This is a genomic window from Streptomyces sp. NPDC037301, assembly GCF_055602785.1.
Genome location: NZ_JBVJWD010000026.1, coordinates 57,672 through 114,741, shown reverse-complemented (window position 1 = coordinate 114,741; position 57,070 = coordinate 57,672). Strand labels below are relative to the sequence as shown.

Below are 57,070 nucleotides of genomic sequence, written 5' to 3'. Positions count from 1 at the left end.
AGGGCGCCGCCACGGTTCGAGCGCCGCCGATATCGCCGCATCCAGGCCGGTCTTGCGGACCGTCTCGACCAGCAGCACCCCGCCGGCCTGGGAGACCACTGCCCGCCCGCCACCCTCAACCCGAACACACGGGTACGACCCGATACGCTTCTTCACCTGAGGAGTGCTTCTTTCCACGCGACGACATGGACCCTAGACAAGTCTCATCGTTGCAGGTCAGGAGCACTCTTCGCTTTTCCGATCACGCCTCGGACACCCACCCACGTGAAAGCCCGAGGTTAGCCACCTGTCTCTCCCCCTGCCCTCGTCTTGCGCCCCGCAGAGCATCTGCCTCCATCGGAAGCAGAACCGACACCGACGCTCCACAGCCATGGCTCAAACGTGGCCACGAAGGCACGGGGCCTGCTTCGAACCGCGGCCCAGTCGCGTCTCCGACCACGGTGGCCAGTTCGCGGACGCGGAAAGTACATCCCTGCGTGGCCGGAAGGGCCACCGTGCGGAGTCCGCCCTGGCATGATCGGGTGCCCGTCAACAAGAGTGGGAAGCTCCCTGATTTTCAGAGTCGATCGCACCTTGGAGTCGTCTGCCGGTGATGCGCGCATATCCGGTGCGCCCTAGATCGCAGCAGGGCGCGAAAGATGGAAGATCCAGCAGTCAGGGGACGGACGCTTCCATGTCCGTGATCGAGGAACGGAGCTGAAATTGGGAACCTCATCGCCCCAGAACGGCGATCCCGGCCGGCCGGGATGTGTGATCGGCCTGTTCTGGATAGAAGAGACCAGAGTGTGTCTGGGCGCGCCTCCGGCCGAAGAGGGCCCTGGCGTGTTCCTCTCCCCTACCGAGCTGTCAGTCACTGGCCCTGAACAGCATGTCTGGGGCTGGGAGGATGTGACAGATCTCCAGGTCCTCGACGTGCCGGTGCGCTCGGCTGCCGTCCGATGGGCGACCCGGGTGACGACGGTCGCCGCGGCGGCCCTCGACGCCTGGGTTCCGGGCAGTCCGTCGCAGATGACCGTGGTGGTGCATGCCCAGGACCAGCACGTCGAGACACCGGTCCTCTCCGCCGCGGACACCGCGTACACGCAGCGGGAAGTCGACCTCTCGCTCGGTCTGCTCTCCCACTTCGTGCGGGGCAGTGCCTCACCCATCACCCTGACCCAGTGGTGGGCAGAGAACCGACCGACCGAGGTCCTGCGCTCACGTCGCCGGGAAGCCGCTCTGGAAGGGTGGCTGGCGCCCCTGCTGTGAAAGCCCGCTACCGCGCCAAACCCCACTCTCCCGCGTCACGCCTCCCGTCCCGTTCCTGCTTCTGTTCCCGTGAAGGAGAAGGGCCACCTCAACGATGGACGACACTGCCATGAGCAGCACCGCAGCCGACGCCACCGAACTGCGTAGCGTGCTGGCGTTCGACGGCGACTGCGGCTTCTGTCAGGCCGCCATGCGGCAGATGCAGCTCCGGGCCAGACCCCGGACGAAGGCCGTCGCCTGGCAGGCCCTCCCACCGGAACTGACCCAGGCTCACCTGGGACGCCTGGACAGAGAAGTTCTGCTGTTCGACGGGGGCCAGGTGCGCTACGGCGGCGCCCCTGCCCTGGCCGGATTTCTCAGCTCTTCCCCCGCCCGCAGGTACCGGCTGATAGGGCGCTGCCTGCGGCTTCCCCCTATCAGTCTGGCAGCGCACACCATCTACCGAACGGTGGCCAGGAACCGACATCGCATGCCGGGCGGTACAGCGGCCTGCGCACTGCCCCGCATCACCGACTGAAGGCGCGCCATAACCCCGGCACCCATCTGCATTCTCAGCAGCACCCGGGCCCCCCAGGCGAAGTCCCGGAGGTTCGTCACCGCCGCGCTGATCTTCTCCGGCCTGCCGTGGATCAGCTCGTTCGCTTCCTCGGTCTGCCCGAGCTGCTGCTCACCGACCTCCGCGCCCAGCGAGGACGCGGTCTCATCCCCCCAGTCCTCGACCGCGTCCGCCCACCCGTCGGCGCCGACCATCTCCAGACCGGAGCCGAGCACGTCGGTGCCCCTGTCGATCCCCTCGCCGACGATCTCCTTGCCCTAGTCGACCGGCTTGCCCGCACCGTCGTAAAGGTCTCCGCCGAGCTTCCCCCAGTCCACCATCAGCGACTCTCCCCCCACCGCGGCTGCTCGGCCTGACGAATCGTCTCCTGCGACGGATCAAGCTGCTCCTTGAGCCGCTCATCCGCCGCTGCCCGCACCGCCGGGTCCACCAGCCCGGAGCGCTCCATCGCGTCGAGCCCGGCGTCCTCCACGTCGTAGGCGGTGTCCTTCCAGTTCTGCTTCACCTCTTCACCCGCCTCCAGCATCGACTCCCCGCTCCAGTCCGGGTCGTCATAAGCGGACTGCTTGCTGATCGTGTCCCAGCTCATGCCCTTCACCTCGTCCTCCGACAGGTGCGGATTCCCGTTCAGGGAGTTCACACCGATCTTGAACGAGTCCTTGACGTACTGTTCCTGCTCCGCGAAGGAACCCGCCGACAGCCCTACCCCCAGGGCGAAGTTGTTGCCCTTCTGCGTCAGAGCCCGCACACCCCACTCCCAGCGGTTGCAGAACGTCTCGAACGCCGACGTCAGCCCGCCGTGTCCCAACTCCAGCGCCGACAACGCAAGATCCGAGAACCCCCGCCCCATCGACGCCTGCCCGATCATGCCGAGATCCTTCAACTCCGCATGCGCCAGATCGATCCCCTTCGCGATCGCGGCCAACGCCTCAGGCGGCACCTGGAGATCAGCGTTCTCCCCGCTCATTGCATCCCCCCGAGATCCACAGCCACCGCGTCCGGCACAATCCCCGCCACCGGCGGGAACAACATGCCGTCCTCACTGCCCGCATCCAACTCCACACACACGCAGAGATGGGCCTGTGGGCGCCCCTCGGAAGTGCGCCGCTGAGCACCTCGGCGCTCTAGTGCCGCGAACCGGGCAGAGAGTGACGCGCCGGACGCCAACAACGTCCCCGTGCCCCTGACCGACCAGCGAACCGACCCCCGAAGACCCCAGTTTCAACCGGTCGGGGCGTCTTCAACCCGAAGTCGGAATGCTCGCATCGTCATGGGCGATCCGTAGCCACGCCCGGCGGTAGAAGCAGCGCTCGTCAGCTGCCAAGCGATCGGCTGGACCGCCCCTTGCGCACCCGCCGAACTGATGGACTCCTCGCGGGCGCCTTCGACGCGGACCCGGCCGCCTCCTACCTCTCACTGCCTGCCCGCAGAGCCGGGCCACAGATCTCCGCCGTTGATATCCGGACAAACGGCGGGGGACTGCGCCGTTGCCTACAGCCGCGGACCGAGGGATGCTCTTCCACCCACCTCTACACCCGAGCCGTACAGCCTGAAGCTCCCGGCCCGCAGCATCGAGGCCGCCCGCCAGAAAACCGGCAGCCGACCACGAGCATCGAACTCGGGACCAACCAGGAGGCAACAGCAAGAAGCAGCCCGTCGGCTCAGATGACCACGCCATCGCCTTCGTGACAGGAACGCCGAACGTCACCTGAGCGTCAAGAATCCGCGGCGTCACCCTGACGCCGTGACCGGAACGGTCGCTGGCTCGCCCTGAACATGCAGGTCAGGACATCTCCACAACGAGGCTGCCCACTCGACCCGTTGCCTGCTCGGAAACAGGTCAAGCTGAGGTCCTCGTCCCGCATCCGCGGGGGTCAGTCCCCCGAGGTACACGATGCGGCCTGCCCCGGCCGCCCGGGCCTCCGAGGCGAACCGGGCGGGACTTCGAGGAGAGGACCGCCGCGCCATCGAGTGCACCAGGTAGTACGCGACCTCTGCTTCGCGCAGGGCGGGGCGCAGGCCGTCGGCGTCCGTGACGTCGCCGCGCACCACCTCGATGCGGTCCGCCCACGAGTGGTCGCGCAGGTGGGAGGGGGTGCGGGCCAGGCAGCGGACGGCATACCCGGCGTCGAGCAGTTCGGGCACGCGCCGGCCGCCGATGTACCCACCGGGCCTGGTGACCAGGCACCGCTCGCCGGGGGACTCGGTCCGAGCGTGCGTCACCATGGACAGTCACTCCCCTGGCCCGGCCGGATACGGCGTCGTCTCACGCGCTCTCACACTCACCCACTGCGCGGACGCCCCAGGCCCGCCACCAGCCGACGGGCGCTCGATGATGCCATGCGGTCGCGTGTGTCACTCCGGATCGTTCCGGATGCCTTGCCCGACGCTCCCCCTACTACCTTGTCGACGGCGCCCGCAAGACCGACCCGTCCGGAGCCCGGGGAGCAGCGATGCCGACGACCGTCACCACCTTCCGCCCTACCGCCACCGTGCTCAGGCATCAGGAGCGCCAGGTGCTCTCCGCGGTCGGCTGCGGCCTGCGGGACGACGAGATCGCCGCCGCCCTCGCCATCCCCGAGGACGCCGTGGCCGAGCACCTCGCGCGGATCCTGGTGAAGCTCGGCCTGCGCGACCGGGCCGCCGCCATCGTCCACGCCTTCGACTGCGGTCTGGTCGTCCCCGGACGTGGCCCCCGCACGCGGTCGGTGAGACTGGTTCCACGGACCGTCGCCGTGCGAGCGGCGGGGCCGAAGGTACGGATCTCCCTGCTCGGGCCGCTGCAGGCGTGGCGGGACGGGCGGCCCCTGAACCTGGGACATCTGCGCCAGCAAGCCGTCCTGGCAGCCCTGTCGCTGGGCGCGGGGCGGTCCCTCAGCCAGCAGGAACTGCTCGATGACGTATGGGGGATGGAGCCGCCGGTCGCGAACGTGGTGCCGGTGTACATCTACCGATTACGCAAGGCCCTGCGCGTCGGGGGCGGTCCGGACTCGGTCATCGAGCGCGGACTCCGTGGTTACCAGCTGGTCTCCGGCGCGGTCGACGTGGACGTGGCACGCATGGAGGAGCTGGTCACCGGCATCGGGAAGGCCGGTCGAGCGGGCGAACTGCTCGAGGCGGTCCGCCTCTGTGCCCAGGCGCTGGAGCTGTTTCGCGAGGAACCCCTGGCCGGCTTGCCGGGGCCGCTCGCCGAACTGGAGCGGCTGCGGCTCACCGAGCGCAGGATCGCCATCGTGCAGCGGAAGTTGGAGTGGCAGCTGCGCCTTGGCCAGGATTCGGAGGCGATCGCCGAGCTGTTCGCCCTGTCGGTGGCGCATCCCCTCAACGAGTCGTTGGCCGCGATGCTGATGCGGGCCCTGTACCGGAACGGGCGCCAGGCCGACGCCTTGACGGTGTTCGAGCGCGCCCGCCGCCTTCTCGCTGACGACCTCGGGGTTCCTCCGAGCCGGATGCTGCGGCGGGCGCACCAGATGATTCTGCGCGGTGACGAAGCCGGCCTCGGCCTCATCCCCTTGGCCGGGTCCGCCACCGGCCTCTGATCACCAGGCGGCGGGATACCAGGCGCCGTTGTACCACTGCTCGTTGGCGCTGTCGTTGTGGTGATCCATGTTGAAGTCGTTGGGGTAGTTCCTGACGTGGTTGTCCGGGTACGTCCAGATGCCGGCGGACTCGTCGCAGACGTAGTCCCAGTGGCAGATCGTCTTGACCGGTACGTCGCCGAAGAACCTGTCGGCGCCGGCGAGCGGAGCGCCGACGATACCGCCGAACGGCACGGATCCCCCGTTGGCGCCGGGGTCGCCCTGGCGCTTGGGGTCCGCAATGAGAATGGCGTTGACGTTGTCGAAGGTCTGCCAGTTCTCGGTGACCCAGATGTGCACCACCGCGGCGCCCAAGGAGTACCCGCCCATCTTGACGTGCTGGCCCGGGCACGCGGCACGTTGGTCGCGCACCAGCCGGTTCAGCTCATTGACGCCTGCCCGGGCGCTCGCGCCGTTGGGAATCTGGGTGGGGTACCCGACGTGCTGCTGGATGTTGCCTGTGAAGCCGTCGTTGTTCCACGAGCTTCCCGTGCCGCCGACAACGATCGTGTAAGTGCCCTCGCACGAAGCCGCCGCTGCCGCTTGCGCCGTGGGCGCCTGTATCACCGAAAGCCCTGCCGTCAGCAGAAGTCCGGCCAACGCGGCCGTCATCCTCTTCGCTCGCATTCGATCCTCCCCATGTGGTCTGCCTACGCCTCACGACATTGGCAGTGGCCGATGACATCCCGATGAAACGCGCGGGGAGGCCGATTCCATCGGTATTTCATCGGTGCTTTCTACCGTCGGCCGCCAACGACCGGAGTTCACGACGGAAAGGCACACCATGGCAAGAAGCGGCTTAAACCGCACATTCACCAGGCTGGCCCTGGTGGCCGGTATCTGGGCGCTGGTCATCGGGATGACCGCCTCGGTCGCCGTCGCCCGACCCGGACCTGTTCCGGGGCCGGGCGACGACCGGTCCGGTGTCTCCCGGTATTTCAGTGGCCCACAAGGCATGGCCATTCCGACCGCGCCGTGTGATCCGGCCGGTCCGTCGGCCACCGACGGCGTCATGGCCGACCAGCTCAACCCGCAGCTCAACGCGAAGATGGCCGGCTATCTGAACGCGTACAAGATGTCCTGCGCGCGGATGGTCACGCAGGCGGTGAAGGACCGGGGGCTCAGCCCGAGAGCCGCGGCGATCGCCATCGCCACGATCGTCGTGGAATCCAGCATGAACAACTACTCCCAGGCCGTCGACCACACCAGCATCGGGCTGTTCCAGCAGCAGGACTGGTGGGGCACCCGGGAGCAGCGTCTGAACCCGGCCTACGCCACCAACGCCTTCCTCGACTCGATGGAACAGCTGTATCCGGGCGGCTCGTGGAACGACGCGCCGATCGGCGAGGTGTGCTGGCATGTGCAGCAACCGAGAGAGGACCTGCGCCACCTGTACGGAATCGAGGCGGGCGACGCCACGCTGATCGCCAACGCGTTGTGGTCCGGTACGAGCGCTGGCCTCAAGCACCCATACGCCTCCGGTCGGGTCGTGTCCGGGCGGTCCGTGGACGGACGCCTTGAGGCTTTCGCCGCCGGTGCCGACGGCGTGTATCACGCGTGGCAGACCGCAGTGAACGGCGCCTGGTCGCCATGGCGGTTCGCGGGTGGTCCACGCAACGCCCAGCTGGCGGTGGCGTCCAACGCGGACGGACGGCTGGAGCTGTTCGCGCTGTCGGACAGTACGTTCGATCACATGTGGCAGACCGGGCCCAGTGCCGGGTGGTCCGCCTGGGAAAACTTCGGCACCGGGGGGCACCGACTGGCGGCGGGCAACAACGCCGACGGCCGGATCGAGGTGTTCGCCTCCAACGCCAACGGTGTGTTCCACCGCTGGCAGACCGCGCCCAGCGGCGGTTGGACCGACTGGGAAGGCACCCACGGCGGCCCGGCCGACGCGCGACTCGCCATGGAGAACGCGCCTGACGGGCGACTCGAGGTCTTCGCGCTGTCCGACTCGACGTTCGAGCACCTGTACCAGACCGGCGTCAACGGCGGGTGGTCCGCCTGGGAGAACTTCGGCACCGGAGGACGCGCCGTCACCGCCAGCTACAACCAGGACGGCAGGCTCGAGGTGTTCGCCTCCAACGCAGACGGTGTGTTCCACCGCTGGCAGATCAGCCCGACCTCGTGGTCGGCCTGGACCGGCACCGGCGGGATCCCCAACGCCGAGCTGGCCACGTCGCGGTCGGTCGACGGGCGGGTCGAGGTGTTCGCGATCAACGCCACCACCGCGAGCCATGCCTGGCAGACGGGCCCGAACGCGGCGTTCTCGCAGTGGGAGAACTTCGGTGGCGGCGGCACGTCGATCGGTGCGAGCAACAACGCCGACGGTCGCATCGAAGTGTTCGGTACCAGCCACGCCGGCGTCTATCACCGATGGCAGACCGGCTTCGCCACCTGGTCGGAATGGGCCTGGCTGAACGATTCCGGCCCCGCGATCACCTAGGGCCTCTCGTTTGGATCAGGCTGGGGACCCGATCCGGGAATGAGAACTCCGGAACGCGCGCCCGCCGTCGTCCCGCAGACCGCACCAGCGGCGGGCGGGACGACGGCGGGCGCTTGCCGTCAGGCGGCGAATTCCCTTTCCAGCCTGGGGATCAGGTCCCGTAGATCCTGTTCCCAGCAGCCGGCGTTGTGGCCGCCGTTGCACTGGGTGCCCCAGGCGGCCCCGTCGCCATAGTTGACGTAGTAGTAGGACATGCCCAGAGCGTCCATGGCGGCCTTGGCGTTCTTGGCCGCGCCCGCGACCCAGAACTCCGGTTCGAGGGGCGAGCCGCCTCCGTCGCCCACGTATACGGAGACCCCGACTCCGGCCTTGGCCAGTCTGTCCATGTGCTGTGACGGGTCCACCTCATTCCACCGCCAGTCGGCGTTGAACACCGGGTAAGGCGAGCCGAACGCGGCGTCACTGTCCACACCGGGCTTGTAGGGAGAGTCGTCGGGGTCGCAGGCTCCGGATGCCGAGGCGCAGATCGCGCCCGTCGCGTCGATGAGGGAGGCGACGACGGCCAGCCGGAGGTCCATGGACCTGGCCGACAGATCGATGTCTCCTGACAGGGACGCAGTGTGGCTGAACAGGTCGGGACGGGCCTGGGCGTAGTGGAAGGCGCCGAACCCACCCATGGAGACGCCGGCGATGGCCCTGGCCTTCTTGGTGGCGATGGTCCGCAGGTTCGCGTCGATGAACGGAACCACCTGCTTGAGGTGGAAGTTCTCCCAGTTCTGGGCACCGGCCGCGGTCTTCTGGTTGAGCCAGTTGGCGTACCAGCCCCGAGCGCCGCCGTCCGGGATGACGGTGATCATCTGGTCCGACATCGACAGCGCCGGATACGTCTGCTGGACCGGATCGTCGGGCGAACCGTGCAGGAAGTACAGCACCGGGTAGCGCCGGTCCGGGTCATCGTAGTAGCCGCCCGGCAGAATTATCTTGATGTGCTGCTCGCCCGCGACCTCGGGTGTGGTCACGGTGAGGTAGAAGTCGGTGGCGCTTCCTGTCGCCGCGCCGACCTGGGTCAGGCCGAAACCGTTCGCCATCGGCGGCGGCACGGTGCTTCCGTCAGCGGCCTGTACCGAACCCGCCGGCGCGACCACGGCCACGGCCACGGCGGCGAGCATCCAAGCCACCGCCAGTCGCCACCAATGCGCTTTCCTTGTCACTGCGTTCCCCCTTGTGAGATTTTCGGCATTCTCAGTTCAGAACCTTGATCTGCAATTCCGGTGAAGCCGTGATCTGATCCTCCGTGAACCGCTCGGTCACCCACTTGCCGGCCGAGAACAGCTTGGTCTGGTCGGCGTAGTGCGGCGAATTCGGGTTGGCCGACTGGGAGTAGGCCATGACGGAGAACGCCTGCGGCGGACCGTCGGCGGTGAACCGCACCTGCTGGATGAAACTGGACCCGAAGACGATGTCCAGTTCTCCGTCGACCTGGCCGGGAGTGATCACGTTCAGCACACCCAGTTGCCCGAGCGAGCCGTGGATCGGGATCTGCTCACCACCGCGGGTGACCTTCTGGATGCCCGACAGTGGGGCGTTCAGTGGAATGCCCGCCTTGCGCAGCGCGAGCACGGCACGACCGAACGCGTCACGGACGGCGGAGCTCCCGGAGTCCAGCGAATTGGGCGTGTGCACCGGGTCCTTGGGGTCGAAAGGAACCCGCCACGGCAGCTTCTCGGCTCCCTGTCCATTGAGCAGGAAGGACCAGTAGTTCGCGAAGAGCCAGGATCCCCGGCTGTCCGCCGTGTAGTCGTGGTTCTTCCAGGCGGCCAGGATCGGACATGCCTCGCTCACGTTGACCAGGTTGCCGTCCACCAGGATGAGCCCCAAGGGGACGTTCTGGCACATCGTCACCGTGGCGTTGAGGGCCAGATCGGCCGCCCTGCTGTTGTCGGCGAACAGCAACTGCCCCATGGTCTCCGGTGTGAAGCCCTTGCTTGGCAGGCCGTCGGTGCCGTTGATCCGGTTCTGCGCGGTCAGGATGAGTTCCTGGGTACGCAGCGATCGGGGCGCCGAGGTGTCGCCCATCACCCGGGGGAAGGTCAGCGGTTGCTCGGGGTTGGCCAGCCAGGCGCTGTCGTTGGCGTTGCCCACGAAGTCGGACCGGATCAGGCGTGGTTGCTTGTGCGGGTCCAGAAGTCCCGGTGCGACCGCGTTCGGGTCCTCGGGCCAGTCGCACGCGCTGCGTTTGCCGTCGAAGATGGAGATCGGCGGCACGTTCGGCAGCCGTAGTGACTGGTTGAACAGCAGCTGGCCGGTCTGTGTGAGGCACGATCGCGCGTGCTCGTCGGTGATGTTCGGGGTGGCCTGGATGTCCGCGTACAGCGCGTTGCCCTTGCGGTCGGAGGCGACGGTGTTGAAGAAGGGGACGCCCTGCGTGGTCTCCAGGGTGTTCACCACGTCATGGACGTCCTTGGCCTGGTCGAGGCGGAACCATGTGTTCAGCGCCCGCAGGTTGTCCATGTTCACGTCGCGTACCGCGTGCGCGCTGACCGCCCAGGGCAGCGCGACACCCTGCATCGATGTGGTGATCGGGCCGTAGCGGGTGGACCACAACGTCCTGGTGACCTTGGAGAGGGAGCCGTCCGGCTTCAGCACGTCGACCCCGACCCGCTGCGAGGTCATCTGCTCCCAGACGCCGTCCACCAGGTACTTGGTGGGGTTCAGCGGATCCACCTGTACGTCGAACAGCCCGAACGGGGCCACCGTGGCGACCGTATGGCTCCAGGCCACGTTCTCGTTGTGGCCGATGTTCACCGCGGGGAATCCCAGCAGGCTGCCCCCGGAGACGTTGATCCTGCCCGGGATCGTCAGCTGGCTCTGCCACATCCGGTTCTTTCCCTGCCACGGGAAGTGCGGGTTGGCCAGCAGCATGCTGGTGCCGCCGGACACGCCCTGCGAGCCGACCGCCAACGCGTTGCTTCCCATGCTCCGTTGGCGGCTCACCGCCATCGCGTCGCGGATCTTCGCCGCGGTCTTCGCGGGTGAGGACGCCGGCTGCGCGGCGGCCGAGGCCCCCGGGGGTGCGGCGTTCACCTGGCCGTCCAGCAGCGCGTCGGCGCTGCCCATGATGATCTCGGCATGCGCGTGCCGGTAGACGTCAAGCTCCGTGATCGGCCGCACCCAGGCCGCACCGCGGCAGGCCGGGTCGGAGATGTTGTTCACGCCGGTCTCGGCCAGGTACCTGTTGTATCCCTGGACATAGCCGCGAATGGCTTCTCTGACCTCCGGTTCCGGCCCGTCGGGGGCGGGCTTGTCGACGAGCCGCTCCACCACCCGGTTGTCCTTGATCCGCTGGAAGTACAGGTCGCTGTTGAGGTTGGTGGTGGTGTTCTGGTTCTGGCCGGGGCTCGCCTTGCCCTCGGGCCCCAGGTGGCGGGACCTCTGGGCGTCGACCATCAGATAGGTGTCGGCCAGAGTGCAGATGTTGTCCTTGGCCGCCGCGTATCCGTAGCCCGTTCCCAGCCCCTCCCAGTTCGAGGCAATGATGTGCGGGATTCCGTACTCGGTGTATCGGATCGTCGGCTTGTCCGGCCCCGGTTCGGCGGCGGCCGCCCCCGTGACCGTCGACCCGGTGGCCGCCAGCGTGCTCATCACCGCCACCGCGGCCATGACCGCCATCGGCAGCCTCGCTCTGTATCCCCTCCGTGCCATCGCCGTCCTTCCCCTGTCGCACGGGCCGTCGTCTGAACGCGGCCACGCTAAGGAGGACCGATGAAATCTCGATGACCAGCAACAACAGACGCCTAGCCGACGTGCTCCCCCCCTGTCAGTCCGTAACCTTCCGGGGTCTTTTGGGCCCGCGCTGTTGCTAGCTTCCGTACCGCCCGTCCGCACGGCCCCGACCGTCCATCCCACTCGCCCCGAGACTGCCAAGGGGAGGAGGACTCGTGCTTCCAGGGCTTTCCCGACGCGCACTGACCTGGGTTCTCGCGTCGACAGCCGCCCTGCTGCCGACGCTGCTGCCCGCGACTCCGGCCGCAGCCGCCCGGACCGCCGCCGTCGCCGCCGCGGCCTGCCCGGCCGCCGGTTTCGTGTCCCAGCACTTCCACAGCGGCCACAACGGCGTCGACATCGCCAACGTCGTCGGGACGCCGCTCTACGCCGTGGGCGACGGCGAGGTGACCATCTCCGGGTACACCGGCGACTACGGCCAGTGGATCCGGGTCCTGCACCCCGACGGGAGGATCTCCGAGTACGGGCACATGGTCCGGCGGGACGTCTCCGTCGGCGACCGCGTCGTGGCCGGCCAGCAGATCGCCCTGATGGGCGCCGAGGGGAACTCCACCGGTCCCCACCTCCATCTGCGGATCTGGGGAGACCGGTCCACCTCCTACGGTATCGACCCCGAGGTCTACCTCGCCGAGCGCGGCGTGGTGCTGCCCTGCACCCCGGGCAGCGGTCCGCGGCCCGAACCGTTGGTGTATCCGGCGGAGTCGGGCCGGATCGTGTCGGCGCGGTCGACGGACGGGCGCCTGGAGCTGTTCGCCGCCGGAGCCGATGGCATCCACCACGCCTGGCAGCAGGAGGTCAACGGCAACTGGTCGGAGTGGGAATCGCTCGGCGGACCCGGCAACGCCGAACTCGCCCTCGCACCGAACGCCGACGGCCGCCTGGAACTGCTCGCCATCAACGGGAACACCTTCCAGCACCGCTGGCAATTGAGCCCGTCCGGCGGCTGGTCGGGATGGGAGACCTTCGGCGGAGGCGGACGGGACACCGCGGCCGGTGTCAACGTCGACGGCCGCATCGAGGTCTACGCGTCAGGCCCAGCCGGGCTCTTCCACCGGTATCAAGTCGCCCCGAACGGCGGCTGGTCGGAATGGGAGTCCGCGGGCGGCGGCCCCGCTGACAGCCGGGTGGAGATGGAGAAGGCACCCGACGGACGCCTGGAGGTCTTCGCTCTCAACGAGACCACCTTCCAGCACCGGTACCAGACCGCCCCCAACGGCGGCTGGTCCTCGTGGGCCGGATTCGGCGAAGGCGGCCACGACCTGACGGTCGACCACAACGCCGACGGCCGCCTGGAGGTTTTCGCCTCGGGCCCGGTCGGCGTCTTCCACAAGTACCAGACAAGCCCGACGAGCTGGTCCGGATGGGAACCCATGGGCGGCCCCGCCGACTCACAGCTCACCAGCGAACGCACCCCCGACGGCCGCGTCGAAGTCTTCGCCATGAACGGCACCACCGCCATGCACGTCTGGCAGACCGCCGTGAACGCCGCCTACAGCGACTGGGCGCCCTTCGGCACCGGCGGCACCGAGGTCACCGCCGCCACCAACGCCGACGGCCGCATCGAGGTCTTCGGTACCAGCCACGCCGGTACCTTCCACAAATGGCAGACCGGCTTCGCCACCTGGTCCGACTGGATCTGGCTCAACAACTCCGCCGGCCCCGCCGTCGACTGACCCCTCTGAAGGAACTCATGCTTCCGATCAGTAGACGGAACCTGTTGCGCGGTGCGGCCGGCGCCGGCGCCCTCCCGTTCCTGGGCGCCGGCCCGGGCGTCGCCGACGCGACCTCCGAGGCCGCCCCGCCCCCTCACCGAGTCGGCACGGGACCCTTCACGTACGTCTACGACCCGTCCACTTCCGCAGGCCCGCGATATCTCAACGACCACACGCTGATCAAGGCTCAGAGCCGCTGGCACCTGTTCGGCATCGTCGGGAACAGCGCGCCGCGCGGCGAATCTCCGGACAGCGCGGCGGAGATCTCCTTCGCCCACGCCTCCGCGCCGAGCCCGCACGGACCGTGGACCAGCCACCCCGACGCGCTCATCGTCGACCCGTCCTATTTCGGTGAGGATCACCTGTGGGCGCCGCACGTCGTCGAGGCAGGCGGCAGGTTCTGGATGTTCTACGCCGCGGGCGGCGCGAGTGGCGCGGCAATCAACCTCGCCACGTCGACCGACCTGTTCACCTGGACCCGCGAACCGTCCGGCCCGCTGTTCCGGGGGCTCGCGGCGCGTGACCCGATGGTGCTGCGGGTCGGCGGCGAGTGGGTCATGTACTACACCGAACTCTCCGGCCCGGGCGGCCACCATGTCGTCGCCTACCGGCGTTCCGCCGATCTGCGGCACTGGGGCGAGCCGGGCGTCGCGTTCACCGACGCGAGCACGGACGCGACCGTCTCGGTCACCGAGTCGCCGTTCGTCGTCGAACGAGACGGCTGGTACTACCTGTTCATCGGTCCGCGCAACGGCTACGAGGGCACCGACGTCCTCGCGTCGCGGGACCCGTTCCATTTCGAGCTCGCCGGATGCGCGGGGCATGTGCCCGGTCACGCCGTGGAGGTGGTCCGTGACGGGGAGACCTGGTACGCCGGCGCCGCGGGCTGGTTCCGGAACGGGCTGTACGTGGCGCCCCTGTCATGGCGGGACACGCCACCGCCGTGGCAGAGCCCCGACAACCCGGTGGCCGGCCTCGACGTGGACGGCCGCCTGACGGTGTTCGCACTCGACGCCACCGACCGCGCGATGCTGCGGCGCGTCCAGCTCGACCCGCACACGGACAGCTGGTCGGAGTGGGAGCCCTTCGGAGGGCCGGCCGGTGCGGTTCCCACGCTCGGACGCACCACCGACGGCAGGCTCGAGGTGTTCTCGCTCGCCCCGGGCGGCGCCAATCTGCACCACCGGGTGCAGCGGCCGGACGGCGGCTGGCACGACTGGGCGGAGTTCGGCGGCCCGGCCGGTGCCGCCCCCGCCGTCGCCCGCGACGCCTACGGCCGGCTGGAGGTCTTCGCCCTGAGCCCCGGCGGCGCCTCCGTCGCGCGGCGACGGCAGAGGTCGGCCGGGTCCCCGGCCTGGGACCCGTGGGAGCCCGGATTCGGAGGGGCGGCGGGCGCGCCACCCGTTGTCGCGGCGAACGCCGACGGCCGGTTGGAGGTGTTCGCCCTCGCCCCCGGCGGCTCGGGCATCGACCACCGTTGGCAGGAAACCCCCGGCGGCCCCTGGACCGCGTCATGGCACCGATTCGGCACCTCGGCCGGCGCCGCGCCTCGGGTGGCCAGGGACGGCAGCGGCCGGCTCACCGTCGCCGCGATCGGACCGTCGGGCGTGGGAACCTTCGTCCGGCGGCAGACCGTGCCGAGCGGCGGCTGGGACGAATGGCTGCCGCTGTTCGGCTGGAGCGCCGCCGCCCCGGCGTTCGCCGTGAACTCCGACGGCCGGCTGGAGGCGTTCTCCCTGACGCCCGGCGGAGCCCGACTCGGCCACCGCTGGCAGGTCGCTCCTGGCGGGGACGCGCATCCCGGCGGGGAGTTCGGCGAGCCCGGCATCCGGCTCGTCGCCACGCCCACGGCGGCGCTCGACGCCGCCGGGCGGCTGCACGTCTTCGCCGTCACCGTCGCGAGCCGGATGCGGACCCGCGTCCAGGCCCGGCCTAACGGCGGGTGGCAGCCGTGGACGGCCTTCGGGGATCGCACGGTCGCGCCCCTCGTGTCGGGCAGCCCCGCTCTCTGAGCGGAGCGTGCGGATCTCGCCATGTGAACGGGGCTTCGGTGCTTCGTTCGCGCCGCCCGTCCCCCTGACCCGGGCTCTTGCCCTCCCCGTACGGTGACTTTCCCACTGTGCGCGGTCTGGAACGAGTCATCCACGGCCCCGGGCGGCCGGTTACGGCGATGTGGCCGAAGTACGCCGGTGAACTCCCCTGAGAGATGAGTATCGTTCCGCTGGTCCGACAAGCGACGCGTGGAACGGGGGGAGCGGTGAGCGGCGTAGTCGTCCATCTGCCGCAGGGAAGCGGTGACGCCGACGGCGGCGAACCGCACGGTGACGCGGTGACGTTACGGCTGGGTCCCGGCGAGGTCGCCCGCTTCGGACGGGGCTCCACGAGGATCCCCGTCGAGCTGCGCCTCGACGACCCGGCGATCTCCCGGCTCGCCGGGGAGATTCGTGTGACCGACGACCACTGGCAGTTGACGAACCACAGCACCACCCACAGCTATCTCGTGGAGAACCCGGAGGGAGCGGGGGAATACCTGAGGATTCCGCCGCGACGGGTCGGGGCGCCGATCCCGTTCGAGTTCTCGCGCGTCGTGCTGCCCACGCGCGGTGACGTCACGATCTCCTTCCAGGTGTTCGCTCCCGACCACGTCTATCTGGACCCGGAGGCCATGGGTGTCCCCTGGGGGAACAGCACGGTCACCGCGTACTCCCTGAACGAGACGGCCATGTACTTCCTCGTCCTGGTCGCGCTCTGCGAACCGCGCCTGCGTGACCAGTCGCGCGTGGCGATCCCCACCACTCCCAAGATCGTCGAGCGGCTCAGGGGGCACCTCACCTGTGGCGCGCTGACCGCGCGGGCGGTCAGCTCACACATCGACTACCTCGCCGAGGAGAAGCTGCGCATCGGCGTCCCGGACGCCCACGAGCCCGGCAAGGGCGACCGCCGCAACGGCAAGCGGGAGGAGATCGTCGGGCTGGCGCTGCGGTTCGGGCTCGTACGGGAGGAGCACCTCGCACTGTTGCCGCCCCTGGCAGGGGCCGGCGGGCGGGAGCGGCAGGCCGCGCGATGAGACCGCCGCACGGCCTGGGGGACACCACGGGATGCGACCGGACGGACCTGCTCCCACCCGGCTATCAGGTCGGAAACTGGGTGGTCACCCAACTGATCGGTTCCGGGGGCTGGTCCAGGGTGTACGCGGCGCGACCGGCCGATGGGCACCCGGGCCGAACCGGCGGGACCGCCACGCCTCCGGGCCCAACCGACGTCGCGCTCAAGATCATGCCGACCGCCGGGCTCGCGCCACGCCAGGCACGCAGGATCGTGGAATCCGCCCGCCGCGAGGTCGAAATCGGGCGCAGGGCCGGGCATCCCCGGCTGATCGGCCTCCTGGAGTCGTTCGTTCTCGCCGCACCCGACCGCTCCTCCCTGGAGGGCGCGATCGTGCTGGTCATGGAACGGGCCGCCGGCAGTCTGCGGGAACTGGTCGACGCGGGGGTGCCCGAGGCCGATCGCGGCCGGCTGATCGCGGGCATCTGCGAGGGACTCGTCCATCTCCACCGGTCGGGCTGGGTCCACGCGGATCTCAAGCCGGAGAACGTCCTGTTGGGCAGAGACCGCTCCGTGAAGCTCTCTGACTTCGGCCTCGCCACCGAGCTGACGGGGACACACGGGTACGCGCCTCCAATGGGCACCCCGGACTACTTCCCGCCCGAGCGCTGGAGGGCGCCCCTCGGCGAACTCGGCGTGCGGGTCCGGCCGACCGCGGACATCTGGGCGCTGGGCATCGTCATCCACGAGGTGTTCGCGTCGGGCGGCTCACCGTTCGCCGGGGCCACACCCGTGGCGCGGGGCGCCGCGGTCCAGGAGTACGGCGAGGGGCGTGCGACGCTGCGCATGGACCACGCCGTGCCGCCGTTCTGGCGCGCGCTGGCCGCCGACTGCCTCGCCCCGACCCACGAGGCCCGCGCCCCCCACACCGCCGAGAGCCTGCTCGCCCGCATCGCCGCCCGCCAGGAGACACCCGGGGCGGGGGCGGGACGGCTGGGCGGCCGGGCCCGTGCCGCCGTCCTGGCCACCGCGCTGTGCGGGATCGCCGGCGCGACCCTGTGCTCAGACGCGGTACGGGCGACCTCGGCCGCACCGCCCGGCCGTGCGGGCGCCACGACGCCCGGCACCATCCGGGTGTACAACGCGGAGCGGGGCTGCCGGGAGCGGGTCGACCGGGACCCGCGGTGCAGCTTGGGTCTAGCGATCGATCCCCTGCAGCTCTACACCGCGGAGAACGTCGTACCGACCAGGGTGTGGCACGGCGACGTTCTCACCGCCGACTGCCAGGTGCCCGACGGAGAGCCCATCATCGACGAGGAGGACCGGCGGTCCACCCGCTGGTTCCGCGTCCGCCTCCCGGCCGGCTCCAAGCCCCCCACGGCCTGGCTCCCCGCCGTACGCACCAAGGAACGCCCGGCGCTGCCGGAGTGCCTCTAGTGTTCCGATGTGGAGGGCGACAACGGCGACCTGCTGCACGTGGTTGGGCACACCCCGACGCCCCCGCCGTCTGCCGGGCCGGTCCTCTCGGTAGCCATCGCTCGATCTCCCGGCAATCGCACCTGCCAACAGGATCGTGCCTCTGCGTCCCACCCCCATCCGAGCGTCACCCGAGCGTCAAGAAACACGAACAGCCTCCGACACCAGTGCCCGGGTGACAGTCGCCGCCCTCTGAAACCGCAGGTCAGCGACTTGGGACGGCGAGGCTGTTCGCTCGACCCGCTTCGCGGAGGAAACCAGGCCGAACGAACCACCCGGGCCGCAGAAACGCAGGTCAGGCACCCTTCTCCGCGGGCTCAAAAATCGCCACGCACTCCACGTGCGAGGTCATCGGAAAGATGTCACTGGCAATGAAGAGGTGCCAAAGAGCAGGTCAGAGAGGGTTTTCCTGCCGCAGGAACGGCCTGCGAGGCGGCCGGAGCGTCAGGGCCCGGCACGCTCCTCTGTCTCCTTCTCAGTGTTCGGTGGTGTTCGTTTCTGCATTCGTGGTTTGCGAGGCGCCCTTCGGCGTCAGGAGCGTACGAGCACAACGGTGATGTTGTCCCCGCCACCGGCGTTCATCGCGGCCGCCCAGAGTGCCTTCACGGCCCGGACGTCGTCGTCGGCGTTGTCCGCGAGGAGCGACTCCATCTCGGCTGCGTGCACCAGGTCGGAAAGGCCGTCACTGCACAAGAGCCAGCGGGTTCCCGGAAGATAGACATCGGTTCCGGAATGTGGATGGACGGGTTCGAAGCGGTCCGCTCCGCCCAGGGTCTGGAGGACGATGTTTGTGGCCGTGACTGGCTCACCGCAGTCGTCCCAGGGCGTACTGGGTGAGTCGTCCACGGAGACCTGGCCCAGGTAGCCTCCGTCCTCGCGGTACAGCCGGGAGTCCCCCACGTTGAACCAGGTGATCTCATGCGGTGTCACCAAGAGGCCGACTGCGGTCGTGCCCGCTCCCGTATGTGCGGGATGAGCACGGGCCAGTTCGTACAACTCTTCGTTAATGTCCAGGAGCACCTGCACGACCTGGGACGCGTCGGTCGTCCGCGGGCCGCGCTCGGCCAGACGGCGCACAGTAAGAGCGGAGGCGACCTCACCCGCGTTGTGGCCGCCAAGTCCGTCGGCGACCGCCACTACAACCGATTCCTGCACCACCAGGTCGACTACCAAGGGATCCAGGGTATCCACACCAGTAGCTGTCAAGACCCCGATGACGAACGCGTCCTCATTGGCGTCACGCAGCGCGCCACAATGGGTCATCGCCGTGACGGTGAGTCGGGCGGCGGCAAGGCGTTCGGCGCTCACCGGCCACTCCCATCGGCCCTGTTGGCCCCACCCCCGAGGACGACGCCGAAGGTGCAGTCCGCAGCCAGCCTGAGGGTGTCGCCGTCCCGCAGGGGCGCTCGTACTCCTGGCCTGAGGGGGGTGGCGTTGACAAAGGTGCCGTTTGTCGAGTGCTCGTCGCGTACCCATGCTGTGCCGTCGGCCTCCACGCCGATGGTCGCATGGCGCCGCGAGACGTTGTCGTACCGTTCCAGCAGGTTTCCCGTCCGGTAGGCGGAGGCGTCGCGGCCGAGCAGCAGGGTGTTCCCGGGCGCCACCGCAAACTCCTCGTTATCCAGCCGGATACGGAGCATGGCACCAACGGCGTCGCGGCGGGTGGCATGCGCGCCCTGAAAAGCGGAATGCGGTTCGAGCGCAGGAGTGGGGCGTACCTCCGGCAGGAGTCGCTGGCAGACTACGCACACCCGGTTCGTCGGCATGGGGATGTCCGCCCCGCAGTGTGGGCACGTGCTGCGGGAGACCTCCGTCATGAGCCGAGCCGGCGTGGCAGATGCCTCTGCAGCATCTTCAGCCGCTGGAGCCGTCCGGCGTGCGGCCGACGGTACGCTGACCGGCCGGCTGAGGTTCCCCAGGCAGCCGCGGCAGATCAGGTCTCCGTCCTCGGCGACAAGTGCGCACGATGAGCAGGTCAGCTGCGCCATGACACCTCTCCCGTGGTGATTCCTGCCGTCCGGAGTTGGTCGTCGAGCCGGTCCATGTCCCCGCGGCCGGGGATGCCGATGAACCAGATTCGGCCGCCCTCGACCGACACCTGCATATGCGGCGACCCGGCGGCAGGCTCCTCCGCGCTCCCGTAGCGCTCGTGGCCGAGTTCGGTGAGGGTGGTCACGCGCTGGTTGGCCGAGCCTCGCCAGCGCAGCCCGGGCCGGTTGAGCCTCTCGACGTACCGACCGGTGATCACCGCATCGCAGCTACTGATGATGTCCGGGTATTCCCGTTGCAGCCAGGACAGGGAGTATCCGCTGTAGACGAGGATGTCGACGGGGAGGCTCTGGCCGGCACGCCAGGCGTCCACGCCCTGGAGAAGCGCCGCGAGCGCCTTCGGTTGCTGGAACGGCTCCCCTCCGGACACGGTCACCCCGTCGAGCGGTTGCGGCAGGGATGCGAGCCACCCCAGTAGGGCATCGACGTCCACCAAGGCAGCCGGGTCCGCCGCCCAGGTGTCCTTCGAGACGCACCCGGCACAGCCGATGGTGCAGCCCTGCGTCCAAATCCCCGCGCGGGTGCCGGGGCCGAGGGAGGTGACCGGGTAGTGGGCCTTGTTCAGCATCAGACCCGGCAGTTCGGGAGCGGCGCCGGCCGGGGACGCAGTCATGCCAGCTCCACGGAGACGATGTCAGCGTCCTGGCGGACCCCAGTGACCCGGACGTACTCCTCCGCAGCCGTGTCCCGATCGAACAGCGCCCGGGCCAGGGGGTTGACGAACCGGGACTCCAGCGCCATGCCGATGCCGCGTCCGCCCATGTGCAGGTCGCTGGTGCACCACTGCCGTAGCACGGCCTTTGCAGACTCATCGATTTCGAGGGAGATGCTCTGCTCCTGGCGGACCCGCGCCGTGATGTTGTCCATCTGCAGGTCGAAGATGCGGGCAGCGGCATCCGGGCCGATGAAGTTGAAGACCACGATGTTGTCCCCGAAGCGGTTCAGCAGTTCCGGCCGTCCCAGGACCCTGGTGAAGTGGTCACTGATCGCCTCCTTCACCCGTGCCTCGATCTGCTCGTACGGCATCTCGGGGTGGACGTTCGGTACGAGACGGTCGTGGCCGTCGTCCACGCTCATGCCGAGGTTGGAGGTGAAGACGAGGATCGATTCGGAGAAGTGTGCGGTCGTGCCGCGGCCGTCGGTCAGCCGACCGTCGTCGAGGATCTGAAGGAACTTGTCCAGAATCCGGGGGTGGGCTTTCTCGATCTCGTCGAAGAGGATGACCCGGAAGGGCTGCTGCCGAACAGCGCTGGTGAGCTCGCCTCCCGCCTCGAACCCCACGTAGCCGGGCGGGGCGCCGATCAGCCGGTCGCCGGCGTGCTCGGCGGAGAACTCGCTCATGTCGAACCGCAGGTACGCCGACTGGTCGCCGAAGATCAGCGACGAGACGGCCTTGGCCAGCTCGGTCTTGCCCACGCCGGTGGGACCGGCGAAGAACAGGACGCCGCGGGGCTTGGCCAAGGCGCTGGACTGCTGCGCTCCGGAGAGGCCGAGCGCGGCCCGCTTGAGGATGTCCAGGGTCTTGGTGACGGCCTGCTGCTGTCCGACCACCTTCCGGGGGATCGAGTGTTGGCCCTCGCTGATCCGCTTGCGTAGGTAGTCGCGTTTCCAGGGGTTGTCCATCACGCCGAGCTTGTAGATGCGGACCGCGTCGGGAAGCTCCTCGATACCGAGGCCTCGGTCCCTGGCCAGACGAGTGATCTCGATCATCGCCTGGAGGGGGAGTCCGTCGGTCTGGGCCGCGAAGGCGCGGCACGCCTCGGCAGCCTTGCGGTCGGAGTCGATGTCGGTCACGCCGAAGAGTCTGAGCAGCAGCCGTGCCGTCTCCTGCCGGTCGCCGAGGTCGGGGGCCGGCAGGCCGATGGAGCGGATCTGGTCGTTGGCCGAGGTCAGCCACGCGGGCAGATCGCCCTCCCGGTCCGCGAGCCAGATCACCGGGTTGTACAGCGGGGTGGTGCGGCCTTCCGCGGAGCTCACGGATACAGCCGTCCGGGACAATCTGGCGAAGAAACGGAAGAAGTCCCGCTCGTTGGGCTCCATGTCCGTCGCACTACGTGCGATGCGGGAGGCGTCGTCCAGGACCAGTGCGGCCCGTACCTGCACGTCGGGACGGACCAATCGGGCGGCGATGGCGCGCAGTGCCTCCAACGAGGGGGTCTGGCCGGGTTGGGGCCGCTGCGGGAGCAGTTGGGAGACGGCCTTCTCCGCCCGGTCGACCTGCTCGGGTGTCGCGCCGGCCGGTACGTGCAGGCGAAGTCCGTCGACCGGGTCGTGAATCAGAAGGCATCGGTACCCGCTGGCCTGCAGTACGTCCCACAGGAGATCCGGCAGTGTCAGCAGTCGGGGGTGGGAACCGGCTGATCTGCGGACCAGGAAGCTGTCGTGGCGGTTCCCCCACAGGACGAACTGCGAGTGCACCGGCAAGGTGGCATCCAGTTCACGGATGAACGCCGGTCTCCCGGCGAGATGTGGGGCATTCGAGAGCCCAAGGCCCTTGACCAGCCGGGCGCCTTCGCCCGGCGCGGCGGACTGCACAGTCATCGATCTCATTCCCCCTGACTTGTTGGCCGCATGACCGGTGAACTGGTCACTGGTCGGCCTCCAGGCGGACCACCCAGGCGTTGCGCCCCGCGCGTGCCCGCTGCACGGCCCACCAGATGTACACACCGGCGACAGCCACCGGGACGGCCGCGGTCGAGAGCTGGAAGCCGGCCGAGAGACTCCCGGTGAAGAACCCGATGGCAGGCACCATGATGAATCCCACCACCAAGGCCGCTCCCATGCCGAGCAGGAAATGCACGTGCAATTCGTTCCCGTCCTCCCCGCACGACTTCCGGTATCCGTCGGCCAGCAGTACCGCCAAGGCGAGTTCGCAGAGGAACTGGACAAACAGGACCGAGAGCGCGATTTCCCAGAGATCGTCGAACCCCCTGAGGTTGCCGTCCGCCAACACGTCAACGAAAAAGCCGGCTATTCCTGTGACGATCGTCCCGATCAGCCAAATCACCAGTAATCCAAAGGCGTTGAGCGCCGAGAGGCCGGCAGCCCGCAATAGGTCACCTGCGAACTTGCGCCTGCGTGCATTCCTGGCAGCGGACACAGCCTGCGCCTGAGCGATCGCTGCGGGGCCGGTCCCGATCATCGTCAGCATCCACACCGGGTCCGTCGGGTCGGAATTCCGACCGAGACGGCGAAACCAGTCGATCCGCTCACCGGTGGCGTCCAGCTCCCTGCGGACAGCGTTCACGCGAGCGGCAAGCTCGGGTACAGCCTCATCAGGTACTGCCGCCGTCGCCAGCAAGAACGCGTGCGCCTCGGATGTTCGAGGGAGGAGGTCCCGCCCGCTCCGCGGCACCCCTTCAAGGAGTTCGCCCGATTCCCAGCTCTTGACCAGCCTTTTCCACCGGCGGTTGACGTCACAGAGGCGGTGGGCCTCTTCGCCGAAAGAGGCGAGGATCGGTAGCAGGTCCTGCGTGCGCAGTTCGTCGACGATGCGGCGGGCAGCACGGCGTTCAGTGGCTTCGGCATGCGCCGATGTCGCCTGTTGCGCCAGAGTGTGCAGGTCCTCGGGAAGCATGCGCTTGCCACGGTAGATCGGTGGCATCGTCGGATCGAGCCAGTGCAGGAGCCGCAGCAGCTTCACATCCGGGCTCGCCTTCCCGGTCAGCTGGACGTCGATCAACTTCACAAGCCCTTCGACGTCATCGTGTTCAGTGTCGTCGAACTGCGTCAACCACCCGCGCAGCTGGCGCCAGCCCTCACCGGGATTTCCCGGGCTTCCCATAGCGGCGAAGAACTGGCGCGCAGCCGCTCCCCAGTGCGTGGCAAGCGCCCGGGCGAGTGCGGCCTTCTCCGTGTGCCTTTCCCCTTTGAATGCCAGCGCCCGGCGCCCGGTGCCACTCGTGGCACCAACAGGCGCTACCTCCTCTGCCACCTCCGGGCTGCCGCCTGCCAGCCAACTGCGTACTTCCGCGGCACCCCATCGCTGGTGTGGGTCCCGGACCAGCAATCCCCGGCATAGCAGCCGCAACCGCTCGTCCGCCACGTCTGTCACGTCGATGGGACGGGTGGCCAGATTGTGGCGGACGACCTGCTCGGACAATCCCTCGAACGGTGCTCTGCCCGTTGCCAGTTGTCTGACGATGACCCCCACGGCCCACCAGTCCTGTGGCGCGGAGACCTGCGCACCGAACAGGTACTCCGGTGAGCAGTACGAGACGGTGCCGAACACACGCTGCGTGAACCGCGACGTGGCGTCCAGCGACTTGCTTACTCCGAAGTCGGTCAGCACGAGATCGAGCGGATCGCGACTGCGTACCAGCACGTTCGACGGCTTCAGGTCGCTGTGGACGATTCCGGCGCCATGCAGGTGCTCCACCGCCTCGGCCAGCTGCCGCACGATCCGCATCAACTGCCGTCCGGGCGTGGCGGCTCGGGCAGGAGCCATAACGGCCTCGAGCGATCCACCCTCGATGTACTCGAGCAGCTCGAAGTCCCGTCCGTCTGAATGGCCCGTCTCGAGCACTCGCACGACGTGCCGCGCATCAAGATTGCGCAGTTTCTCCCATACCTCGGGAGCGACCCGCACACCGCTGCGGTAGACCTTCGCGACGAGCTGCGTGCCCTCCGCGTCGCAGACCAGCAGGATGTCGGCCTCGCGCCCCTGGTGGGGCAACTCGCCGACCACGGTCAGGCGCTCGGCCAGCGCAGATGGCAGCCGCAGCAGTCCGTCTGACTCGGACTGCGCCGGCACTCTGTCGCGCCGGGTCACGTTGGCGCTTCGCTCCCCGCTCGCCGCTCCGTCGCGACGTGTTGCGTCAGCCGAGTTCATACCAGTACCTCCGCGCCCGTCGGCGCCTTCCAGGGGGTGTTCACCGGGTGCGTTCTTGGTGCCCGGCGCGGGTTCTGGCGGCCGGTGCGGGAGGAGAAGCGACCAGGGGGACAGGAATCTCACCCGGGGCTGTTGCCAGCTGGACTTCTGTGTCCAGCCCCGCCTGTGCCAGCCGGTCACGCAGCTGGTGGAAGGACTCGCACCACTGTTCTTCCCTCTCCACGTCCACCCGGGAGGCGTCATCGTCATTTCCGACCGCAGTACGGACGACCCCAGTGCGTAGCTCACCGCATTCCTGGTCGACGACGAGGTTTACAGCGTGCTCGGACCACTCTCCACGTGTCAGGCGCAGAGCTCCCGCGGAGACGGTGAGTGTCTCGAACCCCTCGCTGACCTGGTAGCCCATGTCCGCGAGAGCGTCAGTCACGGTGGCGATCACGTATTGCTGCTCGGCCTGCTGCGCGACCGCGGACCGGCAGGCCGCGGCCTCCCGACGCAAGGGCTCGTCAAGGATGGCGCGACCGGCCACAACCTCCCCGAGCTGGTCCCGGATCGCTTCCACGACTGCCCCTCGGCCGCTCTCCAGGACGTGGAGCAGGCGTACCGCCTCGTCAACCTCACGTCGTCGGGCCCCGGCACGTGTGTTGGCCTGCTGCACACGTAGCCTCAGTTCGACCAGCCAGGTGCTTGCCTCGCCGGAGGTGGCCGCGCCGGCCGTCCGTGCTGCGGCGTCGCGGGTACTCGCCCGGTCCGCCTCGGTACAGTCCGGCAGCAGACGTGCGAGGACCCGGGCGAGGGCCTGCTCCGTCTCCTCGCGGACAGCAACGCCTGCGGCTACCTGTTCGACAGCGCCTGCTGATGCTTCTACGGAACCTCGGTCCGCGAACAACTCAGCGGCGTCGACCAGCCGGCGCTCCGTGCCGGAGACGGAGTCGTCGGCAAAGAGTTGTGTCGCGATCGCACGGGCGCACTGCCCTCTGAGTTCAAGCTCCGCGGCCGCGAGCCGCTTGTCGACCCGGGTGCACCATGCCTCCAGCTCGCGCGTGGATTGTTCGCCGATAGAAAGAATCGCGGGTGCCTTCGTGGTGATGGCGGGACCGTACCGGATCCTGACCACTTCGCAGGACGCGGCGAAAGCGTCGATGCGCGCGTTGCATGACTTGACCTCCTGCACGACCCGGTCTCGTTCGGCGGCGGCCTGCAGGAGTGCCATACGTGTCGCCTCCTCCCGGCGAGCCGCCTCGCGAAGGGCAGCCTGCTGGGCGGCCGCCTCCAGCATGGCCGTCGTCAGCGCTGGGTCACGTCGGTAGGTCGTGCACTTCGGCCCGCTCATCGATTCCCCAACACCTGAAGCCGATATGCCTCGTGCACAGTGCTCCAATTCTTGTAGCGGGCATACGTCCATGCCGCGAAGCTGATGGCGACACCGATCGGCACAGCCTTCCACAGCTGGGTTGTCAAAATGACGAGTCCTGTAAGGGCAGCAAGCTGGTAGACCAAGCAGCAGCCTCCGCAGCCGATCGCTACTTTGGAAAGCGGTCCAATACCCGATGAGACCTCGCGGCTTCGGCCTGCGAGACGGCGGCCGGCGTTGGCAAGCCGCGCTCGGAGTGACCACTGCGGATGGTAGACGTTACCTAGCTTCGTCGCGAGGGCGATCTCGCATCCGAGAGGCACTGCACATGTCACCGTGGCCCAGGCGACGACTTCGCCGTTGCCGAAGTACGCGGCCACGAGTGCAGGCAGGCCGACGGGCAGGGCGAACAGAAGGACCACGCCACCGATGGCATTCAGGATCACAGAGATGCGCCTCGCCAGCCGGCCTGCCTCGAACTCCTGCCATTCGCGCTGATGGGCGGTCGCAAGCGCTTCTTGGGCGCGGCGCACCTCGTCCAGCCTGTCAGCTTCGACAACAGCTGTCGGCAGAGCCCGAGCAGCCGCCAAGAGGCGGACCGGCGCGTCCCCTGTGTCCAGGAGGGCATCGAACCAACCGATCCGGCCGCGCGCGGGTGCGGCGGAGGACTCGATCTGCTCTCGCAGGCTCCGTGCCCGGTCCGGATCCACCGCGAGGGCCAGTAGTTCCGGCTTCGCATCGGGTTCACGGACAGCTTCTCTGGCCGGCACGGACAGCAATGGCGATGAGCTCAATGCGTTCCACTCGGTAATGAACTCTCGCCAGCGCCGTTCGATGTCGGCCGTCTGCTGGACGGCCTCTCCGGAGCCTGTCAGGAGTGGCAGTACGTTTCGGGAATTGATTTCACTGACGAGGCGATGTGCGGCACTGGACGTAGCGTCGTCTGCGGATGAGGCCTGTCGGGCCAGCGCAAGGAGATCCTGGGGGAGCAGCCGCTTGCCGCGGTAGACCGGCGGCATCGTCGGATCGAGCCAGCGCAGCGTCCGCAGCAGCTTCACATCCGGCGTGTCGCTGCCTGTCAGATGAATGTCGATGAGTTCGACGAGAGTCTCGATGTCGTCCTCTGCGTCGTCGAACTGGGCCAGCCACTCCCGAAGTCGGCGCCAGCCCTCGCTCGGATTCTCTCGGGTGCCCATGGACGCGAAGAACCGCCGCGCCGCTGTGCCCCAATGTGTCGCCAGCGCTTGCGCCAGCGAAGTCTTCTCGGTGTACTGCACGCCCTTGAAAGCAAGCGGCCGTCGGCCCCCGGCAACCGTGGCAGCTGTCCGGTCGCTCTCTGCCACCTGCGGGCTTGCGCCGTCCAACCAGCTGCGTACCTCCGACGGGCCCCACCGTCGCTCCGGGTCGCGGACCAGCAGCCCCTGGCACAGCAGGCGCAGCCGCTCGTCGGCGACGCCCGTCACGTCGATCGGACGCGTCGCGAGATGGTGTCTGACGGCGTGTTCGGACAGGCCCTCGAACGGCAACCGACCGGTGGCCAACTGCCGGACGATCACCCCGAGGGCCCACCAATCCTGTGGGGCGGAGACCTGCGCGCCCAAGAGGTACTCCGGGGAGCAGTAGGAAACCGTGCCGAAGACCCGCTGAGTGAACCGCGATGTCGCGTCCAGGGGCTTGCTCACCCCGAAGTCGGCCAGCGCCAGATCCAGCGGATCGCTGCTGCGCAGCAGAATGTTGGAGGGTTTGAGGTCGCCGTGGACGATGCCGGCACTGTGCAGGTGTGTCAGCGCCTCGGCGACTTGACGGACCGCTTCGGCTATGGGCACGTCGACGCGCTCGGGGCCCGCCGGATTCTCCAGCGAGCCGCCCGTCACGTACTCCAACAGCTCGAAGTCGCGTCCGTCGGAGTGTCCGGCTTCCACCATGCGGACGACGTGAAGGGAATCCAGGGTGCGGAGCCTGGCCCACACCCCCGAGGCGACTCGGACGCCGCTCCGGTACACCTTGGCGACCAGATCGTGGCCGCTCTCGTCGCGGACGCGCAGCACATCAGCCTCGCGACCCTGGTGGGGCAGCTCGCCGACCACTGAGAACCGATCCGCCAGGGCCGAGGGAAGCCGCAACAGCCCCTGCGGCTCCGGGGCCTCCGGGATCCAGGGACTCCCGTCGCGCCGTGTTGCAGCAGTACTGGGACCTGCCTCGTCGCTCCCCTGATCACGTCTGGTCACATCTGACGAGCTCACAACGTCTCTCCCCGTTGGTCGCCCCGGACTTCGAGAAAATGGTGATCGGGCATCTGCGATTCCCCCGTCCCCTCCGCACACCAAGCACCATGTAACGGTTCGTTCCGCACCGGAATTCGAGCGGTTTACTGCACCTCGCGAGCTCGCGCCCTTCCTGACACCAGGTCATACAGAGCGGGGTGTCCTACGATTCAACCGGATCAGCCGGCTGCCCACCGGTCGTGCGCAGGGCGGATCCCGGCCGGGATGCGCTCCACGAGCGCTGCCGCCTCAAGGGAGCGCACCATGAAGTGCACGTCCCAGCGCGCCCCGCGCGCCAATTCGGCATCCACGGCTGCCCATACGGCGGCCAGACTGACATCGTGCGCGAGCCCGCCGCGCCCCGAGCCGAGCAGCGGGAAGCACACGGAGCGCAACGGCGGGTCGAAACGGTCGTGTTCCTCCGCGAGGAGTGCGAGCGCCCGGGACACGGCCCGGGTGACATTGGACGGCAGCACGTCGTAGTCGTTGGTCCCGGCCCGTGGCACGGCGACCGCCGCGTGGTAGATCCGGCGGACGCCCCGCTCCGCCAGGGCCCCGGCGCTGGTGGCGGCCACGGTGCCGGGCAGCACGGCACGCCCTGCGACATCGTGTCCGGCTGCCCAGGCGCGCAGTTCGTCATGGATCGGGTCCTCCAGCACGTCACCGGTCACCCCGCGCCGGGCGGCGGCCCGGCGCAGCGACGCCGCGACCGACGACTTGTACGGCTCGGGCAGCGCGAAGTACACGTTGGACGGGGAGACGACGACGTCCACGTCGCGCAGCAGGTCCACCGGGTGCACGTGCAAGGTGAGCGCCACCGGCCGTTCCCCGACCCTGACCCGCAAGATCCGGTGCGTGCCGCCTCCCTCCCCGTCCAGCACGGCCGTTCCGGGTTCCGTGCCCGGCTCTGCGGCGAGCCGCAGGATCTGCTCGGCGACCTGCTCCAGGACCATCACCTCATGGTCCTTGCGGAATCGCTCGACGCTCACCCCGTACACCTCGGCCGCCCGCGCGCGGCGATCGGACGCCGGCCAGTCCCGGGTGCCCTGCGCCAGCCCCAGGGTGTACTCGGCGGCGGCGCGCAGGGTTCCGGCTTCCAGACGGGAGACGGCGAGCCGCAGCAGCGTCTCGATGGACGTGCCAGGCGTCCGGGTCACCGCCACGGCCACCGCGTCGGCCACCGACTCCAGCGCGGGCAGCGCACGCCCGCGCAACCGGACCAGCCCGGCCCGCCTGACCTCCTTGAGTTCAGGCACAAGTGACGTGGGCTCAGGGAGGAGTAATGCCATGCGCCAACGATGGCATCACGCCTCACCTGCGCACAAGCCGGAGGCGATCACCACCGCCCGGCCGCCTGCCTCACCACCCCACGGGCTTCGAGATCTCCGCCCAGAGGGGCTTGAGTAACTCGTTGGCCTCCTCCCGGCCTTCCGGGGATCCGAGGTCCCGGATACCCCTGCCCGGCATCAGCTCCAGCGGACCGCCGTCGCAGTGCTCGACGCGGTCGCTATAGAGCACCACGACGTCCGCGCGCCGGTTGCGCCTGGAGTCCCACATCAGGCCCTGAGCGTCCGGAGCCTGTGCCCGGATCTCGCTCGACCAGCGCCGTGCCACGGCGTAGTTCCCCTCGTCCAGGATCGTAGGCTCCGTACAGACGGCGGCCAGGTCAGCGCCGTAGCGCAGGGAGACCAGGGTGAGGTCGTACCGGGCACGCAGTCCGCTCAGCGAGCGGCCGTGCGCCACGGCGTAGCCGACCTCCCGCTTGCCGTGCGGACTGTCGTGAGACAGAGATCGCAGCATGGTCTCGGCGAGGGCCGTGACCGGTGTGTCCGCCAGGTACAGGTAGTGGTACGGATCGAGCAGGGTGCCTTCGAAACGTCCGCCGTCGAAGTGGATGTCCGAGAGCCTGTCGTTGAACTGGTCCGCCGCGTAGCGGGACCTGTGCACCCGCCATAGCTCCGTGCCCGCCAGGATCGTGGTGAAGTTGGGGTACAACTTCTTGTTGATCAGGGGGAAGGGGCTCTGCTTCAGGGGGAAGAGGCTGTCCTTCATCATTCTCCCTCCACCAGTTCGGTGGCCGCCCCGACCAGCCGATGGTCGGGCAGTCTGCCGAGCAGCGACGCGGGCACGCCGCCAAGCCAGCTGTTGTCGGTGAGCCACCACGTTCCGGCGCCCCACGGGTCGATGTCCGCGAGCAGCAACCGGTTGACCTCCAGGACGACCTCGTGCGGAACACCGCCGGCCGCCCTGAACTGGAACTGCGGATAGCGGTCGCCGTCTCCGCTGTTCGGCACCCTGATCAGCTCCGGCGGCGGTGGTCCACCGCAGCGGTCCCGAACCTCCGCAGCCGAGAGCGTCGACGCGTCGTGCAGCAGGTGATCCGGCCTGGTTTCGCCGGGGTCCGCCGGATCGGGCGCCAGTGTCGGTGCCGACAGCCAGGCCAGCAGCTCGCGCGCCTCGGCCACGCTGGCCTGCCCGGGCGGCGCGGCGACCAGCCGCGAGGAGTCCAGGGCGGCGCGCACCGGGTGGTCGAACGGCAGCGGCAGCAGGGCCCGCCGGACACCCTGGAGCGCCCCGCGCAGCCCCCTCTCGTCGCCCTCGGCCACGGCGGCGAGTGCCTCCAGGCGGCTGAGCAGCACGGCATACCGCTCCTCGCCGAGCTCCTCGCGGATGGTGTCCCTGTGTTCGCGGAGAAGCGTAAGGAGCCGGTCCACCGACCGTCCGCTGCTCTCACCCGTACCGTCGTCGTTCACGCCTTCCCCCCTTCTCGGATGGTGTTCCCTGCAGATTCGTTCGTGTCACACACGTCTTCCCGCCCTCCCGGACCTGGGTGACCCTGGTGGATGAAGGCGGCCCAGTACGCGATCCGGTCGAGGCCCGGGCGGCCCATTTCCCAGAGCAAATCGTCGTGGAGCGAGCCCGGGTTCCGCCGGTCCGGGTCGAGCATCCACAGCTGCGCGGCCCTGAGCGCGTCGACGGGACTGAGCCGGTCGACGTTCAGGTAGTGGTGGAACACCGCCATGAGTAGCGCCGACGCGCCGTCCGAGGCGGCCCAGCGTGAGCCGACGACGTCCCGCGCACCGGCCGTGACGAAGCCCGTGGTGAGGGTGAGCGCCTCGTCGTGGTCGCGCGTCGAGAGGTCGGTCTGGCAGGCGCTCAGCACGACCAACGGGCCGTCGGTATCCGCGTGGGTGTCCGGGCGGTCCAGGAGCCGGGTGACCGTGAGCAGCCCGGGGCCGGGGTCCGGAGCGGCCGACCGCGGGTCCCGGTCAGGGTGCGGGGCCGTGCCCTCGGGGACGGTCAGATCAAGGGCCGAGGCCGTGGGGCTCGTTCCCGCCTTGCCGTGCGAGGCCACATGGAGCAGCGAGGCGCCGTCCGCAAGGTATTGGAGGACGGCCTCGGGCGTGCACGGGGCCAACTCGTCCTTGCTGAGCTCTGAGATCGCCCCGCACATCCGGGCACGCGGGTAGAAGGAGTTCCGCAGCGCCAGGACCTCGAGTTCGGCGTACATCAAGTCCTGGGTCGGGTCGGCGAGCAGCACCGGCTCGGCCGCCGGAGGGCGGGGGGCGCGTCGAACGGTGCGCAGGAACTGGCTGCCGGAGGCGGCGTAGCTGATGACCGCGGCCTGGCAGAGGTACTCGCGGGGCGGCTCACCGGGGAACCGGCCGGCATGCCAGGGGACGATGCCCAGGCGCCCGCACGGCACGAGGACGATACGGAGCGGCCGGCCCTCGGCCGCCAGCCGTTCGTCCAGGCCGCCGAGGACCGGGCCGATCACCTCGAAGGCCCAGTCGCAGAGTTCGGCGAGCGCGTCCTCCCAGGCCTGTCGCACGGCGGGGTCCACCTCGCCTCCGGTGCGTAGGTTCCCGCTTGCGGCGGCGTCCTGTGCGGCCGCGGCGTCGAGGTAGCGTTCGAGCGGGCCGCTCTCGGCATGGGACAGCAGCTCGCGCACACCCATCCCGGCCCCGAGCTGCGGGCCCACCGCAATCACGATCCCGGGGCTGGCTGCGTCGCCGGGGACCAGGTAGAGCAGCGCGTCCGACCCGCACTCCGTGAGCCCATCCGCGAGTTCGCTCAGCGTGGGAGTCCTGAAGAGGCCGTCCTCCTGCCGGTAGCCGAGCGCCTCCAGTGCCCGACGGCGCAGGGTGCTGGGCAGTTCGCCGGGTACTACGCCGTCGTCGTGGGCCCGGTAGTCCGCCGTTGCCGCTCGCCAAGCCTCGGCGAGCTCGTGGTGCCCACGCTGGTCGAGAAGCTCGGGCACGGCCGACGAGATGGATGCTGCGTGTAGTACCAGAGCCCGGCCCAGTTCCAGCGCGGCCACCGCCTCGTGCAGCCGTCCCTGTGTGGCCGCCCACAGCGCGGCCTGGACGCCCCGGCTGGCTCCGGCGCGGGCCGCCAGCAGCCCGTGTTCCGCACCGGTCTGGAGGAGGACGTCCGCGGCGACCGCGATCAGCGCCTCCTTGGCCGCCTCCAGAGCCGCGATGTCCTTCACGTCGTCGTTGTGGACCCCGCGCTCGCGGTACGCCTCGGCCAGCTGCCACAACGCGTCGGCGGCGATCCGCGGCGCCCTGCCCTCCCGGACGCCGTCCCGGACCCGTTCCAGCTCCTCGATCAGCCGGTCGAGGACCGCTCGGTCGTGGGTCAGGCCATAGCGCATGCCCAGGGAGAGCGCGGAGATGTACAGCTCCTCCGTCGAGGCCCTCGGAGGCGGGGAGACATGCTCCGGCACCGGCGCCGCTCCGTCACCGGACAGGCCGGCGCGCAGCAGGTCGACGTCTGGGAGGTACGGCATAGGTGTGTCGTCGCCGAACGACAGTCCGCTCTCCCTGGCCGCCGACTTCCCGTCCTCCATGCACGACAGGCTGCGCAGGAGCAGCTCCCGGTCCCGGGTGACGGCACCGAGCCTGCCGTATGCCGCGCCCAGCGTCAGCAGGACCACGCCCCGGAAATGGCCGTCCGGGACGGCACTCTCCAGCGCCTCGGCCTCGGTCACCAGGTCGCGCAGCGTCTCTACGTCGGCCTCGGAGTGCCCCTTCTCCCCGGTGTCCAGGACCTGGCTGTAAAGCTCGAACGCGCGGCCCATGACGGCCGGATCCCCCACGCCGGGTGGCAACGAATCGGCGACCTTCCCGAAGAGATCGAGGACCGACGCCATATGGTTACGGCCGGCCGACCGGTCCTGGTGTGTGCCGCCGGCAGCGGCACTGACGTTGAGCAGAAGCGCCCGCAGCCCCTCCACGTACGAGGTCGGGTCGAAGCCGGGGGGCGGCTGGTCCTGTACGGCCCGCAGCCGCCGGAGCAGCTCGTTGAGCGCCCCATGGGGGTCCTCGCTGTTCAGCGCGTCGTCGAGACCATCGCTGGTGGCGTTCACGGCGTCCAGCGCGGCGGCGAAGCGGCGGAGGGCGTCGGGGGTGAGGATGGTTTTCGGGTCCGGGGGTGGGGTGGAATCGGCGGCAGACTTGTCGGCCGACGGGGACGGCGAGTTGGTGACCGGGGACGGGCCGGAAGGAGCAGGCTGCTCGGAGCGCGGGGCGTTGTGGGGGGCCGAGGCTCTGTCGGAACCGAAGGTGCTGGGGACGCCCGAAGTGCTGTCGGAGGCCGAGGTGGTCGTCTGTCCGCCCATGGGAGTCGCGGCCGCCTGGCCGAACAGCCGGTCCGTGATCTGGCGCAGCTGATCGGCGAAGGGATTCCCGGCCGGCATCATGCCCGCGAGCAAGTCGGAGAATCCCGCCCCCGGGGGAGCCGAGAACATCTCCTGCATCCGGCGCATCTGGTCGAGGAACTCCGGCGGCAGCGGCAACTCCACCACCTCCGCGGTAAGCGCCCGGATCTCCGCAGTGGCGCTCATCATCCCGGTGGGCCCCGACCGTGCGGCCCAGTCGACGAGGGCCGAGAGGTCGGGCGCCATCCCGAAGCCGCTCTGCGGCTGTAACGGCGAGACGAGCGGCAGCAGGAAGAGCGCCGCCCACCGCCGGTCCTCCTCGCTCGCAGACGCACCGAGTGCCGTAGCTGGATCCCGCACCTCCCGCAGTAGGGATTCCGCGCGCTCCCGGTCGGCCGGCGCACCACCGGCATCGGCAAGCCGCCGCAGGGCCAGCACGGCTCCCAGCCACATGCTCACCGCGCTGTGCAGAGCGGGGTCGTGATCCAACAGTCGGACCAGTTGGTCGAGTTCGGCAACGGACGCGTCGTACGTCCGCGTCGGCGCCATACCGCCCCCCAGGGCGGGGAGCAGCCGCTTGACCCGTTCCGCCGCGTCCGCTGCCCATGCGCGCAACCCCTGTACGCCGCCGCTGACCTCGTCGCCCACCGGCGCCCTGCCTTCCGAATCCGAGTCCGTCCCTGGGACCTTCCGCCACTATGCCAATCCACCAGCCTGGAAGCGACAAGATCCCGCGCCTGACCTGTTCAACACCCGAAATACGCCCGGGACGCGCCCAGTTCGGCCCTCATCTCGCCCCGCATCCGACGCAGCCGAACCCACAGGGCCTCGATGCCCTCCCGCACGACGGACGGTGAGTCGTCGGCTCGGGGTACGCCGTCGTCGAGGCGACGGACCATGCCGTATACCGCGCCCAGATCATGGCTGAGCTGTCCCGCAAGCTCGAGCACGCGCTCCGGCACCTGCAACTGGGCCTCGGCGTACACCTCCCGGTACTGGTCGCGTGCCTCGGTCAACCGTTGTCGTACGGCCCGCAAGTCCTCGTCGCGGCCCAGTGCGTGCAACTGGTCGGTGAGGACAGCCAGATACTGCCGGGCGGAGGTGTTCAGCGCGACGTAGCACGAGCGCAGCTCCTGGGCGTGCCGCCTCCGCTCCAGTACCTCCTCGACGCGTTCCTGCTCGCGCCGTCGGCTGCGGTCGGCCGCTCGCTGGGTCAGCAACGCGGACAGCAGCGTCCCGACGACTCCTGCGACCGCGACCATGGGGGCGGCCACTCCGCCGACGTCCACGCCTTCTCCATTCGTCGATCTGGGTTCACGACGCAAGCGAAGCAGCGACCCCCGCCCGGGTGAACAACCAGTCCGGACATCGCCCAGTGTTCGCCCCACCACCGACCATGGCGGGCGCCAGTGTTTGTCTTCAGGGTCTTCCTTATCTCGCAAAAGGACTGTGGAATTAGGCCCCGGACCGTCGTGGACTCCGCCGGCCGTGCATGCGCTTTGTGGCAGCGCTTCAACAGCACAGGTACGAGCCCCTCCAAGCCGACGAGCGACCATCCCCTGTACCGCTCATAGAGCTGCCGTCCCGGCTATGGGTGAGCGGTTGCGCCGTCCCGGGAGCCCTCGACAACGGCCTGTTCCCACTCGTCGGCCTCACCGAGAGCAAGGGCGCGGCGCGTACGTCTCGGCTTCGTCAGCGCCACCGGCATGTGGCATCCCATGCACCTGCACGGCCACACTTATCCACTCGGCGCACCCGGCCCGTACAAGGACACCGCCATCGTGCCCCCCAGGAGAAGTGTTTCCGTCGTCGTCAAAACCGACAACCACCCCGGCCAGGGAGCCCTCGGCAGGTGCCGACCGGAGCGAAACCCACGGGGCCCTGCCCCGGCCCGCATGCTCACCCGTCCCAGCCTCATCCGGAATCCCCGCCCTGGCGTGCATCACGATCACCACACAGAAGCCGAACTGCTTCTCGGGGATCACGACTGAGTCATGAGGCGATCAATTCAGCGGCACTCACGGCCACCCCTCTAATTTTTCGATGAGTGCGTTGATTTCATCCGCCCGGTTTCCTGGACAGAGAGGGCTTGTCGTGCCGGATTTCACGAGCGGCTCACGAGAAGAGCGATGTTTCAGTGATAGACACTTCTGGAAATACCTGCAATCTGAGCTCTCCTGCGGTGTCTCTAGTTTCGAATTCCACGACAAGTTGGGTCTCGCCGTCTCCCTCCTGGACGCGGAGTAGAATCGCTCCTTCTCTGAACAGATTCAACATGACCTTGCCGGATGGTGTGCACCAGCGTACAGTTACCGACTGTCCGACCGCGTCGTACGACAATGTCAAGTCTTCGCCTGTGACATCGACGAGATTTACGGTCCTCTGAGTCTCACCAGTGATCTCTGGCTCGACTCCCAGCGCGTTGACGATTTCCTGTGGGTCAGGTGTGACGAATTCAGCTGGCAAGGAATTTTCTCCTGGATTTCGCGTGCGATTACCTGCTCGAACTGCAAGCAGCCGGCGGATCTCTCAACTGCGGAATATTACCGTCGATAGCCTGTATCCGCCGTCGGGCATGATCTGCCAGGTGCTATCCACGCCGAGCATTCCATGTGGGCCGTATAGTACGGATTTCGTTTTCCCGAAATTCCCCCATTCGTTGGTGAAATGTTCTGAGAATCCATTGCCGGTTGCCTCCTTCAAGTGTTCGGTCACGAATTGACGAGAAGCCGGAGTGTCATGGAACCCTATACTCTTGAGCTGATTGGCATTTTGTATCGCCCTCGGCGTGTTGTGAGGATCCGGCTTCACATCCTTATTGAAAAGGTAATCCAACTTTCTCGGGTTGACTTCGGGGCAGGGGGAAAGCCCAAAAGGATCTGCCCCTGTGTGAGGATTTGCGACGTAGGCATCCGAGTTGGGTGACGGCGCGATACCCAGAGGGTCGACAGAGAGGTATCGGGCGGTTTCCGGGTCGTAGTGGCGGTGAAAGTTGTAGTGGAGGCCGGTTTCCGGATCGAAGTACTGGCCGGGGAAGCGAAGCGGTGTGTAAGCGATGCTGGTAGCGGACCAGGCGGTGGTGCCCCACAAGGTGCTGCGGGTATACCAGGCAAGACTGCCCGACTCGTCGATGAGATCGGTCGGGGTGCCGATGAGATCGGTGACTACGGCGAAGAATCGCTCATCGACGGTGTCTTGAGGGGTGCTGGCCGAGAGGATACGTTCCGTCTGGGTGAGGGGGCGGAGCCCGTCGTGGTCCCAAGTGAGGGCAACCGAGTTGGCCAGAGCTTCGGCGGTGGTTATCTGTTCGCACAGAGTGGTTCCGTCCCAGGTGAATGAGACTTCCTCTATCACTGCGTCGCTTTGGGCTTGCAGGCGTTGCTTGGCTATGCGGCGGCCGAGAGGGTCGTAGAGATAACGCCAGTGTGCCCCGTCGGGAGTGGTGACCGAAGTGAGCCGGTCCTCGGAGTCCCAGGTGTAGCGCCAGGTTTCCGGTGCGCGGGAGAGGCGGGTCTTCTGACGGAGGACGATGCGGCCCTGGGCGTCATGCTCGTAGCGGACGCGGCCGGCGCGGGTGAGCCGTGTGCCTGTGTAGGTGCGTTCGCCCGTGGCCTCGTGACCGGGGTGACCTGCAGGCCACGCTGCCTGTGTCTGGTTGCCCGCCTGGTCATAAGCGTAGGTCTCGGTCCAGTGCGTGCCGTCGACCGCGGTCACCCGGCCGACGGCGTCCAGCTCGAAGTGGCGGGCTCCGGAAACGCTGTCGTGGATTCCGATGAGGTTGCCGTCTGCGCGGTAGGTGTAGGCGCGGTGCTTGAGGCTCTGCCCCCGGGCCCATACCTGCTCGCTGGTGAGACGGCCCGCCGTGTCGAATTCGTGGGTGAGGCTGATCGACTGCCCGATGTGCCGGGCGCTCTCCTGTCCGGCGGCGTTCCGTGTGAACGCAACGGTTCGGCCGGAACTGCTGAGGCTGCTGCATCGCCCGGCGGCATCGTAGTCCAAGGTGCTTGTCACGCCGGATGGGGTTGTTCGGGAGATCCGTCGCCCCAACGTGTCGTAGCCGTAAGTCAGTGTGCGTCCGTTTACGGTCTCGGACCTGAGCCTCCCGTGCCGGTCGTGCAGACGGGTGAGGGTCGCGTCAGGGCCGACAGCGCAGGCTAGTTGGTCGAAGATGTCGTATTCGAAGGTGGTGACCGCGCCGTCCGCATGCTTGCGCAGCAGTTGTCCGATTTCGTTGCGCTCGTAACGGATGCTCTGGCCGAGCCCATTGGTGCGAGTGGTCAGGCGTCCGGCCTCGTCGTGACCATATGCGAGTTTGCGGCCGTCGAAGTCGGTCTCCGCTATGAGACGACCGCTGGGATCGTAGGTGTAACTCCATTTCAAGCCGTGCGGGTTGCTTACCTCAGTCAGCCGCAGATTGGTGTCGTGGGTGAACTCGTAGCGAGCTCCGTCCGGGCCCGTGCGTGCTGCAAGGAGGTCGAATTCGGTGTACTCGAAACGGCTGACCGTACCCATGGCATTGGTATGGGACAGGCAATTGCCTTCGCCGTCATGCGTCCAGGATTCCTCGCTGCCGTCCGGCTCGGTACGCCGAGCCAGACGACCTTCGACTGTCCATTGGTATTGAGTGGTTGCACCGAGGGCATCGGTGACAGCAACCGGTCGGCCGAAGGCGTCCCGTTCGTAGCGAGTCCTCGCGCCCAGCGGGTCGGTAGTCTCGATGGGCAGACCGGCCCTGTCGTACCGTGCCTCGGAGCGATGCCCGAGGGCGTCCGTCACAGATATGACGTTCCCGGCCTCGTCGTACGAATAGGTCGTTGTCACGCCGGAGGCATCAGTGACCGACGTACGGTTGCCTCGCTCGTCGTAGGTCTGTCGGGTGACCGTCCCGTCCGCGCCCCTGACGCGCACCGGTAGGCCGAGGGCGTTGTAGTCGGCGGTCAGTTCCCGCCCGTCCGGGCGGACCACCGAGGTGAGGCGGCCGTGCTCGTCGTATGTGGAGCGGGTGACATGCCCCAGTGGGTCCGTGACGGACAGCAGCCGGTGGAAGCGGTCATACTCGAAGCTGGTGACGGCCCCCAGAGCGTCGATTTCAGCTACCACTTGAGAGCGGTCGTTGATCACGTATCGCTTGGTGTGGCCGAGGCCGTCCGTCATGGACGTCATGCGCAGGCCGGTTTCGGGGTCGGTGTCGTCCCAGGTGAAGTGGGCTTCGAGGTGTCCGTTGGTGCCTGTCTGGTATACGCAGCGGTCGTGCTCGTCGTAGACGTACTCGTACCGGCTGCCGTTGGTGTCCCCGTGCTCCTGGCCGACCCGCGAACCGACCCCCGAAGACCCCAGTCTCAATCGGTCGGGGCGTCTTCAACCCGAAGTCGGAGTGCTCGCATCGTCATGGGCGATCCGTAGCCGCGCCCGGCGGTAAAAGCAGCGCTCATCAGCTGCCAAGGCGGTCGGCTGGACCGCCTCTTACTCACCCGCCGAACTGATGGACTCCTCGCAGGCGCCTTCAACGCGGACCCGACCGCCTCCTACCTCTCATTGCCTGCACGCAGTGCCGCGCCACAGATCTCCGCCATGGGTATCCGGACAAACGGCGGGGGACTGCGCCGTTGCCTACAGCCGCGGACCGAGGGATGCTCTTCCACCCACCTCCACACCCGAGCCGTACAGCCCGAAGCTCCCGGCCCGCAGCATCGAGGCCGCCCGCCAGAAAACCGGCAGCCGACCACGAGCATCGAACCCGGGACCACTCAGGAGGCAATTGTGGTGCCGTCCTACCCACCGTGCGGGCAGCCAGAAGCACAGCCCGTCGACTCAGATGACCACGCCATCGCCTTCGTGACAGGAACACCGAGCGTCACGTGAGCACCGAGCGTCACGTGAGCGTCGAGAATCCGCGGCGTCCCCCTGACGCCGTGACCGGAACGGTCGCTAGTTCGCCCTGAACATGCAGGTCAGGACATCTCCGCAACGAGGCTGTCCACTCGACCCGTTGCCTGCTCGGGAACAGGTCAAGCAGCCCACCGTCCGCCGCGAAACCGCAGGTCAGGAACCCTTCGTGGCCGGTTCGAGGATCGCCACGCACTCCACATGATGCGTCATCGGAAACAGATCGAACGCGCGCAGCGTCCGCACCCGGTAGCCGCCGTCGCGGAAGTACGCCAGGTCGCGGGCGAGGGCCGCCGGGTCGCAGGCGACGTAGGCGATGCGGCGGGCGCCGAGGCCGGTCAGGTGCTTGACCGTCTGCTTGCCGGCGCCTGCGCGCGGGGGGTCGAGGACGATCAGGTCGGTCTCGGTGATGCCGGTGCGCGGCAGGACCTGGTCGACCTTGCCGTGCTCGATGCGGACTCGCTCCAGGTCCTTCAGGTTGTGCCGGGCGTCCTCGACGGCGCGCTTGCCGGACTCGATACCGAGGACGGCACCCTTCTCGCCGATGCGCTGGCCGATGGCGCCCGCGAAGAGGCCGACGCCGCAGTAGAGATCGAGGGCGGTGTCGCCCTTGCGGGGCAGCAGGCCCTGCATGACGGCGCGGACGAGGGTGTTGGCGGCTTGCGGGTGGACCTGCCAGAAGCCGCCCGAGCCGACCCGGTAGGTGCGGTCGTCGGCGCGCTCGCGGACGAAGGCGCGGCCGTGCACGCGGTGGACGCCGCCGTCGCGCTCGTCGACGCGCATCACCGAGACGGGCTTGTCGAGCTCGACGAGGGGCAGCCGGCCGCCCGGCCTCGGGGTGAGGATCACCTGGCGGTCGTGGGAGCCGGTGGCCGCGATGGCTTCCACCGAGGCCATGCCGGGCCATTCCCGCTTCTCGATGCCGAGCTCGGTGACGCCGGGGGCCGCGATCAGGCAGCGCTCGATCGGCTCCACGTCGTGCGAGCGGTGCTTGCGCAGGCCGACACGGCCGTCCTCGTCGATGGCGTACTGGACCCGGGTGCGCCAGGCCGGTACCTCGCCCGCCGGAAGCTTGTCGCCCTCGACCGGCATGACGGTGCCGTCCCAGCCCGCCTCCTCGGGAGTGAGGCCCGCGAGGCGCTGAAGCTGTTCGGCAATCACTTCGCCCTTGAGCCTGCGCTGGGCGCCGGGCTTGGCGTGCTGCCAGTCGCAGCCGCCGCACTTGCCGGGACCGGCGTACGGGCAGGGCGCCTCGACGCGGTCCTTGGACGCCTCGATGATCCGTACCGCGTCGGCGCGCAGGAAGCGGGAGTCGCTCTCGCCCTCGGTGACCTTGGCGATGACCTTCTCGCCGGGAAGCGTATGCCGTACGAAGAGGACCTGGCCCTCCGGGGTACGGGCGATGCAGTGGCCGCCGTGTGCGACAGGCCCGACCTCGACCTCGTACTCCTCCCCGACCAGCGACGACGTGGGTTCGTTCTGCATGAGGGGGTGGCTCCAGAGATCAAGGGAAAAACGGCCGGACAACAACCCACGAGTCTACGTGGGTGTCGTCCGGCCGTTTACCACGAGCGGGCGGGCGCGGTCAGCCCTTGTTGGCGGGTTCCTTGGGCCTGCGCTCCACGGGTCCACGGCGCACCGAGCCCGGTGCGTTCCACTCGGCACGCTTCCTGGCGCGCTTCTTCGCCGCCTCGGAGGACTCCAGCTGGTACGGCACGGAGGTCACCATCACGCCCGGGGTGAACAGCAGCCGCCCCTTGAGGCGCAGGGCGCTCTGGTTGTGGAGGAGGTGCTCGTACCAGTGGCCGACCACGTACTCCGGGATGTACACGCTCACGACGTCGCGCGGGCTGTCGCGGCGCAGGCCCTTCACATAGTCGATGACCGGGCGGGTGACTTCGCGGTACGGGGAGTCGAGGATCTTCAGCGGGATGTCGATGCCGCGCCGCTCCCAGTCCTCCCTGAGCGCTTTGGTCTCGGCCGGGTCGACGCTGATGGAAAGCGCCTCCAGACGGTCGGAGCGAATCAGCTTGGCGTAGGCGAGGGCGCGCAGCGTGGGCCGGTGGAGCTTGGAGACCAGGACGATCGAGTGGACCCTGGAGGGCCGCATCGTCTCGTCGACCGGGGTCTCCTCCGCGGCGATCTCCTCGGCGACCCGGTCGTAGTGCCTGCGGATCGCGGTCATCGTCCCGTAGAAGATCACCATGCCGAGCAGCGCGACCCAGGCGCCGTGGGTGAACTTGGTCGCGAGCACCACGACGAGCACCAGGCCGGTGAAGAAGGCGCCGAAGGTGTTGATCGCACGGGAGCGGATCATGCGGCGGCGCTTGGCCGGGTCCTTCTCCGTCGCCAGGTGGCGGTTCCAGTGCCTGACCATGCCGGTCTGGCTGAGGGTGAAGGAGACGAAGACGCCGACGATGTAGAGCTGGATGAGCCGGGTCGAATCCGCTCCGTAGATCCACGTCAGCAGAATCGCCGCGCCCGCCAGCAGCACGATGCCGTTGGAGAAGGCGAGCCGGTCACCACGGGTGTGGAGCTGACGGGGCAGGTAGCGGTCCTGGGCGAGAATCGAGCCGAGCAGCGGGAAGCCGTTGTACGCCGTGTTGGCGGCCAGGAAGAGAACGAGTGCGGTGGCCGCCGCGAGGATGACGAAGAAGAACGTACCGTCACCGAAGACCGCAGCCGCTACCTGTGAGATCACCGGGTCCTGGACAAAGCTGGAGCCGACCGGGACACCGTTGTTGATCAGGTCCTTGGCCGGGTTCTCCGCCATCTTCACATCGGTGGCCATGGCCAGGCCGATGATGCCGCAGAACATGGTGACGGCCAGCAGGCCCATCATCGCCAGCGTGGTCGCGGCGTTCTTGCTCTTCGGCTTGCGGAAGGCGGGTACACCGTTGCTGATCGCCTCGACGCCGGTGAGGGCGGCACAGCCGGAGGAGAACGCCCGCAGCAGCAGGAATACCAGCGCGAAGCCGCCCAGCCCCTCGTGCTCGGCCTTGATCTCGTAGCCCGAGGTCGGGGCGTGCATGGTGTCGCCGAGGACCAGCCCCCGGAACGCGCCCCAGGTGATCATGATGAAGACGCCGGCCACGAAGAGGTACGTGGGGATGGCGAAGAGCTTGCCGGACTCCTTGACGCCACGCAGATTCATCAGCGTCAGCAGCACGATGGCCGCGATCGCGCACGCCGTCTTGTGCTCGACGACGAACGGGATCGCGGACCCGAGGTTCTCCACCCCGGAGGAGATCGACACGGCGACGGTCAGCACGTAGTCGACCAGCAGCGCGCTGGCCACGGTCAGCCCGGCCTTGGGCCCGAGGTTGGTGGTGGCGACCTCGTAGTCACCACCACCGCTCGGGTAGGCGTGCACGTTCTGCCGGTACGAGGCGACGACCGTGAACATCAGGACCACGACCGCGAGCGCGATCCAGGGGCTGAAGTGGTAGGCCGACACGCCCGCGACGGAGAGCACCAGGAGAACTTCTCCGGGTGCGTACGCCACCGAGGACAGCGGGTCGGATGCGAAGACGGGAAGAGCGATGCGCTTGGGGAGGAGGGTTTCTCCCAGCTTGTCGCTGCGCAGCGCCCGTCCGATCAGAATCCGTTTGGGCAGGTCGGTCAGTTTGGACACGCAGAGGATCGTATGCGTTCCGTATGGAAGCCGCAGACCCACCACCCCCGTGGCCTCGCAATCTCCTGCGCCCGGCCGAAAAAGCCACGAAATCCTTAACGAAATCCTTGCACTCAGGCGTCCGCGAACAGGGCGCTGTAGCCGTTGAGTGCGGGCTGCCCTCCAAGATGGGCATACAGGACGGTGGAGTCGCGGGCGATCTCGCCGCGCGCCACGAGGTCGACCGTTCCGGCCATCGACTTCCCCTCGTACACGGGGTCGGTGACCATGCCCTCGGTACGGGCGGCCAGCCGCATCGCGTCGAGGGTGGTGTCGTCGGGGATGCCGTACGTGCCCGCGTGGTAGCGCTCGTCCAGCTCGATGTCGTCCACGGTGAGCTCGCTCCGCACCCCGATGAGCCGTGCGGTGCCGGCCGCGATCCGGGCGATCTGCTCGCGGGTGCGAGCGGGTTCGGCGGAGGCGTCGATGCCCAGCACGCGCCGCGGACGGCCGCCCTCCTCTTCGAGCGCGGCGAAGCCCGCGACCATGCCGGCCTGGGTGGAGCCGGTCACCGAGCAGACGACCACGGTGTCGAAGAACACGCCGAGTGCGCGCTCCTGCTCGGCGACCTCGTACGCCCAGTTGGCGAAGCCGAGCCCGCCGAGAGGATGGTCGGACGCGCCGGCGGGGATGGCGTACGGCCGACCGCCGCCCTCTTCGACCTCGCGCAGCGCCTGCTCCCAGCTCTCCTTGACGCCGATGCCGAACCCGGCGCGCACCAGGCGGACATCGGCACCGGCCAGGCGGCTGATCAGGATGTTGCCGACCTTGTCGTAGACGGCGTCGGGCCACTCGACCCAGCTCTCCTGGATGAGTACGCAGTTGAGGCCGGTACGGGCGGCGACCGCCGCGACCTGGCGGGTGTGGTTGGACTGGACGCCGCCGATGGACACGAGCGTGTCGCATCCCTTCGCCAGGGCGTCGGCGACGAGGTATTCGAGCTTGCGGGTCTTGTTGCCGCCATAGGCGATGCCGGAGTTGCAGTCCTCCCGCTTGGCCCAGATCGCGGCACCGCCGAGGTGGTCGGTGAGCCGGTCGAGGCGGTGCACGGGAGAGGGGCCGAAGAGGAGGGGGTAGCGGTCGTAGGAGGAGAGGGAGGGGGAGTGCGGGGCTGCGGGCGATGCGGGCGTCACGGGGGCTCCCTTGGCCGGGGTTGGTTCGGTGATGGCGGGCGGGGGTTGGTGGTGATGGTGGTCGGCTCGTCCGCGGCCTGGCGGCTCGTCCGGACGGTGCTCGGGCCGTCGGCCTAGTCGGACGGTTCGTCGGCGAGTTCTTCGAGCGCCCGCCAGATCTCCGCGGTGACCCGGGCCGCGGCTTCGGCATCGCGCCCCGCGCACGCCTCGATCAGCCGGTCGTGCAGCTCCGCCGAGCCGTGTGCCGCGCCGGGTGTGCCGAACTGCCGCCACTCCAGGCGCCGGATCAAGGGCGTGTAGCGCCCGACGGTGGCGGCCACGGCGCGGTTGCCGCAGGCGGTGACGAGGACGTCGTGGAGCCGGTCGTCGGCGCGCAGTGCGTCCGCCACGTCGCCGCGGCGGGTCGCGCCCCGGAAGCGGTCGTTCGCCCCGCGCATCGCGGTGATGTCCGCATCCGTGAGGAGGGGTACGGCCGTCCTGGCGGCGAGTTCCTGCATGGCCCGTACGACCGCCGCCGCGTCCCGGACGTCGCGCGGCACCAGCCGGGTCACCCGGGTGTAGCTCTGCGGCTTGGATTCGACGAGTCCCTCGCCGGAGAGCCGGGACAGCGCGTCGCGGACCGGGGCCCGGGACAGTCCGAGGCGTTCGGCGAGGTCGGCGTCGCGGACGGGGGCACCGGGCGGGATGTCGCCGCGGACGATGGCGTCACGGATCGCCTCGTACGCGGTGTCCCGCAGCAGGGTCCGTCGGACGGGGCGCAGGGTCTCCATGAGCTGACATGTTAGATGTCTGTGGTCGTCGTACTCAAGAGCCCGTCCCGCAGTGGCTGCATCCGGCGGCCCTCCCCGTCCCCATCACGGGGCGCGGCGAAGGCGCACTCGGATGAGGCTTCGCACTCCCGGCCGCATAAGCTCATCCTGGGCAACGGGACAGACCGTTGCCCCGTTGTTTGCCCGGCAAGCTGAGGAAGAAGTGTGAGCAGGGTGTTTTCGCAGGTCAGCCGGACGACCAGGACTGCGAGGTAGGCGCAAGGTGCACATCGTCATCATGGGCTGCGGGCGAGTAGGAGCCGCTCTCGCGCAGACCCTGGAGCAGCAGGGGCACACGGTCGCCGTCATCGACCAGGACCCCACGGCGTTCCGGCGCCTCGGGTCCGGATTCGGTGGGCGGCGCGTCACCGGTGTCGGCTTCGACCAGGACACCCTCCGTGAGGCGGGAATCGAGGAGGCCGGTGCGTTCGCCGCGGTGAGCAGCGGCGACAACTCGAACATCATCGCCGCCCGGGTGGCCCGCGAGATGTTCGGCATCGAGAATGTCGCGGCGCGGATCTACGACCCCCGGCGCGCCGAGGTCTACCAGCGCCTCGGTATCCCCACGGTCGCCACCGTGCGCTGGACCGCGGACCAGATGCTGCGGCGGCTGCTGCCCTCGGGCGCCGAGCCGCTGTGGCGGGATCCGAGCGGCGGTGTGCAGCTCGCGGAGGTGCACACCACACCGTCCTGGATCGGCCACAAGATCAGCACGCTGCAGGAGGAGACGGGCGTCCGCGTGGCGTTCCTCACCCGGTTGGGCGAAGCCATTCTGCCCACCTCGCAGACGGTGCTGCAGGAGGGTGACCTGGTCCACGTGATGATGCGTACGAACGAGATCGCAAAGGTCGAGGCGGCCTTCGCCGAGGGTCCTGAGGAGGGCGGTCACTGATGCGTGTCGCGATTGCCGGGGCCGGTGCGGTGGGCCGTTCCATCGCGGGCGAGCTGCTGGAGAACGGGCACGAGGTGCTGCTCGTCGACAAGGCGCCGACGGCCATTTCGGTGGAGCGGGTGCCGATGGCCGAGTGGCTGCTGGCGGACGCCTGCGAGATCACCTCACTCGACGAGGCGGCACTTCAACGCTGCAACGTCGTGATCGCCGCGACCGGCGACGACAAGGTGAATCTGGTCGTCTCGCTGCTCGCCAAGACCGAGTACGGCGTACCGAGGGTCGTCGCCCGGGTCAACAACCCGAAGAACGAGTGGCTGTTCAACGAGGCCTGGGGCGTCGATGTGGCGGTCTCCACGCCGCGTCTGATGTCGGCCCTGGTCGAGGAGGCGGTGAGCGTCGGCGATCTGGTCCGGCTGCTGCGCTTCAGCCATGGCGACGCCAACCTGGTCGAGCTGACGCTGCCCCCGGAGTCGGCGCTGGCCGGCACCCAGGTCGGCGATGTGGCCTGGCCCGAGGACACCTCGCTGGTCACCATCATCCGCGGGCAGCGCGTTCTGACGCCGAGCACCGAGGAGACGCTGGAGGCCGGTGACGAGCTGCTGTTCGTGGCCGCACAGGCACGCGAGGAACAGTTGGAGGACCTGCTGTCGGTGCGCCGGGGCGACTCGGAGGACTGACCCACGCAGAGCAGGCGGACGGAAGGGGCCCGGTACCGTTCTCACACGGTGCCGGGCCCCTTCCGTCTGTCGTTGGCGGTTCAGAACTCCTGGTGGCGCGCCGCGGCGGCGGCCGCCTCCGCCTTGCGGGCCTTCTCGGCCTGCTCCTGCGCCTCCATCTCGGCGAAGACATCGATGGGCGGCGGCGCCTTGGCGAGGAAGACCCAGGTCAGATAGACCGCGAGCAGGAACGGTGGGATCTTCAGGGCGACCAGGACCCAGCCGAACTGGGTGGTGTCGGCCCACCAGTACAGCGGGAAGAGGATCGCGCACTTGGCGAGCAGGATCAGCCCCCAGGCGTAGCTGGCCTTGGCGTACGCCTTCTTGCGGCCGGGGTTCCTGGTGCGCCAGGAGAGGTTCTCCTTGAACACCGGGCCCAGCATCAGACCGATCAGCGGCACCCCGGCGAGGGTGGTGATCAGGTAGGCGAGTGCCAGGCCGAGCGTGTAGAGCATGCCCGGCAGATAGAAGTCCTTGGCATTGCCGGTCATCTTCGCGAAGACCACACCGAAGGCCACGCCGAAGACACCGCTGAAGGCGTGCTTGACGGTGTCCCTGCGGATCAGCCGTACGGCTACGAGGACCAGGGACACCACCAGGGCCCCGATGGCCGAGAGGTGCAGATCCTTGTTGATCGTGAAGATCGTGACGAAGAGCAGCCCGGGAAGGACTGTCTCCACCATCCCCCGGACACCGCCGAACGCCTCGAAGAGCGCGGCCTCGGTGACCGCTTTCGCGTCGGCCTCCTGCTGGTCGGTGCGGGTGGTGCGGTCCTTGTCGGACGTCGGCTTGTCGAGAGACGTCACCGGCTACTCCTTGCCGAGCGGTCGGAGTTCGTATTTGGGGTTGAACAGCACCCGGCGTCCATGACTCATGGCGATCCGGCCCGAGGCGATGAGCTTGCGGCCCGGTTCTATGCCTGCGATGGAGCGCCGGCCCAGCCAGACCACGTCCAGCGGCGCGGTGCCGTCGAAGAGCTCCGCCTCCAGGGCGGGCACTCCGGCGCGCGGCCGCAGGGTGACGGTCCGCAACGTACCAGTCACCTTGACGATCTGGCGGTCGGTGCATTCGGAGATCCGCGTGCACCCCGAAGCCTGCGAGTCCTCCTGCAGCTCCTCGGACTCCAGGTCCTCCTGGGAGCTGGACAGCCGGTCGAGCATCCGCCGGAAGCGGCCGGACGGCTTCACAGCCTTGCCGGGCTTCTCGAATCGAGGAACAGCACTCATATCCGAAGGGTACCGGTCTCCCGAACTCCGGGCGGGTGTCCGGGGTCCCACTCGAACGAGTTACTCGCAGGGGTTACGGGACAGGACCCGGTGACCCGTTCAGCCGCGCTCGAAGCGGTAGCCCATCCCCGGCTCGGTGACGAAGTGCCGGGGGTGCGAGGGGTCGGCCTCCAGCTTGCGTCTGAGCTGCGCCATGTACACCCGCAGGTAGTTGGTCTCCGTGCCGTACGAGGGCCCCCAGACCTCCTGGAGCAGCTGCTTCTGGCTGACCAGCCGGCCGCTGTTGCGGACCAGGACCTCCAGCAGGTGCCATTCGGTGGGGGTGAGCCGTACGTCGCGTCCCTCGCGGTGGACCTTCTTCGCTGCCAGATCGACGGTGAACCCGTCGGTCTCGACGATCACGACGTCGTCGGAGCCGTGCTGGCCGACGGGTTCGGCTCGGCGGACGGAGGCGCGCAGCCGGGCCAGCAGCTCGTCCATGCCGAACGGCTTGGTGACGTAGTCGTCGGCTCCGGCGTCCAGGGCCTCGACCTTCTCGTCGGAGGTGTGGCGGGCGGAGAGCACCAGGATCGGCACCCGGGTCCAGCCTCGCAGCCCCTTGATCACCTCGACGCCGTCCATGTCCGGCAGTCCGAGGTCGAGGACGACGACATCGGGGTGGCGGGCGGCGGCGAGCTGGAGGGCGGTCGCGCCGTCGGGCGCGGCGTCCACCTCGTACTTGCGCGCCTTCAGGTTGATCACGAGGGCGCGTACGATCTGCGGCTCGTCGTCGACCACAAGCACCCGGGTCATGGGGGCCCTGCCTTTCTGCTGTATGGCGATCTCCTGGGACGTTGCGGAGATCATGAGGTGACCTGCGAGGTCATGAGGTGACCCGCGCGGGCAGGTCGGGGCTGACTGGAACGTATCCCGATGCCGCCTTGAGGGTCAGCACCATGGTGAGGCCGCCGCCGGGAGTGTCCTCGGCGTCCAGCGTGCCGCCCATGGACTCCACGAAGCCGCGGGCGACGGCGAGGCCAAGTCCGACGCCTGCGCCGCGCGGGGCGTCGCCGTAGCGCTGGAAGGGCTCGAAGATGCGCTCCTTGGCGTCGTCGGGGACGCCGGGGCCGCGGTCGGCCACCCGTAGCTCGACGCGTCCGCCGAGCGCGCTGGCGGCCACCGTGACGCGTTCTCCGTAGGAGCTGTACTTGACGGCGTTCTCGACGATGTTGGCGACGGCTCTCTCCAGCAGCCCGGGGTCGACGTCGACCATCGGCAGGGTCTCGGGGATGTCCAGGTCCACGCTGCCCTCGGGGACGCCGCCGAGCGCCATCGGGACCACCTCGTCGAGGTCGATCTCGCGGATCAGCGGGGTGACGGTGCCGGTCTGCAGCCTGGACATGTCGAGGAGGTTGCCCACGAGGTGGTCGAGGCGGTCGGCGCCGTTCTCGATGCCCTCCAGGAGTTCGGCCTGGTCCTCGTCGGACCAGGCGACGTCGTCGGAGCGCAGGGAGCTGACGGCGGCCTTGATGGCGGCGAGCGGGGTGCGCAGATCGTGGCTGACGGCGGCGAGGAGGGCCGTCCTGATCCGGTTTCCCTCGGCGAGCCGCCGGGCCTCCTCCGCCTCGCCGACCAGGCGCTGGCGGTCCAGTACGACGGCGGCCTGGGCGGCGAACGCGCCGAGCACCCGGCGGTCCTCGGCCGGCAGCACCCGGCCCGAGAGCGCGAGCGCCATGTGGTCGCCGACGGGCATGTCCACATCCGCGTCCTCCGGCCGGGCCACCGGGCTCGGCCCGACGCTCCCGGCGCACGTCCACGGATCGACGTCGCTCTGCCGCTCCAGCAGGGCGACGGACTCCATGCCGAAGGTCTCGCGGACCCGGTCCAGGAGTGCGTCCAGGGTCGTCTCGCCGCGCAGCACACTGCCGGCGAGGAAGGAGAGGATCTCCGACTCGGCGCGCAGCCTGGCCGCCTGATGGGTGCGGCGGGCCGCCAGATCGACGACCGAGGCGACCGAGACCGCCACCGCGAAGAAGATCACGATCGCGACGAAGTTCTCCGGGTCCTGCACGGTGAGGGTGTGGGTGGGCGGGGTGAACCAATAGTTCAGCAGCAGCGAGCCGACGGCGGCCGATGCCAGGGCGGGCAGCAGCCCGCCGAGCAGGGCCGCGGCCACGGTCAGGAAGAGGAAGAGCAGGACGTCGTTGGCGAGCCCGGGGCCGCTGTCCAGGCGGATCAGGAGCAGCGTGAGAAGGGCCGGGCCGCCGACACCGACCAGCCAGCCCCAGATGATCCGGACCCGGCCCAGCCGGGCGCCGCGGGCGATGGGCAGACCGCGGCCCTTGGCGACCTCTTCGTGGGTGACGATGTGGACGTCGAGGTCGGGGCCGGAGTCGCGGGCGACGGTGGCTCCCACGCCCGGTCCGTAGATGTACTGCCAGGCCTTGCGGCGGCTGGAGCCGAGGACGATCTGCGTGGCGTTCACCCCACGGGCGAATTCGAGGAGGGCCGACGGTATGTCGTCGCCGATGACGTGGTGGAACGTGCCGCCGAGGTCCTCCACGAGGGTGCGCTGGACGGCGAGTTCCTTGGGCGAGGCGGAGGTCAGTCCGTCGCTGCGGGCGATGTAGACGGCGAGGATCTCGCTGCCGGAACCCTTGGCCGCCATCCGGGACGCCCGGCGGATGAGCGTACGGCCCTCGGGACCGCCGGTGAGTCCGACGACGATGCGTTCGCGGGCCTGCCAGGTGGTGCGGATGTTGTGCTCGCCGCGGTACTGCTGAAGGTATTCGTCGACCCGGTCGGCGACCCAGAGGAGGGCCAGCTCGCGCAGGGCGGTCAGGTTGCCGGGGCGGAAGTAGTTGGACAGGGACGCGTCGATCCGGTCCGGCTTGTAGATGTTGCCGTGGGCCATGCGGCGGCGCAGGGCCTGGGGCGACATGTCGACGAGTTCGAGCTGGTCGGCCCTGCGGACGACCTCGTCGGGGACGGTCTCACGCTGCCGTACGCCGGTTATGGCCTCGACGACGTCGCCGAGTGATTCCAGGTGCTGGATGTTGACGGTGGAGATCACGTCTATGCCGGCCTGGAGGAGCTCTTCGACGTCCTGCCAGCGCTTGGCGTTGCGGGAGCCCGGCACATTGGTGTGCGCCAGTTCGTCCACCAGGGCGACGGCCGGGGCGCGCTCCAGGACCGCGTCGACGTCCATCTCGGTGAAGACGGCGGAGCGGTACTCGATCTCACGTCGCCGGATCTGCTCCAGGCCGTGCAGCATGACCTCGGTGCGCGGGCGGTCGTGGTGCTCCACGAAGGCGACGACGCAGTCGGTGCCCCGTTCCACACGGCGGTGGGCCTCGGAGAGCATCGCGTACGTCTTGCCGACGCCGGGTGCCGCACCCAGGTAGATCCGAAGTTTGCCGCGTGCCATGGCCCCATTGTCTTCTCTGAACCGGCTGCCGCCGATGCGGCAGCCGGTTCAGAAGCTACCCCGAGGATTCTCGACAAATGGGACGGGGGGTGGGGCGAGGGACCGAATTGACAGGATTCTGACGCCTCGGAGGGACCCAGCCACCGCCCCGCCCCACTACTCGTGTTCGACGATGTGCCCGTCGCTCAGCTCCAGCACCCGGTCCGCCAGCCCCAGCAGCTGCGCATCATGCGTCGCCACCAGCGCTGTGACGCCTTCACTCCGCACCACCGCCCGCAGCAGCTCCATCACCGCGAGTCCGGTCTCCGCGTCGAGCTGCCCCGTCGGCTCGTCCGCGATCAGCAGCGCGGGGCGGTTGGCCAGCGCGCGGGCGATCGCGACGCGCTGCTGCTGGCCGCCGGAGAGTTCGCCGGGGCGCTGAGCGGCGTGGTCGGCGAGGCCGACCATGGAGAGCAGCAGCGCCACCCGGTCCTCGCGCTCGCGCGGGTCCGCCTTGCGCAGCCGCATGGGTACGCCGACGTTCTCCGCGGCGGTCAGGATCGGGATCAGGCCGAACGACTGGAAGATGAAGCCGATCCGGTCCCGGCGCAGCTCCAGGAGCCCGTTCTCGCCGAGTTCGGCGAGGTCCGTGCCCCCGACGGTGATCCGGCCGCCGTCGGGGCTGTCGAGGCCACCGACGAGGTTGAGCAGCGTCGTCTTGCCTGAGCCCGAGCGTCCCTTGAGCGCGACGAGTTCACCGCGCGGCACCTCGAAGGACACCCCGCGCAGCGCGTGCACGGCCGCGGCGCCGGCGCCGTACGAGCGGCGCAGGTACTCGACCCGGACCATGGGCCCGCGGGCCGGGTCCTCGGCGACCGCCGCGCCGCTCTGCCCGCCGGTGCTCGTCCGGCCGGTGTTGTCGGTCATGTCTCTCCCCCGTGCGTGATCGGTCCCGTCGGCCGCCAGTATGTGCATTGGACACAGGGCTGGGCAATGGCCGAAGGATGGTGGTCAGGCGTCGGGCCAGACGCCGATGTGGTCGTTCTCGGCGGTGAGGCGCACCCGGTGGCGCAGCCCGTACCGTTGCAGATAGTCGTCGGGCAGCTGCAGCCGCCCCACCCGGTCGAGTACGGCGAATTCCTCCGCACCACCGTCGGGGCCGCCGTCGCGCAGGGTCTCCGTGGAGATCCGGCCGTCACGGATGCGTACCGTACGCCGCACCTGCCCGGAGACCATCGGGTCGTGGGTGACGACCAGGACGGTCGCGCCGAGTTCGTCGTTGGCGCGGCGCAGGGCGGCGAAGACGTCCTCACCACTGGCGGTGTCGAGTTCGCCGGTCGGCTCGTCGGCGAGCAGGACCCGGGGGCTGTTGGCGGTGGCCACGGCGACGGCGACGCGCTGCTGTTCGCCGCCGCTGAGCTCGGCGGGTCTGCGATCACGGCAGTGCGCGATACCGAGGACACCGAGGAGTTCGGTGGCCCGTGCCTCGCGCCGGGCGCGCGGGACACCGGTGTACTTCATCGGCTGGGTGACGTTCTCCACGGCGGTGAGATATGGCAGCAGGTTGCGTCCGGTCTGCTGCCAGACGAAGCCGACGGTGCGCCGCCGGTAGTCGAGGCGTTCGCGGCGGCGCATGGACAGCAGGTCGTGCCCGGCGACCCTGGCCGATCCCGCGGTGGGGGTGTCGAGGCCGGACAGGATGGCGAGCAGGGTCGACTTGCCGGAGCCGGAGGCTCCGACGAGCGCCATGCACTCGCCCTCCCGCACGACGAGGTCGAGGCCCTGGAGCGCCTGCACCTCGACGTCCTCTGTGCGGTAGACGCGTACGACGTTGTCGCAGATGACCAGGCCCTCGTCGGGGGCGGGCACGGTGCCTGCCCTGGCGCGCGCCTCAAGTTCACGGAGGTCCGTCATGCGGTCTTCTCCTCGTCATCCGTCATGTGCCGTTCTCCCCCACTCGTAGGACCGCCCCCAGTCCGCGGCGGCGGGCCAGCCAGGACTCCGCGGCGACGGCCGCCGCGATCAGTACGGCGAATCCGACGCCCAGCAGGGCCACCGGTGCGTAATCGGCGTGCAGGGCCGGTTCGGCGGGGCCGCCCGTGAAGTCACGCAGTCTCAGGGCCGGTCCGAGCAGGTGCCCTGGGCGAGCAGCGCCGCATCGGCCAGGGCGGGCACATCGGGAGTGACCCGCACGGTGCCGACCGCCAGCCGGATGTCCCACAGGGGCGAGGTCGATGCGACATCGGGGCCGCGCAGCACCGCGTCGAGGAGTGCGCCGGCCCGCGGCCGGTTGCTGCAGAGCCCCCCGGATGATCGGGCCAGTATGGGTGTACACCACACGTGCCGCAATGATCTGGACAAGTTGGACACCATCACCGGGCGCGCACTTGACGGACAGTCACTTCACGGCGCCGAACGGCGCGGACGATTTCCTTATCGGAGCACAACCGCTTCCCGACAACTTCCTGACACCGGCTGACCAGCCTTGCCAGGGTCCACCGGGGCGAGTGCCCCGTCCTTGAAAGGGTGCGCATGACGTTACGAAGGAGCCTTCCCGGGCTTGTCGCCGGAGCCCTCGGGATATCCCTGACCCTGTCCGCGGTCCCCGCCGCAACCGCAACCGCCTCCGCGAAAGCACAGGCCCCCACCGCCCCCACCGTCTCCGAGCAGCAGGTGATGCCCCACCTGCGCGCGCTGCAGCGCATCGCCGACCGCAACGGCGGCAACCGCGCGCACGGCACGCAGGGATACGCGGACTCGGTGGCGTATGTGAAGAGCGCCCTGGACCGGGCCGGCTTCCGCACGAAACTGGTCCCCTTCACCTACAACGGCGCCACCGGCAGCAACCTGATCGCCGACTGGCCGGGCGGCGACCCGGATCACGTGCTGCTGACCGGCGCCCACCTCGACAGCGTCAAGGAGGGCCCGGGGATCAACGACAACGGCTCGGGCTCGGCCGCGGTGCTGGCCACCGCCCTTCAGGTGGCCAAGTCCCGTCTCAACCCCGAGCGGCACCTTCGGTTCGCATGGTGGGGCGCGGAGGAGTCGGGGCTGATCGGCTCGGCGGACTACGTCGGGAAACTCTCCGGGGCCGAGCGCCGCAGGATCGACGTCTACCTCAACTTCGACCAGGCGGGCAGCAAGAACACCCAGCAGTGGCTCGTGGTCCACGACGACGAGCACGGCGAGACCGAAGCCCAGCAGGCGTTCGAGGCATGGTTCGCCGAACGGAACATCCCCACGTTCGACATCGGCGTCGGCGGTTCGGACCACGAGTCGTTCGGAAACGCCGGCATCCCCTCGTCCGGCTTCAGTACCGGTATCTCGGACTGCATCCACGAGGCGTGCGACAACCTCGCCAACGTGGACCCGAAGACGGAGACGACCAGCACCGATGCCCTCATCGGCGTGCTGTGGAAACTCGCCGCCACCACTCCCCCACGCTGACCCCCATCCCCAGGAACGAGACATGCGCAGACTGCTGAACCGACGCCGCAGAACCGCTGCCGCGCTCGTGGCCGCGGCCGTGAGCGGCACGGTACTGACCATTCTCCCCGCCTCGGCCGCCATCGGCGGTCCGGGCGTCGGTGATCCGTACTTCCCCGACGACGGCAACTCCGGCTACGACGTCTCCCGCTACGACGTCCGTATCGCCTACGACCCGGCGCGCACCGACCACCTAAACGGCGACACCACCGTCACCGCCCGCGCCCTGACCGGCCTGGACCGCTTCAGCCTGGACCTCAAGGGCTTCACCGTGGCATCGGTCATGGTGAACGGCACCCCGGTGAAGGCGTTCTCCCGCTCCGGGTCCCATGAGCTGGTCATCACCCCGGCCCGCCCGGTCGTGAAGGGCACGACGTTCGCGGTCCGGGTGAAGTACGCGGGCAAGCCCGACGCCGAGGGCTGGCACACGCTGAAGAGCGGCGGCGCGTACGTGACGGGCGAACCGCATGCCGCGACCTCCTGGTATCCCGCCAACGACCACCCGTCCGACAAGGCCACCTTCGCCCTCACCGCGACGGTGCCCGACGGCTGGACGGCCATCGGCAACGGCCTGCCCGGCCCGGCCACCGTCAAGGACGGCAGAAAGACCTTCCGCTGGTTCGAGGACAAGCCGCTGGCGACGTACGCCAGCACCGTCGCCATCGACAGATTCACCGTCCACCGGGAAAAGACGGCCGCCGGAACACCGGTCATCACGGCATACAGCCCGGACGCCGTCATCGACCCGGACGCGGAGGCCGAGCAGACGGAGATTCTGGACTTCCTGACCGCGAAGTTCGGCCCGTACCCCTTCTCCTCGGCGGGCGCCATCGTCGTCGGCGCCACGAAGGAGCCCACCGGCGGCCCCCTCGACCTGGAGACGCAGAGCCGCCCCACGTATGGCGCGATGCTCTTCGACGCCTCGGTGGTCCACGAGAACACCCACCAGTGGTTCGGCGACAGCGTGTCGTTCGAGGACTGGCGGGACGGCTGCGTCGCGGAGTGCTTCGCCCAGTACGCCGGGCAGTTGTGGGAGGAGCACAAGGGCGCCGACCTCGACAGTTACTACTACCGGCCCGAGGTCGAGAAGAACAGGAACGACCCGTCCTTCTGGTCCACCAAGCTCTATGACCCGGGCCAGGGAAAGGAGTTGGATCGCGCGCTGTACTTCAAGGGCTCCCTGATGCTGCACGCGCTGCGGCGCACGGTCGGTGACGACGCGTTCTTCCGGACGCTCAGGACCTGGACCCACGACCACGCGTACGGCAACGCCTCGTTCCGGCAGTTCGAGGCGCTGGCGGCGAAGGTCTCGGGCAAGGACCTCAAGGGGTTCTTCGGGGCGTGGGTCGACGGCACGGTCATCCCGCCGGAGAAGTACCTCTATCCGGGCAGCCTGGGCACGCCGACCCGCTGGGCCGGCGTACAACGGGGCCCAACGGCCTGAGGCCGGCCACCACGGCCGGCCTCAGTGCCCTCAAGCCCCGTTCACCAACTGCTTGAGTGCGATGTTGAGCTGGAGGACGTTGACCCTCGGTTCCCCCACGAAGCCGAGGATCCGGCCGTCGGTGTGCTGCTCGACGAGCTTTTCGACCTGGGCCACGTCGAGGTGGTTGCGCTCGGCGACACGGCGTACCTGGAGCTGTGCGTATGCCGGGGAGATGGCGGGGTCGAGGCCGGAGCCCGAGGAGGTGACGGCGTCGGCCGGCACGTCTGCGGGGTTGACGGGGTGGCCTGGGACGGAGTTGTCCTTGACGACGGCGGCCTTGGCGGCGGTGACCCAGTCGATGAGTTCCTTGTTGTCGCCGGAGCGGTTGGTCGCGCCGGAGAGGATCAGTTTGTACTGGGTGTTGGCACTGTTGG

General features: G+C 68.9%; 42 protein-coding genes and 5 pseudogenes (1 of these 47 running past the window's edge). 13 read left to right on the top strand and 34 right to left on the bottom strand.

The genetic code is table 11. The features are described 5' to 3' along the window. A pseudogene (locus ACZ7IB_RS32320) lies at positions 1 to 156 on the bottom strand (IS1380 family transposase); the annotation flags it as partial. Positions 157 to 888: 732 nt separating this feature from the next. Between ACZ7IB_RS32320 and ACZ7IB_RS32315 the strand changes: the two are divergent. Both ACZ7IB_RS32315 and ACZ7IB_RS32310 read left to right on the top strand, forming a co-directional pair. Next, the gene (locus ACZ7IB_RS32315; RefSeq protein ID WP_470917436.1) at positions 889 to 1,248 is read left to right on the top strand and encodes a hypothetical protein; all 360 of its coding nucleotides are present in this window, start codon (positions 889 to 891) and stop codon (positions 1,246 to 1,248) included. 109 nt (positions 1,249 to 1,357) lie between these two features. After that, positions 1,358 to 1,765, top strand: a complete 408-nt coding sequence (locus ACZ7IB_RS32310) for a thiol-disulfide oxidoreductase DCC family protein (protein ID WP_470917435.1) — start codon at positions 1,358 to 1,360, stop codon at positions 1,763 to 1,765. A gap of 59 nt (positions 1,766 to 1,824) precedes the next feature. Here the strand turns inward: ACZ7IB_RS32310 and ACZ7IB_RS32305 are convergent. The 4 genes and pseudogenes from ACZ7IB_RS32305 to ACZ7IB_RS32290 form a co-directional block, all read right to left on the bottom strand. Next, positions 1,825 to 2,124: pseudogene (locus ACZ7IB_RS32305) on the bottom strand (putative T7SS-secreted protein); the annotation flags it as partial. Continuing rightward, positions 2,124 to 2,771 (bottom strand): hypothetical protein, encoded by a 648-nt coding sequence (locus ACZ7IB_RS32300; protein WP_470917434.1) that lies wholly within the window; start codon positions 2,769 to 2,771, stop codon positions 2,124 to 2,126. The gene ACZ7IB_RS32300 and the pseudogene ACZ7IB_RS32305, both read right to left, overlap by 1 nt. Beyond that, positions 2,768 to 2,866 (bottom strand): annotated as a pseudogene (locus ACZ7IB_RS32295) (SseB family protein); the annotation flags it as partial. The pseudogene ACZ7IB_RS32295 and the gene ACZ7IB_RS32300, both read right to left, overlap by 4 nt. 669 nt (positions 2,867 to 3,535) lie before the next feature. After that, positions 3,536 to 4,030, bottom strand: a complete 495-nt coding sequence (locus ACZ7IB_RS32290) for an NAD(P)H-binding protein (protein ID WP_470917433.1) — start codon at positions 4,028 to 4,030, stop codon at positions 3,536 to 3,538. A 227-nt stretch (positions 4,031 to 4,257) separates the two neighbouring features. On the opposite strand from ACZ7IB_RS32290, the gene ACZ7IB_RS32285 reads away from it, so the two are divergent. After that, a complete protein-coding gene (locus tag ACZ7IB_RS32285) occupies positions 4,258 to 5,343 on the top strand; it encodes an AfsR/SARP family transcriptional regulator (RefSeq protein ID WP_470917432.1) in 1,086 nt (361 codons plus the stop codon). On the opposite strand, the gene ACZ7IB_RS32280 is transcribed toward ACZ7IB_RS32285, so the two are convergent. Next, positions 5,344 to 6,009, bottom strand: coding sequence for a cutinase family protein (locus ACZ7IB_RS32280; protein ID WP_470917431.1), 666 nt, complete (start codon positions 6,007 to 6,009; stop codon positions 5,344 to 5,346). A 157-nt stretch (positions 6,010 to 6,166) separates the two neighbouring features. Here ACZ7IB_RS32280 and ACZ7IB_RS32275 point away from each other — a divergent pair, with 157 nt between their 5' ends. Further along, complete coding sequence (locus tag ACZ7IB_RS32275) at positions 6,167 to 7,828, top strand: PLL family lectin (protein WP_470917429.1); 1,662 nt, start codon at positions 6,167 to 6,169, stop codon at positions 7,826 to 7,828. Between the two features lie 119 nt (positions 7,829 to 7,947). Here ACZ7IB_RS32275 and ACZ7IB_RS32270 read toward each other — a convergent pair whose 3' ends face one another. Both ACZ7IB_RS32270 and ACZ7IB_RS32265 read right to left on the bottom strand, forming a co-directional pair. Further along, the gene (locus ACZ7IB_RS32270) at positions 7,948 to 8,997 is read right to left on the bottom strand and encodes an alpha/beta hydrolase (protein WP_470917443.1); all 1,050 of its coding nucleotides are present in this window, start codon (positions 8,995 to 8,997) and stop codon (positions 7,948 to 7,950) included. Between the two features lie 73 nt (positions 8,998 to 9,070). Then, on the bottom strand, positions 9,071 to 11,497 hold the full coding sequence (locus ACZ7IB_RS32265; protein WP_470917428.1) for a penicillin acylase family protein: 2,427 nt from the start codon (positions 11,495 to 11,497) through the stop codon (positions 9,071 to 9,073). A 269-nt stretch (positions 11,498 to 11,766) separates the two neighbouring features. Between ACZ7IB_RS32265 and ACZ7IB_RS32260 the strand changes: the two genes are divergently transcribed. From ACZ7IB_RS32260 to ACZ7IB_RS32245, 4 genes are all read left to right on the top strand, one after another. Continuing rightward, complete coding sequence (locus ACZ7IB_RS32260; RefSeq protein WP_470917426.1) at positions 11,767 to 13,284, top strand: DUF8189 domain-containing protein; 1,518 nt, start codon at positions 11,767 to 11,769, stop codon at positions 13,282 to 13,284. Between the two features lie 17 nt (positions 13,285 to 13,301). Continuing rightward, positions 13,302 to 15,335, top strand: a complete 2,034-nt coding sequence (locus ACZ7IB_RS32255) for a DUF8189 domain-containing protein (protein ID WP_470917425.1) — start codon at positions 13,302 to 13,304, stop codon at positions 15,333 to 15,335. A 245-nt stretch (positions 15,336 to 15,580) separates the two neighbouring features. Continuing rightward, complete coding sequence (locus ACZ7IB_RS32250; protein ID WP_470917424.1) at positions 15,581 to 16,390, top strand: FHA domain-containing protein; 810 nt, start codon at positions 15,581 to 15,583, stop codon at positions 16,388 to 16,390. Then, positions 16,387 to 17,805: a serine/threonine-protein kinase gene (locus tag ACZ7IB_RS32245; RefSeq protein ID WP_470917422.1), complete on the top strand. Its 1,419-nt coding sequence runs from the start codon at positions 16,387 to 16,389 to the stop codon at positions 17,803 to 17,805. The genes ACZ7IB_RS32250 and ACZ7IB_RS32245 overlap by 4 nt, the downstream gene beginning before the upstream one ends. Before the next feature lie 570 nt (positions 17,806 to 18,375). Here the strand turns inward: ACZ7IB_RS32245 and ACZ7IB_RS32240 are convergent. From ACZ7IB_RS32240 to ACZ7IB_RS32185, 12 genes are all read right to left on the bottom strand, one after another. Next, on the bottom strand, positions 18,376 to 19,152 hold the full coding sequence (locus ACZ7IB_RS32240; RefSeq protein WP_470917420.1) for a PP2C family protein-serine/threonine phosphatase: 777 nt from the start codon (positions 19,150 to 19,152) through the stop codon (positions 18,376 to 18,378). Then, positions 19,149 to 19,448 carry an FHA domain-containing protein gene (locus tag ACZ7IB_RS32235; protein WP_470917418.1) on the bottom strand — a complete coding sequence of 100 codons (300 nt, stop codon included), beginning with the start codon at positions 19,446 to 19,448 and terminating at the stop codon, positions 19,149 to 19,151. Before ACZ7IB_RS32235 ends, ACZ7IB_RS32240 begins: the two co-directional genes overlap by 4 nt. A 371-nt stretch (positions 19,449 to 19,819) precedes the next feature. Beyond that, the gene (locus ACZ7IB_RS32230; protein ID WP_470917417.1) at positions 19,820 to 20,506 is read right to left on the bottom strand and encodes a 4Fe-4S single cluster domain-containing protein; all 687 of its coding nucleotides are present in this window, start codon (positions 20,504 to 20,506) and stop codon (positions 19,820 to 19,822) included. Beyond that, a complete protein-coding gene (locus tag ACZ7IB_RS32225; protein ID WP_470917415.1) occupies positions 20,503 to 22,434 on the bottom strand; it encodes an AAA family ATPase in 1,932 nt (643 codons plus the stop codon). The genes ACZ7IB_RS32230 and ACZ7IB_RS32225 overlap by 4 nt, the downstream gene beginning before the upstream one ends. Positions 22,435 to 22,480: 46 nt before the next feature. Continuing rightward, on the bottom strand, positions 22,481 to 24,664 hold the full coding sequence (locus tag ACZ7IB_RS32220) for a protein kinase domain-containing protein (protein ID WP_470917414.1): 2,184 nt from the start codon (positions 24,662 to 24,664) through the stop codon (positions 22,481 to 22,483). 100 nt (positions 24,665 to 24,764) lie between these two features. Further along, positions 24,765 to 26,057, bottom strand: coding sequence for a hypothetical protein (locus ACZ7IB_RS32215; RefSeq protein WP_470917412.1), 1,293 nt, complete (start codon positions 26,055 to 26,057; stop codon positions 24,765 to 24,767). Next, positions 26,054 to 28,165 carry a serine/threonine-protein kinase gene (locus ACZ7IB_RS32210; protein WP_470917410.1) on the bottom strand — a complete coding sequence of 704 codons (2,112 nt, stop codon included), beginning with the start codon at positions 28,163 to 28,165 and terminating at the stop codon, positions 26,054 to 26,056. Before ACZ7IB_RS32210 ends, ACZ7IB_RS32215 begins: the two co-directional genes overlap by 4 nt. A 356-nt stretch (positions 28,166 to 28,521) precedes the next feature. After that, a complete protein-coding gene (locus tag ACZ7IB_RS32205; RefSeq protein WP_470917408.1) occupies positions 28,522 to 29,631 on the bottom strand; it encodes a macro domain-containing protein in 1,110 nt (369 codons plus the stop codon). A gap of 70 nt (positions 29,632 to 29,701) precedes the next feature. Next, entirely contained in the window at positions 29,702 to 30,397 is a 696-nt protein-coding gene (locus tag ACZ7IB_RS32200; RefSeq protein ID WP_470917407.1) for an RES family NAD+ phosphorylase, read from the bottom strand. Then, positions 30,394 to 31,095, bottom strand: a complete 702-nt coding sequence (locus ACZ7IB_RS32195; protein ID WP_470917406.1) for a hypothetical protein — start codon at positions 31,093 to 31,095, stop codon at positions 30,394 to 30,396. Before ACZ7IB_RS32195 ends, ACZ7IB_RS32200 begins: the two co-directional genes overlap by 4 nt. Further along, on the bottom strand, positions 31,092 to 34,652 hold the full coding sequence (locus tag ACZ7IB_RS32190) for a CHAT domain-containing protein (RefSeq protein ID WP_470917404.1): 3,561 nt from the start codon (positions 34,650 to 34,652) through the stop codon (positions 31,092 to 31,094). The genes ACZ7IB_RS32195 and ACZ7IB_RS32190 overlap by 4 nt, the downstream gene beginning before the upstream one ends. Positions 34,653 to 34,750: 98 nt before the next feature. Then, positions 34,751 to 35,293 (bottom strand): hypothetical protein, encoded by a 543-nt coding sequence (locus ACZ7IB_RS32185; protein WP_470917402.1) that lies wholly within the window; start codon positions 35,291 to 35,293, stop codon positions 34,751 to 34,753. 390 nt (positions 35,294 to 35,683) lie between these two features. Here ACZ7IB_RS32185 and ACZ7IB_RS32180 point away from each other — a divergent pair. After that, positions 35,684 to 35,995, top strand: a pseudogene (locus ACZ7IB_RS32180) (cupredoxin domain-containing protein); the annotation flags it as partial. A gap of 124 nt (positions 35,996 to 36,119) precedes the next feature. Here the strand turns inward: ACZ7IB_RS32180 and ACZ7IB_RS32175 are convergent. From ACZ7IB_RS32175 to ACZ7IB_RS32150, 6 genes and pseudogenes are all read right to left on the bottom strand, one after another. Beyond that, positions 36,120 to 36,470, bottom strand: a complete 351-nt coding sequence (locus ACZ7IB_RS32175) for a hypothetical protein (protein WP_470917400.1) — start codon at positions 36,468 to 36,470, stop codon at positions 36,120 to 36,122. A 63-nt stretch (positions 36,471 to 36,533) separates the two neighbouring features. Next, positions 36,534 to 39,296 (bottom strand): annotated as a pseudogene (locus tag ACZ7IB_RS32170) (RHS repeat-associated core domain-containing protein); the annotation flags it as partial. 750 nt (positions 39,297 to 40,046) lie between these two features. Next, on the bottom strand, positions 40,047 to 41,375 hold the full coding sequence (locus ACZ7IB_RS32165) for a class I SAM-dependent RNA methyltransferase (RefSeq protein WP_470917399.1): 1,329 nt from the start codon (positions 41,373 to 41,375) through the stop codon (positions 40,047 to 40,049). A 100-nt stretch (positions 41,376 to 41,475) separates the two neighbouring features. Next, positions 41,476 to 43,524 carry an APC family permease gene (locus ACZ7IB_RS32160; protein ID WP_470917398.1) on the bottom strand — a complete coding sequence of 683 codons (2,049 nt, stop codon included), beginning with the start codon at positions 43,522 to 43,524 and terminating at the stop codon, positions 41,476 to 41,478. Between the two features lie 113 nt (positions 43,525 to 43,637). Continuing rightward, positions 43,638 to 44,696: a 1-aminocyclopropane-1-carboxylate deaminase gene (locus ACZ7IB_RS32155; RefSeq protein ID WP_470917397.1), complete on the bottom strand. Its 1,059-nt coding sequence runs from the start codon at positions 44,694 to 44,696 to the stop codon at positions 43,638 to 43,640. A 113-nt stretch (positions 44,697 to 44,809) separates the two neighbouring features. Continuing rightward, positions 44,810 to 45,466, bottom strand: a complete 657-nt coding sequence (locus ACZ7IB_RS32150) for a GntR family transcriptional regulator (RefSeq protein WP_470917396.1) — start codon at positions 45,464 to 45,466, stop codon at positions 44,810 to 44,812. 262 nt (positions 45,467 to 45,728) lie between these two features. Here ACZ7IB_RS32150 and ACZ7IB_RS32145 point away from each other — a divergent pair, with 262 nt between their 5' ends. Both ACZ7IB_RS32145 and ACZ7IB_RS32140 read left to right on the top strand, forming a co-directional pair. Continuing rightward, positions 45,729 to 46,397: a potassium channel family protein gene (locus tag ACZ7IB_RS32145; RefSeq protein ID WP_470917394.1), complete on the top strand. Its 669-nt coding sequence runs from the start codon at positions 45,729 to 45,731 to the stop codon at positions 46,395 to 46,397. Then, positions 46,397 to 47,074, top strand: a complete 678-nt coding sequence (locus tag ACZ7IB_RS32140; protein ID WP_093898971.1) for a potassium channel family protein — start codon at positions 46,397 to 46,399, stop codon at positions 47,072 to 47,074. The genes ACZ7IB_RS32145 and ACZ7IB_RS32140 overlap by 1 nt, the downstream gene beginning before the upstream one ends. 80 nt (positions 47,075 to 47,154) lie before the next feature. On the opposite strand, the gene ACZ7IB_RS32135 is transcribed toward ACZ7IB_RS32140, so the two are convergent. The 7 genes from ACZ7IB_RS32135 to ACZ7IB_RS32105 all read right to left on the bottom strand — a co-directional run bounded on the left by ACZ7IB_RS32135 (position 47,155) and on the right by ACZ7IB_RS32105 (position 54,064). Beyond that, on the bottom strand, positions 47,155 to 47,919 hold the full coding sequence (locus ACZ7IB_RS32135; RefSeq protein WP_470917392.1) for a DUF3159 domain-containing protein: 765 nt from the start codon (positions 47,917 to 47,919) through the stop codon (positions 47,155 to 47,157). A gap of 3 nt (positions 47,920 to 47,922) precedes the next feature. Further along, positions 47,923 to 48,339 (bottom strand): OB-fold nucleic acid binding domain-containing protein, encoded by a 417-nt coding sequence (locus ACZ7IB_RS32130; RefSeq protein WP_093898969.1) that lies wholly within the window; start codon positions 48,337 to 48,339, stop codon positions 47,923 to 47,925. A gap of 99 nt (positions 48,340 to 48,438) precedes the next feature. Then, entirely contained in the window at positions 48,439 to 49,131 is a 693-nt protein-coding gene (locus ACZ7IB_RS32125) for a response regulator (protein ID WP_327277990.1), read from the bottom strand. A 70-nt stretch (positions 49,132 to 49,201) separates the two neighbouring features. Then, positions 49,202 to 51,745: an ATP-binding protein gene (locus ACZ7IB_RS32120; protein ID WP_470917391.1), complete on the bottom strand. Its 2,544-nt coding sequence runs from the start codon at positions 51,743 to 51,745 to the stop codon at positions 49,202 to 49,204. A 156-nt stretch (positions 51,746 to 51,901) separates the two neighbouring features. Continuing rightward, the gene (locus tag ACZ7IB_RS32115; protein ID WP_470917389.1) at positions 51,902 to 52,651 is read right to left on the bottom strand and encodes an ABC transporter ATP-binding protein; all 750 of its coding nucleotides are present in this window, start codon (positions 52,649 to 52,651) and stop codon (positions 51,902 to 51,904) included. Positions 52,652 to 52,735: 84 nt separating this feature from the next. Continuing rightward, the gene (locus ACZ7IB_RS32110) at positions 52,736 to 53,638 is read right to left on the bottom strand and encodes an ABC transporter ATP-binding protein (protein WP_470917387.1); all 903 of its coding nucleotides are present in this window, start codon (positions 53,636 to 53,638) and stop codon (positions 52,736 to 52,738) included. Positions 53,639 to 53,839: 201 nt separating this feature from the next. Next, the gene (locus ACZ7IB_RS32105) at positions 53,840 to 54,064 is read right to left on the bottom strand and encodes a hypothetical protein (protein ID WP_470917385.1); all 225 of its coding nucleotides are present in this window, start codon (positions 54,062 to 54,064) and stop codon (positions 53,840 to 53,842) included. A gap of 192 nt (positions 54,065 to 54,256) precedes the next feature. On the opposite strand from ACZ7IB_RS32105, the gene ACZ7IB_RS32100 reads away from it, so the two are divergent. Beyond that, entirely contained in the window at positions 54,257 to 55,171 is a 915-nt protein-coding gene (locus ACZ7IB_RS32100) for a M20/M25/M40 family metallo-hydrolase (RefSeq protein WP_470917384.1), read from the top strand. Between the two features lie 22 nt (positions 55,172 to 55,193). Continuing rightward, positions 55,194 to 56,654: a M1 family metallopeptidase gene (locus ACZ7IB_RS32095; RefSeq protein ID WP_470917382.1), complete on the top strand. Its 1,461-nt coding sequence runs from the start codon at positions 55,194 to 55,196 to the stop codon at positions 56,652 to 56,654. Between the two features lie 30 nt (positions 56,655 to 56,684). Here ACZ7IB_RS32095 and ACZ7IB_RS32090 read toward each other — a convergent pair whose 3' ends face one another. Beyond that, on the bottom strand, positions 56,685 to 57,070 hold the 3' portion of the coding sequence (locus tag ACZ7IB_RS32090) for a potassium-transporting ATPase subunit C (protein WP_470917380.1). It continues 283 nt past the right edge of the window; only the last 386 of its 669 coding nucleotides appear in the window; the start codon falls outside the window, past its right edge; the stop codon is at positions 56,685 to 56,687.

Excerpts from the sequence above, each read along its gene's own strand:
- ACZ7IB_RS32245 (WP_470917422.1), top strand. The coding sequence starts at position 16,387 with ATGAGACCGCCGCACGGCCTGGGGGACACCACGGGATGCGACCGGACG.
- ACZ7IB_RS32165 (WP_470917399.1), bottom strand. The coding sequence starts at position 41,375 with ATGCAGAACGAACCCACGTCGTCGCTGGTCGGGGAGGAGTACGAGGTC.
- ACZ7IB_RS32275 (WP_470917429.1), top strand. The coding sequence starts at position 6,167 with ATGGCAAGAAGCGGCTTAAACCGCACATTCACCAGGCTGGCCCTGGTG.
- ACZ7IB_RS32285 (WP_470917432.1), top strand. The coding sequence starts at position 4,258 with ATGCCGACGACCGTCACCACCTTCCGCCCTACCGCCACCGTGCTCAGG.
- ACZ7IB_RS32115 (WP_470917389.1), bottom strand. The coding sequence starts at position 52,651 with ATGACCGACAACACCGGCCGGACGAGCACCGGCGGGCAGAGCGGCGCG.
- ACZ7IB_RS32215 (WP_470917412.1), bottom strand. The coding sequence starts at position 26,057 with ATGAGCGGGCCGAAGTGCACGACCTACCGACGTGACCCAGCGCTGACG.
- ACZ7IB_RS32150 (WP_470917396.1), bottom strand. The coding sequence starts at position 45,466 with ATGGAGACCCTGCGCCCCGTCCGACGGACCCTGCTGCGGGACACCGCG.
- ACZ7IB_RS32265 (WP_470917428.1), bottom strand. The coding sequence starts at position 11,497 with ATGGCGGTCATGGCCGCGGTGGCGGTGATGAGCACGCTGGCGGCCACC.
- ACZ7IB_RS32310 (WP_470917435.1), top strand. The coding sequence starts at position 1,358 with ATGAGCAGCACCGCAGCCGACGCCACCGAACTGCGTAGCGTGCTGGCG.
- ACZ7IB_RS32270 (WP_470917443.1), bottom strand. The coding sequence starts at position 8,997 with ATGCTCGCCGCCGTGGCCGTGGCCGTGGTCGCGCCGGCGGGTTCGGTA.
- ACZ7IB_RS32130 (WP_093898969.1), bottom strand. The coding sequence starts at position 48,339 with ATGAGTGCTGTTCCTCGATTCGAGAAGCCCGGCAAGGCTGTGAAGCCG.
- ACZ7IB_RS32255 (WP_470917425.1), top strand. The coding sequence starts at position 13,302 with ATGCTTCCGATCAGTAGACGGAACCTGTTGCGCGGTGCGGCCGGCGCC.
- ACZ7IB_RS32205 (WP_470917408.1), bottom strand. The coding sequence starts at position 29,631 with ATGGCATTACTCCTCCCTGAGCCCACGTCACTTGTGCCTGAACTCAAG.
- ACZ7IB_RS32290 (WP_470917433.1), bottom strand. The coding sequence starts at position 4,030 with ATGGTGACGCACGCTCGGACCGAGTCCCCCGGCGAGCGGTGCCTGGTC.
- ACZ7IB_RS32110 (WP_470917387.1), bottom strand. The coding sequence starts at position 53,638 with ATGACGGACCTCCGTGAACTTGAGGCGCGCGCCAGGGCAGGCACCGTG.
- ACZ7IB_RS32230 (WP_470917417.1), bottom strand. The coding sequence starts at position 20,506 with ATGACTGCGTCCCCGGCCGGCGCCGCTCCCGAACTGCCGGGTCTGATG.
- ACZ7IB_RS32300 (WP_470917434.1), bottom strand. The coding sequence starts at position 2,771 with ATGAGCGGGGAGAACGCTGATCTCCAGGTGCCGCCTGAGGCGTTGGCC.
- ACZ7IB_RS32125 (WP_327277990.1), bottom strand. The coding sequence starts at position 49,131 with ATGACCCGGGTGCTTGTGGTCGACGACGAGCCGCAGATCGTACGCGCC.
- ACZ7IB_RS32100 (WP_470917384.1), top strand. The coding sequence starts at position 54,257 with ATGACGTTACGAAGGAGCCTTCCCGGGCTTGTCGCCGGAGCCCTCGGG.
- ACZ7IB_RS32280 (WP_470917431.1), bottom strand. The coding sequence starts at position 6,009 with ATGCGAGCGAAGAGGATGACGGCCGCGTTGGCCGGACTTCTGCTGACG.
- ACZ7IB_RS32140 (WP_093898971.1), top strand. The coding sequence starts at position 46,397 with ATGCGTGTCGCGATTGCCGGGGCCGGTGCGGTGGGCCGTTCCATCGCG.
- ACZ7IB_RS32225 (WP_470917415.1), bottom strand. The coding sequence starts at position 22,434 with ATGACTGTGCAGTCCGCCGCGCCGGGCGAAGGCGCCCGGCTGGTCAAG.
- ACZ7IB_RS32095 (WP_470917382.1), top strand. The coding sequence starts at position 55,194 with ATGCGCAGACTGCTGAACCGACGCCGCAGAACCGCTGCCGCGCTCGTG.
- ACZ7IB_RS32120 (WP_470917391.1), bottom strand. The coding sequence starts at position 51,745 with ATGGCACGCGGCAAACTTCGGATCTACCTGGGTGCGGCACCCGGCGTC.
- ACZ7IB_RS32200 (WP_470917407.1), bottom strand. The coding sequence starts at position 30,397 with ATGATGAAGGACAGCCTCTTCCCCCTGAAGCAGAGCCCCTTCCCCCTG.